Raw genomic sequence first — 57671 nt, forward strand, 5'->3', positions numbered from 1 at the left:
GGTGTTAAAATTGGCCGACGCCATTTCCCTCTGAATGTGCCATTCCAAAATGGTCCGACGCAAGGTGAAGATATTTTCGTGCCTATCGACTACATCATTGGTGGCGCAAAAATGGCTGGTCAAGGCTGGCGCATGTTGGTTGAGTGTTTATCTGTGGGTCGTGTTATCACACTGCCTTCAAACTCTACAGGTGGCATCAAATCATTAGCACTTGCAAGTGGCGCATACAGCCGCATTCGTCGCCAGTTCAAATTACCAATTGGTAAGATGGAAGGTATTGAAGAAGCATTGGCTAAATTAGGTGGTTATGCCTATAGCACTGACGCAGCCGTGACTATGTCGACGGGGGCTGTCGATTTAGGTGAAAAGCCGTCTGTTGTTTCAGCTATTCTAAAATATCACTTAACAGAACAAATGCGCGACTCTACCAAGCATGCGATGGATATCCATGGTGGTAAAGGTATCTGTTTAGGCCCTAACAACTATTTAGGCCGTGGTTACCAAGGCGCCCCAATTGCGATTACCGTTGAAGGTGCAAATATCCTGACTCGTAATATGATCATTTACGGTCAAGGTGCAATTCGTTGTCACCCATTCGTACTTGCTGAGCTTAATGCGGTATCAATGGAAGACAAACGCGAAGCGCTTAACAGCTTTGACAAGTCGCTAATGGGCCATATTGGTTTCACTATTTCGAACCTTGTACGCACTAAGTGGCTTGCATTAACAGGTGCGCGTTTTACAAAAGTGCCTTTCAATGACGAAACAGCTGATTACTATCGTAACGCAGCGCGCTTTAGTGCAGCTTTAGCATTCATGTCTGATATCTGTATGGCGGTGTTTGGTGGCTCACTAAAACGTAAAGAACGTATCTCGGCTCGTTTAGGTGACTTACTAAGTTATTTATACCTAGTATCTGCAACACTAAAACGCTACAACGATGAAGGCCGTCAAATTGAAGACCTTCCGTTTGTGCAGTGGAGCTGTCAAGAACACTTATACCTATGTCAACGTGCATTAGCAGATCTGATCAACAATATGCCATTTGCACCATTGCGTTTCGCGCTTAAATTAATGCTTTTCCCATTCGGTCGCCCTGTTCGCAAGCCAACCGATAAGCTAGAGCAAAAAGTAGCACGTTTACTGCAAACGCCAAATAACGCACGTAGCCGTCTAGCTGCACACATCTACACAACTGATGAGCCGTTAAACCTACTTGGTAAACAAGAGCAAACGCTTAAAGATATCTTAGATATTGAGCCGTTGTTCGATAAGATTTGCCGTGCAAAAGGTCAGAAAATCCCATTCATGCAGTTAGACAAAGTAGCTGCAGATGCACTTGAAGCCGGCATTATCTCTAAAGATGAATCTGATAAACTTGCCGCTGTTGAAGCGAAACGTCTTGCAGTTATTAACGTAGATGACTTTGACCCTGCTGATTTACTTGCAGGCAAAGCTCGCGTAACTGAAACGAACTCGAGCGCAGCATAAGTTTGATACTCAAATGAAAACGCCAGCAAATGCTGGCGTTTTTTTTATTCTTCGTTTGCTCTGATTTCAGATTAATGACACTTACCTGTTTGGCACGCATTAAAGTTTTTATAATGACTAAAAGCAACTATTAAGCTGCCAAAAATAGTTAACAACTTCTCGCCTTCTGCAGGCATTAAATCGTGTGCAAAAAAAGCAGCAAATAGAAGTACAGCAATACCAAGAGAGCCGTAACCAAATAGCTGCCACTGCTTATGCTTTTTACATCCTAATGTCAGCCCGCCTAAGCTAGTCAGTAGAACCCCCACAAGTAACCACCGATGAAACGACTCATCACTGAAAAACATTGCGCCCACAGCCGGTAAAAGTGCCGTAATTAGAGGTAGTAGTAAGCAATGCAGCACACACAGAGCTGAAAAGCTAATCGCAAACTTGTCTAACTTACTGGTTAAGTCTCTCATTTTAATAATGCCTTATTCTATATTCTTAAAGCGATACCTAGCGACTGAGTTTGTACTGGGTATCGCCGTCGATAGTTTGCTTAGAAAACGCCTCTGATACCAAGGGCAATGCTTCTGCCAGGTCGAGGTGCTAACTCTTTCAAGAATGAGCTATGTACTCTCGCTTCTGTGTTTGTCAGGTTGTGACCTTTTGCGTAGAAAGTAACTTCGTGCTCGCCAACCGGTAAATGATAGGCAATTGATGCATCAACCATAGTGTAGCCATCTGTTGCTGTTTCAAGGTAGGCAATCTTGTCTTGCTTTTGATAGCGAATAACGTCCAGATTTGCACTGAATTGGCCGGTCTGATAATTAAATTTGGTACCAAAACGCAGTGGTGGGATCATAGGCAAATCACCGCCTTTGTCTAAACTCGCATTCACATAATCAGTAAAGAACTCTGTCTTTAGTTCGCTCGTTACTTGCCAAGCAAACTGTGCTTCGAAGCCATATAGGGTGACATCATCTGTTTTAAACACATACACAGGTAATTCATCAGAATGCTCATCATGACCTTCATGATCGCCGTGGTCGTGGCTACCATGATCGTGGTCAGCATGATCATGATGCTCATGACCACTTGGCGCAAACACTTCTGTCGGTGTCTGGTAATAATAGTTATCAACTTGGTTATAGAACACATTGACTACAACACCAAAGTCCCCTTCAAGCTTTCTAAAAGTCAGATCAATGTTGTTCGCCGTTTCTAGTTCCACATCCTGCTTTGTATCAAAGTCAAAGTGCACATTGTCTGTTTCGTGCAAATCAAACATTGCACCCACTTCAAAGGTACGTGTGCCAATGTGAGGCCCAAATGAGAACAGCTCAGCAGCTGAAGGGGCTCGTTGAGAGCGAGAAACAGACACGCCTAAGTTATAGCCCGGTGTAAAGTCCCACACTAAGCCAGCAGAAAGGCTAACGGGGTTGAACTCTTGGTCGACTGCGAATACACGACCTTCCGCGTCGTGGTCGTGGTCATGGTCATGGTCATGGTCATGGTCATGGTCATGGTCATGGTCATGGTCATGGTCATCATGCACATGAAGCTCGACTTCAGGCAACATGACTTTTGGTGCATCGATAGTGACACGCTCAACTCGTGCACCTAACTGAAATAAAACATCGTCAAAGTGACGCTCTTCCATCCAAGTAAATGCCAAGGTTTCAGTTTCTGATGGCGGTGTAAATGCTTCAGCACCCTGTGCTGAAAAATCACTGCGTTTATAATGAAGACTAAAACCACCTCGCCAACCATTCATGTCACGATGGAGTGCATCAAACTTTGCTTCAACTGTTTCGTTCGCGAAAATAGTCCCCACTACTCCATGCTCTATCTCAGCATGTTCATAATCAGTGTAAGCAACACGTGTGTGTAAGCTATCAATAAGACTATCAGTGAATCGCAGCTCACTTAATAACTGAATGCGATCTTGCTCAAGCTCGGCAAAAACGGGCACTTCTTCATCACCATGACTATGACCGGGAATACCATATTCACGTTCTAATTTACCGACAGATACGCCCACATAGCCATTATCTAAGATATAACTTGCACCTGCTGTAGCGCCCTTAGATTCTTCACCGCTGTTGGCAATTTTATCACTACCATGCTCATCAATTACTGGTACTTTGTAGTCATCAGACTCTCTATAAAAACCATCAAAATGCACTGCGATATTATCGCTGCCAGTATTAATATTTACTGATGCCAATTTCTGGTTATCTACTGAGTCATGCTCTATTAGCCATTCTCCAGATTGCTCGACTTCTCTTGGGACGCGCTTATCAACAACGTTAACAACACCACCAATTGCACCACTACCGTAAAACAAGGTTGCAGGACCTCGAAGTACTTCAATTTGCTCAGCCGTTGATGCTTCTGATGACACTGAGTGATCAGGGCCAACACGAGAAGCATCGCTTACATCTAAGCCATTTTGGGTAATCAAAACGCGAGGACCACTTAAACCGCGTATAATTGGAGTACTCGCCACGCCAGCATGAAAATTAGTATGTACACCCACCTCTTTGGCTAAACTGTCACCTAAAGTTGCAGACTGTTGATTACGCAGCGCATCGCCTGATAAAACACTCACAGGTGTTGCTGATTCCATATTTGACGCGTGAAATGGGCTTGCAACCACATCAATAACTTCAATGGCTGAAGGCGTTAAAGATACTTTTACATCTTGTAGGCCTGACTCCGTTAAATTGTAGCTCGAGTTAAAATGTGCAAAGCCAGAAGCCGCGGCATGCAACTCGACTTTTCCAGGCTTAATGCCTGATATAACAAATTCACCTTTTGAATTGGTTTCAACAGTTTGCAGACTGCCCATAATAGAGACTTTAGCGTTAGCAACTGGCTGATTATTTTTATCTAAAACAGTGCCTGAAACTTGGTTTGCAATTGCAGAAAATGGAAGTGCTGCTGAAAGTAGCAACATTACGGGAGATAACTTAAACATCAGTGCCTCAAGTAAGAATAGATTTAAATTGATATAATATAACATATCTAAAATACACTATTTCTTAAGCTGCTAAAACCCGTTTTAAGAATTATTACTATTTAAAAACAAAAAAGGCCCTTTCGGGCCTTTAATTCAATTGTGTTAATTCATATTAAAAAATAACCATGAGCATGATGAAACTTATTGCCAATGAAGCCCAGACCACAGCCATAAATTGCGGCCTATTCTTACAAAGAATCAGTACAAGCGGCGTGATCAATAAGCTCATCCACATGCTCACATGCGATGAAAAAAGGCAAAGCATAGGCAAAGTAAACATGCTCGATAGCGTAATCAAATACACATACTGAGACCGTTTTATTTGCGTGAACTGATTTAAACTTCTCCAAAATAGCTGATGCTTTCGAACATACTGGTTCGTTTCTATAAATAAACTTGACCACCATAGCTGGTTTATTAATGCACCACCTAATGCATACCAATGCACAAGATCAGAACGCTCAGTCACTATTATAAAGACCGCCCAAAACACTAGACCGCTCATAGTAACGCGCCAAGTGAGTGACCAAATGTTGTCTTTAAAATAGCTCAGCCAAAATGTCCAAGGTGTAATAGTTATCTGATAAGAACAATTGAGCCGTTTTGGTAAATAAAGCGAGAATAAAAGCAATGCATTTAGCGCTAAAAAAAACATCAAGACTGATTCGAAAAACAATAGACCTATAAATGCAAGAATACTTGCCCAGATAACTGCCGCAGGTCGATACATTAATACAAGAGCGAAACTAAGCTGTGTAAAGGCAAACGCAAGATAGTGCGGCGCACGGCTTAGCTTGTCTGCCCCCATTGATATCATTAAGAACACACTTAAGCCAAACAACAGATGGCACATCATTAAAGCAGTAATATCACTGAGTATTTGCGGTAACTTATTTTTAAGTAATGTGATATGAAAAGTGCGATATTTTAGGTCTAAAATCGCAGGTTTTAACACCGTGAGTAATAAGGACTGAAAAATTAAGTACGCCAAACCGACTTGCATACTGACCACTTCACTGCTGCTTTGTACAATTTTACCTAAGCCAAAAAATAAGCCCGCAATAAGCCCTGGCAAAAAAATATAAAACAGCGTCATGAGCATAAGTACAAACTGTTGAAGCTGTTTAAATAGCTCATTTATGGCAAGACTAAATGCCTGATGACGGTATGAAAAGTAATGCTTCATAGCGCTTACTCTGCAAACAAAGGTTGTTTATCGAAGCCAATTTCAACGAAGGGTTCTGGCTCATGACAACTAATTATTAATTGCCCTTTATACTGCTCAATCCACGCAAGTAACGCTTTTACACTATCAGCATCAAGCGCTGCACTTGGCTCATCTAGAATTAAATAATCACAGTGACGCATCATGGCATTAATTAATTGCAGTTTCTTTTGATTACCCGATGACAACTCACCCACTTTAGTATCGAGAAACTGATTGAAGTGTAACATCTCACAAAGCGTATCTGGCCATTCACATTGCCAACTAGATTGTGTGAGCGTTAATACTTGTTTCGCTGTTAAAAATGTAGGAAAAGGGATTTTATCTGAGGCTATAGCAACCTGACTCTGTAATTGCGTAACCTTTTCCCCATCTAATAAAATGTCACCACTGTAATGAGGGTCGAGGCCAGCAATAATGGTAAATAATGTTGTTTTCCCCAAACCATTTTCGGCTTCAATACACATCTTATTTGCATTAAAAGCGCTTGAGTAATTTTGAAAAACGATTTTATTTGCAAAGCTCTTGGTTAGATTTCTAACTTCAATCACACGGTACTCCTTTTTGAAGAGCATGACTGTAGCATATTTCGGGATAAAGATTCGGGAAGAATAAAAGAAGTTTACTGGCAGCCTCTACAGGAATCGAACCTGTAACTACCCCTTAGGAGGGGGTCGTTATATCCATTTAACTAAGAGGCCAAGCCATTGATATTTATAATATATAGCTAATCACTCAGATTCAAGCCTACTGAGCTTACTAAACTAAAATTTATGCGACGAGAATTCAATTTAGGTTATCGTGAAGACACCAAAATGTTTTCAGACCTTAGCACATACCAAGGGATCATTTTACTTGATGTCGCGATGACTTTCTTACTTTCAAGCGACATAACACGCGCATTCACAAGCACGCCTTTTTCTCGATACAGCATAGTGCCCGACAGCACGTATTCAGCATCATCAGAGCTAAACTTTGCTTTGGACTTTCGGCTAAATACATAATCTCCCATACGAGAAATATGTCCGTTGTCCATTAGTTTAGTATCGACAACTTGATAGCCAAAACGGTGAAGTTGATGCATAAATGTTTCAGCAAGTTGGTTTCCTAACTGATCACTGGTTTGCAACGTGCCATCTAAACGTACAAATGAAGCCACGGCGAGTTCTGTCGACATATTCTGTGTTTCACTCAGTAAATCAGATAACTCAATGGCCATTTGCTCTACATAATTGTCAAGTTTTACAAAATGGTTCATTGGCACATAATCAGGCTTGGTTTGCTGCATTTCTTCGAGTTCAGGCTCAGGCTGCATTTGAGCAGTCATCTCATCAATGGCCATTGACTGCTCATTCATCACAACCACTGATTGACTCATGGTTGGCTGCCCCATTAATAAACTACAGCCAGATAACATAAATGTTGCAATTGGCACTGAAAGCAAAGTGAGAGATTTCATAAGGACCCCCTATCGCGCGCTCGATTTCAGCATAATACCGTCAGTGCGCTCACTACTACCTAGCGCATCTAATACGGCTTGAGGTATTAAACCTTGCGCTGAACCCACAACAGCTTTACTTTGCAAGCCAACAACACGGACGTTAACTAATACACCGCCTTTATGATTGACTAAAGTGCCAGCCATCACATACTGAAAGTTTTGCTCTTCATCTAGTTCTAGATAATCACGACTGAATACGAAATCGCCTTTTGGCGTGACGCGCATGTAGCCAGTGGTTTTGAAGTCGATAACAGGAATGCCGTATTGATAAAGTTCATGCATAAAGCTTTCTGAGATCTGGTTACCCAGTAGTGTACCCTCGTCGTACTTATCATCCAAAAATACAAAACTGGCAACAGCCAACGGCGTATTTTGATTTACATATTTTAAGTTCGACGCTAGGTCTTGCATCATACCGCGAACATAATGATTGATATTTTTCTTAGGACCATTGTGTGCGCCAAACATTTGCTTTTGATCTGGCGCTTCTGCTTGGAAAAACTGATTGGTATTGAGAGGTGACTGAATACTACGCGTTACTTTGCTCGAATGGATAGTTTGCGCATTACTTTCATAACTCTCTTGCATTGCAGCGCAGCCCACAACAGATAATGCTAATAATGATGTTAACAGTGCTTTCATGTTCTGCTCCTAATTAATACTCTGCTCGGTATAGTTTGTCGTTGCGCATTTGTACTTTTTCGTCTGTCCACATGACATTAATCGGCACCTCGGTAAAAGCCGCTGATATCACTTGCCCGTTAAGCACGTTAACCAATCGTGCATTAATCATGTTTGCATGCTCTTGTCGTGTGATCGTACCAAGGATCACGTAGTCAATGTTTTGACGAGCTCGAAGGCTATTGAGATCTCGAGTCAACATATCTTCATGATGTTCACTGACAGTGATTGAATTACTCAGTCTATGCTCAACCATGCTGTAACCCAATTGCGTCATCTGGGTAATAAGACTTTCTTGAATTTGCTGGCTCAGGCCACTGCTTTGTTGAACGGCAGTTTTTTGCCCCAGCTCCGTTGCCATAGTGAAGCTCATTACGGCAATGCTGGCATTTCTCAATCTGCCCGCCTCACCTCGATATAACTGCGAAGCTAGGTTACTGGTGTATTGATGAAGTGAGAAACTAGACATGCCCTTTACCTCCATAGGTAAAGACCCCTCTACTCCTTTGGGGTTAGCAAGTTCTTCTTCTCGTTTAATCTCATTTAATAACTGGCAGCCACTTAATAACGTGATCAGGGCTAATATACACAGGCGCATGACAACTCCGCATAACTCTTTTCTTTGTAAAAGCAAGAATCACGCCACAACAAACTACAGCCAGTCTCGTTGATTAAGGCCGCCAAACTGTGAAACAAAACAACTCACTTGATGTTTTTGCCATTGCGAACAGACTGCTTGAGCTTGTTCTTTTGTTGCAAACGCACCAAATTTGAGTCGATAAAATTGTTGCTGACCAATTTGTTTAGGCTCAAGTCTCGCTTCTTGTATTTCTTGGTCAGAATTCGCTAGCTTTACTCTCAATGTTTTATACACTTGCTTTGCTTTTTGTCTGCTTTTTACCGACGCAACCTGCACAGAATATTTTGCAGTTAATAAGTTACTGCTCGGTTCCTGAGTCGCAACTGTGTCTAAAGCAGGCAGTGCTGAAGCCAATGCATGTTCTTGAACCGGTTTATCTGCCTTAAAGAGAGAAATAACGACCTCTTCTTTTTTGTCTTTACGTGGTACTTGCGAAAGAAGTGTGCTACTTGACTTATCCGCTGACTCTTCATTTTTACCTTGCTTATGTTGGTTGTTATCGGCCAAAGTGAAGTTTGCTTTATCATTATTTGCAACAAGACGATTTAAATCACGCACTAACACACCCAAAGTTTGCTCATAGGCGAGTAAGCGGTCTATGCCAGCCTTGTTTTCTTGCCATTGTCGAGCCATTTCTTTTAAATGCTGATACTCCTGCTGAGTTAAAGTGACTGCTTGCCCGTTTAAGCTTGCTTGCTGCTCTTTTGACATTGAAGCACAGCCATTAAGCGTAATTGCACACACTATAAGTAAAAAGCATGCCTTTATTTGTGATTTATTATTGTGTGAACTGAACATATTTAACCTCACAAGTTAACCCTTTACTTACTGCATCTAAGCACAGTGCGGTGATTTTATCTTTATCGTCATGATCGTATGAAACAGACAACAACCATACGCCATCATTTTGTTTAATAAAAAACGGCGAAACACCCAGTATGTTGTGCCATTTATTTTTCACAAGCTGCCAGTACGCCTTCAAAATATCTAAATTATTGAACTGACCAACGACGGCAACGTATCCTGCATAGCGCTGTAAATTTTTGAGCTGAATATTAACGTCAGAAAGTACATCACCACGAGGTGACAATATCACCTGCGCTTGCGTGTTATACCCTAGCTGCTTTGTTTCTAGCTTGTGTTCATCAACAAAGATGCCGTACTCTCCAGGTCTTAGATCTGTAAACAGGTAATAGCCATCAAACTCAGAAATAGCCTCAGCCACGACTGTTTGATGCTTATCTTTTAATTGCAGCTTAGTGTGCGCAATCGGTTTGCCATTTTCATGGTATAAAACGCCTTCAATTTCACCGGAATAAACGACTGGAATATCTAATGAAGCCATTGCCCCAGCCCTAGGTGTAAGAGAATAACCTTCATTAGCTGGCAACATGAAAGGATCTGCGAAACTGGTTTCGACGACTTCAATATCAGTGCGACGATTTGCCATAACTCCAGCTAAAACAGCCACGCCTCGCTCATCTGTTTTTGCTTTTCGATACGACTGTATCGCTCTTACAGTGACATTTTCTAAAGGCGCTTCTGTACTATCAAAAATACCATTATCATTTTCATCAAAGAAGACTCTAACAATAATGGTGCCTTTATTTGAGAGTCTTTGCTTAGAGCCAAAAAACTGCTCATTCAATTGGTTATAACCAAAACTAAACCGAGTTGAAAGTTGTAGCTGCCAATCGTCATCACTGTCGTATTGTGCGGACGTGTTTAAAATAAAGTCATCAAAAGAGAAATTAAGCCCAAGCTCGGTACTTTCGAGACCCGAGTCAACGGCACGCTTAAACCTGAGTTGACCTCTTAAGGTATTATTAAAGCTGCGGATAAAATCAGCTGAGTAATCACTTACTTTCAGCTCTGGGTAAATAAAATAACCAAGATTAAACCTGACATATGAACGCCTTAAATTAGCTTTAAAATTTAAGTTCCCAGAGCCATACTCATCTGTACCCTGCCAAGACCAGTCAAGTTGATTGCCCAAAGCGTATTTTGAAAAGCGATAGTTAAGATCATGACTCAAACGAGTTACGCGTGTTCCATCTGTGTTTGTCACTTCAAGACTAGTTAAATAGTTTAGTCGTGTGCGCTGTTTTTTATAAATATCACCAGCCAGAGTTGCTTTAAGCGTATTCACAGCGACTTCAGAAAAACGCTCTCTGCTTAATGCGAATCTAAGGCGTTGCTCTGATACTAACAACCTCGCTGTGGCTTCACTCAAATAATTTTCAGAGTTACGACCTTGATGTGACAAATTAAACAGCACCTTTCCATTTGGCTTATAACTTAACCCCGACGCAAATTCCTGAGTTGCTTTTGCCTCTTCGGTAAATTTTGAAGCCCCGACATAGGCACTTAATTGATGAGAGAAAACATGTTCGAAACGACCTGAGAGTCTCACTTCTCCGGCATCAAAAGTACTTTGTGTATCACTTAAGACGCGCTTGCCGTCTCTATTGATTGAAATAGCGTAGGTGCTTTTCCCTACCTCTTCTACACCCTCACTGAAATAGCGCTCAGTGTATTTTTCAACTTGGCCTTCGGTCCCATACTTAACGACTTCAAAAATATTTTCACCGAACAGGAGTTCAATATTGTCGAAGAAGAACACACCAGCTTGAATATCGAGTTTTTGATCTATCAAGATGCCATTCTGATACAGCTCTATGTCCCAGCCATCGTCTGCAACTCCATTAATTGACACACGCCCTGAGCTCGTTTTAGCTAGCAGCGGAGCATTCGTTAAGCTCACCCCTTGCGATAAACTGCCAATTGCGCGCTCGCCAAATAAAATAGGTTGAATATCACCAAACTTAATTTCACTAGCATTCAAGCCAAAAAGTGCACCTTGGGGAGATTGACGACTAAAGGTAAGCCTTGAGTCTTGAAGTAGATCGCCACTTTCCCCAGATAAGAAGTATTCCGACCGTAAATAAGCTAATTCGTTTGAACCTGTCAGTGCATAACTTAATAAGTGATCATTATCAGAATATCGATAACGTGTATTTAAATCGAATAAAGGAGTTGATAAGGCTTGGTAACTGCTATCAATCTCTGGAAATAAAGCACCACCTTGCGAAGACGTAGTGTTAATTTGCTGAGCTTGTCTGGCTAGTGCTTGTTCAACAGGAAAATAGCCTTTACCTTGGATTGTTAAAGACTGCTGAACATAGTCTGTGCTTAATTCAAAATCAAACCATGCTTGTAACTGCCGAATATCAACATAAAGTGACCCACCTTCAAACAATAGTACGGTCTTTTCGAGCTGTTGCTCTTCACTATTCAGAACTAATTGATAGGTTTCAGCGTCAAGTAGAAAACGGTTATCAGGGTCTTTAAACCAGCCTTCCGCTTTATTGTTTGTATAAGATATTGGCAGAGAAAATAAATCTATAAAGTTCTCTAGCTCAACATAATACGCATGCGGGTTTTTAATCGCCGTTAGCTCGCCAATATAGTTTTGGTTTAAATTTGCTGATAAAAACAGTACTTCACCGACAGGGATATGCTCTCCTGATTGTGCGTCTATTTGTTTGTTAGGTTTGGGGTTTTTAGCATCCGATAATGTATTTTGGATGGAGTTCAGTACCTTGATCACTGCGCGCACATCAGTCGAGGCCTCAACTGTAAAAACAGAAGCAACCAATAACAGGATACTGAGATAAGGCAAATAAAAGCGCACGAAAGAAATAATGATTAGTTAATATCGATTTGCTGCTCGAAAAATACCTCTCCCTGATATTCTTTTTGTCCTGAGTACTTAAGCGTAAGTTTGCCAGTACCAGATAAACGATATCCATCAAGGAGTGTCATTGGTAATAAAGCCCGCTCAAGCTCTGAATGGATACTGTAATTTTCAATGATTCCAATTCTCTGTTTTTCAGCTTTCCCGCTTGGTGTAAAAAAAGCCTCGACCTTTCCAAAGCTGCTAAAGTGACCTTGCTTTACCATTGAGATTTTAAGTGTATCGTTTTCTTCAGCTCGCTTAAGGTCAAGCCCTGCCAATGAAACAACAGGTGTTTCTCTTTCGACTCGTAAAATAATGGGTAATGAATAATTAACTTGTATGTCTATATTAATACCTTTTGAAGCCGAGGATGTCTGTGCTTCAGGCAAGGCACTCAATAATAAGTGAGAGCGGTATTCTCCCGGCGCAAATGTTTTAGTGCGTCGCACTGAGAGTTTAATGATTTGTTTTTGACCTGGTGCTAAGCGTATTTGGCTTGGGCTCATTCTTACCATTGAACTTAAAGATTTATCATGCGTACCTTCTAGATTTCTATATCCCCCCTCAGGCAATGCGGCTCTTTCTTGCCAAGATAATCGGTAGCTCTGCACTTTATCTGAGTTATTCACCACTATTAATCGCTCTGCTCTTTGTCTTTCTTCAAAAGCAACTCTCGTGGGTGAAATCAAAATATTTGCACTCGCTGCAAACGAAGATGAAAGGCATGCTAAAAATATAAATAAAGCAGAAAGGTATCTAAACAAGGTTATAGCCTTAAAATCGAAAAGTTAGTATGAAAGCTCAATACTGACAGAGCCTTGATACTCTCCATCATTATATACAGCTCCGTCTCCGGAGGTTTGTAAAATTGCGCCGATAACCAGCTCAATCTCACCATATGCGTTAGTCTGAGCTGTTGGATTGAAAAGTAGTTGATTAATCGTAAATGCAGCTGAATTATCACTTAACTCAACATTTAAACTTGAGCTACTAAAGTTAATTAAGGTGTTAGCTGGTAGAGCCTCAAAGAAGAGTCTAGCAGGATGTCCTCTTTCCATAATATGTATGTCATTAGTTGATGACATAGCACTGTTTGTCGGCAGTTTAAGGGTGCTAACTCTGTCATTACTTGCGACAACTATGGTGCCAAAATCGAGTGATTCAAGCACATCAGCGAATACTGATGTGCTCACTAAAGAAAGTACTAATACACTTCTAATCAATGACTGACCTTATTTTAGTAACTTACTGTAACAGCGACAGTACCTGTGTAATCTCCGTCTACATATTCGCCATTGATATCATCAGTAGTCAGCGTCGCACCTAAGTTAAACTCTGCGTTACCAGAACCATCTGTGGTGATTGTGCCTTGGTTTGTTGTTATTGCGATGTCTTGGTTGGCGTTTTGTCCCACTGTGGCATAAAGCGTAAATGCGGTGATCTTAAACACTGGTGTAGTACCGGGTCCCGTTGTCGCAAGTTCTACCGGTGTCGTACCAACATCTGGCAATTCAATCGTTAATGGCGTGTATTTAGTGGCTTCTGCGATTGTAAGCTGAGCAGGTTGTGCCGAGGCAGAATCTAAAATATCCATAATAGCTGGATCTGAACCGCCAGCAGCCGTTGTTGAAATTTGTAAATTCGGGTTTGCAGGTACACTTAATGCTGCCGCTGAAGATGCCTTTGATACGGCCCTTACAGTACCGAAGTCTAACGTCTGCTTTACTTCAAGCTTAAAGGTGTTTTGAACGGTTACTTTTGCATCAACATTTTGCGTTTGCGAACTCGCCAAAGAAGATAAAGTAAAAGTAGATAAGGCTATTCCTAGAGATAAAGTAAGTAGGTTTTTTGTCATAACAGTGTCCTTAATAAAAGTGCGAGCGCCTTCAAAATATCAACTTTAAATTATTTGATAGTTTATTATCCCAAATAATTCTTAATCATCATACAGAATCAAGGTTATTGTTTGAGACATATCAATAATTTGAACACTGTACTTTCATTTAAAGCTAATACTTTTGTTTATTATCTATTTTCTTCAACTGTACACAATACGTCAATATTATTAATAAAGACACACAGCTTATTTGCATCATCTCTATTTTTTACCGTCTTTAACGTCGGCACAAATCTACTTTGTAACCGATGAGTTTGTTCTAATATTGAGCTTGACAAAAGAGTCTCTAATTTAGGTAGATGTGTATAAACCTTGTTGAGCTGAGCCTGGGCACTGCTTTCACTGAATACAGGCTGTAAGCTTAGCTTGAACCCATGCGCTTTTTTTGTGTGAGAAGTTTTCAAATGAAGATTTTTATCTATCTTGTGTTGTTCAATTTTTGGTTGAGTACGCAAAGAAGCCGGAAGGTTTTGTAAATCACTTTGTTCAGATAACGCAGCAATCAAGACTTTAAGATCTTGTTCCATAGAAACTAAACGCTTTAGTTCTTCTTTGTTGTTCTGAAGCTCTATTAAAAAGGCATCATCAGCAGTCTTTTTATTTGATTGAGTTATTGAAACAGATGAGTTCTGAGGGCTTGTACAAGCAACTAACACACAAAAAATAACAAGTAACGCAATGTGTCTTAGCATAAAACCTCTTAGGATCAGACAACAAACAAGTAAATCTTTTGATATTTTACAACGGTAAAGTGTCAGATTCTAGAGATCGTGTTAAGCGGAATATAACTTCAACTGCTAAGTCATATTAAGATATGAATGAAAGTGTGCCAACCGACTCTCAGCCATGACACACTAAATTACACTTATTCTTTTCATCAACTAATGTAATTAGTTACTCGTTCAAAAATACTCACTGCACCAACTAACATAAATGGTAATGCAACTAGAGACTTAATTTTTTTGTTTTTAAAAAAAATAATTAAAACCAAGACGACTAGAGAAAATAAAAAAGGATAAATAATATAGTTCTCCAGTCTAAAAACTCATCATATCAGCAGACAATTAAAAACCTTTTAAAAAGTCAAGCATCATTACTCTCAACTTTTTCCAACTTGGAATAAATTCCAATAAACCGGGTAAATATAAAATAAAAAAACAATGAAAATATAGACATAAATACGGTAATTTCTATTGCTTCAAACCCTCTGCCAGCACCGTAAACACCGACTAGACCACCAATTATTGTCATAATAAAAGGTATGCTCTTCCTATGTATTCTTAGGTAAGTGGAGCAGCTTACACACAAAATAATTTCTTGCCTCTTTAACATATAAATTTGCTTTTGGCTCATCTCAGCATTACATTTCGGGCAATATTTTTTCATATTAAACATCCATATACCTAGCAATAACATTTAAATATTAATATCAATCAAATTATCAAAGAGTATAATTCAAACAAAAACATTAACGCGCAAATAGAGATAGGTAAAAATAAATATATTTTACTCTTAGCTTGAGGAATAAGCTCGTCTAACTCTTTTACACTTTTACACAAAAACAATTTTGGATTATCCATCATAAATAATGAAAAAATACTTCCCGAGAATAATACTATTGATAAATTATAATTAACTGAGTATAGATAAAATCCTAAGAAAAGATTTAAAAATGACGTAAAGCAAGCGATCCTAACAAGTGTTTTTGGTTTCATATTACAAACTCCTATGAGTGGACTGCTTAATAAAGCAGTCCATTTTTAAATTTACCTAATTATGTGTGTATATATTGCCGAACCAATGCCCCAACCTAAGCCAAAAGAAAAACCCAAGGCTCCCCCTATAACGCCGCCTCGAGTTGCTCCAATTGATGATCCAGTTAGTGCTGCACCTCCAACAGTCCCTAAAGCAACCCCCCAATTAAAACCTTCTAGTGCATCTCCACCTTTTACTTGTTCAACTTCTTTCATGTTTAATTCACGCATAGTATATACTCCGTATATCCGAGCTTTCTGACAGACTCGGAACAGTTAAGTGCAATCCTTAATTAATAGCGTTTAATTTGGCTAGTTTTAGTTTCACTACAAGCTGACTAAAACTAGCCTCCCTTCTCCTAGACTCGCAAAAATTTAACGAGCAAAGAAAATCCATTTATAAAAAACAGCTCACTTTCAATGAAATTCATAAATAACTATAAAGCCAAGAATAAAGTAACATTATAAAAAGCTTTTTATTGAATAAGAAAAAGGTAGGACGGTGTAACAAAAACGTCAAATTAGCATTTAAATAAAACCTTTCAAGATACATACAAATCGAAAAATCAAACAGTAAGTTTCTGAAATAAGTAAAATTTTAAATACTATGAAATATTTACAAGATGAAATTTAAAAATAAAATTTAGGAATTTAACATAAAGAAAAACAAAAAATTATTACGTAAATTTTAACAAAGAAAAATACAGATTAATTAAGCAAAATCATTATTGCCATTTATTAAAAATAAGCGTTTTAAATTCTAATGGGTATGTTTCTTTAAAATAGATAATTAAGATGTTTTGTAGATTTTACTTTGAGGTATTTTTAAAAGTTTGAATAATAAAGCTAGGGTATTGTAACCCTAGCATTGTTATCTTAAATAGAAACTGGTGCTTTGATATGCGGGTGAGCTTGGTAATCAACAAGCTCGAAGTCATCAAACTTGAAGCCGAAAATGTCTTTCACTTCTGGGTTAATTTTCATTGTCGGTTTAGGGAAAGGCGTACGGCTTAATTGCTCATCAACCTGCTCTAAATGATTAAGATATAAGTGTGCATCACCGAAAGTATGAATAAAGTCACCAACTTCTAAGTCACACACCTGAGCAATCATCATAGTTAACAGCGCATAGCTTGCAATATTAAATGGCACGCCTAAGAAAATATCAGCGCTGCGTTGATAAAGCTGGCAAGACAGCTTGCCGTCTAATACATAAAATTGGAATAACGTATGGCATGGCGGCAGTGCTTGCTTACCCATAGCCGCATTTTCACTTGGTGAGTACTGAGTATCAGGCAGTAACGCCGGGTTCCAAGCACTTACTATTAAACGACGTGAATCCGGGTTTGTTTTAATTTGCTCTATCAGCTCTTTGATCTGGTCGACTACTTCACCGTTTGGGCCAGTCCATGAACGCCATTGTGCGCCATACACAGGACCTAGCTCGCCTTCTTCCGTTGCCCAGCCATCCCAAATACTTACGCCATTGTCTTTTAAGTATTGAATATTTGTTTCACCATTCAAGAACCAAAGTAACTCATGAATAATTGAACGTAAGTGACACTTTTTAGTGGTGACTAACGGAAAGCCTTCTTGAAGATTAAAACGCATCTGATAGCCAAACACACTGATTGTGCCTGTGCCTGTTCTATCTTCTTTTTTAGTGCCATTCTCTTTGACATGGCGCATTAACTCTAAATATTGTTTCATAGCGTTTTATAACTCTTACTTTTGTGCAACGGGTTGGGTTTTATATGCCCAAATCATAATACCAAGGCCAGCAATGATCATAGGCGTCGATAGAATTTGGCCTTGTGAAATCAGGCCACCATATAAACCAATATGGGCGTCAGGTTCGCGGAAATATTCGATACAGAATCTAAAGAAACCATAACCGAATAAGAATAGACCAGCGACACTGCCCGTAGGGCGTGGCTTTTTAGCAAACCAAATGAGCATAATAAATAACACTAGGCCTTCGAAGAAAGCTTCGTATAATTGCGATGGATGACGCGGTAATGGCCCACCAGTTGGGAATACCATCGCCCAAGGCACGTCTGACGTACGGCCCCATAATTCACCATTGATAAAGTTACCAATACGGCCTGCCAACAAGCCAACAGGAACCAATGGCACTACAAAGTCGCCAACCGCAAAAGGTGAACGTTTAGTGCGCCAAGCGAAAATGAAAATGGCGGTGATCACACCCAAGGCGCCACCATGGAATGACATGCCGCCTTCCCAGATTTTGAAAAGGTAAAGTGGGTTTTCTAATAAATAGGAGAATTGATAGAAAAGCACATACCCAACTCGGCCACCTAAGATCACACCTATCATGCCGTAGAATAATAAGTCATCAACCTCTTCTGTTTTCCAACCTGAGTTTGGTTTTGCTGCTTGACGCTTACCAAACCACATTGCAAACGCAAAGCCGATTAAATACATGAGTCCGTACCAACGGACACTTAAAGGCCCAATCGAAAAAATGATGGGATCAATTTGTGGAAACTCCATAGCCTTTCCTTAATTAACAATCATGTTAGCAGCGATAACCATGAGTAGCGCTGCAAAGATTTTTTTTATTGTTGAAACAGGTAAATATTGCGTCGACTTTGCGCCTATTGGCGCCATAAACCAAGAGGTTGAGACAATGCCTACGAGAGCCGGTAAATAAACAAACCCAGCAAAGCCTTGTGTCAATTCAAAGTGCTTACTTCCTGCACTGATATAACCAAGCGACCCAAATAAAGCGATTACGATACCACAAGCGGATGCACAGCCGATGGCTTTTTTCATATCCATTGAGAAAAACGTCAACAAGGGTACAAGTAACGCGCCCCCTCCGATACCAATCATCGCAGAAAGGCCGCCTGTAATACTGGTAAAAAAAGTTAAAATAGGGCCATTTGGTAAAGTTCTCGAAGACTGTGTCGCTGTTTTCCTGCTGCTGTAGAGCATTTTTAAAGCAATTAAAACCACGCAAACAGAGAAAATAATCCTAACCACCGCCTCTGGGAGAAAAGAGGCCATAAAGCCACTCACTAAAGCCCCTAATGCCACACCTGACATGATCCAAGGTGCGACTTGCCACGGTACATTACCATTTTTATGATGAGCTAAAGCTGAAGACGTCGAAGTAAATAGAATAGAAGCCAAAGAAGTTGCGATCGCTGCAATCACTACTTGCTCCGCTGGAAGAACATCAAAATGCAACAAAATAGCGCTTAATACAGGTACTATGATAAGGCCACCACCTATCCCTAATAACCCGGCTAAAAAGCCTACACCACTGCCCAAAATGGCACAGTAGAGGACAAGCAGTAACAAGTCATTCATGAACGCATTCTCTTCTTATAATTTGCGCGCTATTTTACCCGATTTGAAATTGATTAAACACCTGAAATAAACCTTAACAAACAGTTAGTGTTTAGATTGGTAGAGCAGTTCACTAAACTCATTCTCAATCATAAAACTCTTAAGTAAGCGGTGAACTTGTTTGGTGGTCGATTGCTTTAAACACTCGCTTAACAGCGCTTCCATATCGGCTACTTTTAAACGCCTGAGTACCCACTTCACTTTACTCATTGTTGAAATGTTCATACTTAAACGGCGATAACCCATTGCTATCAATAAAATAGCGCCTTCAGGTTCACCGCCTAACTCACCACATAAGCTAAAGGGCAGTTCGAGATTTTGACATTGTGAGGCAACTTGGTTGAGCACTCGTAATACACTTGGGTGGAATGGGTCAAAAAGATCGGCTACTTGCGCGTTATTTCTATCAACCGCCAGTAGGTATTGCGTTAAGTCATTACTACCGACCGAGCAAAAGTCGACTTTATCAGCCCACTCAGGCAGTAAATAAATGCTAGAAGGCACTTCAAGCATGACGCCAATTTCTGGTTTCTCTATTTGAATAAATTGATCTGCCCACTCTTCTTGCAACTCAAAGTAAGCTTGCTCGAGTAATTTAAGCGCTTCATCTACTTCTTCGGTATGACTCACCATGGGTAACATTATTTTTAGGTTACCTAATCCCGTATTGGCCTTTAACATAGCTTTAAGCTGATCTAACAACAGCTCAGGATGATCTAGAGAAATCCTGATGCCGCGCCAACCCAGAAATGGGTTTTCTTCTGTAAAATTGAAATAGTCGAGTACTTTATCACCGCCAATGTCGAGGGTTCTCATAACCACATTTTCTGGATGATAGCGAGTTAATACTTCTCTATACCATTGCTCTTGTTCAGCTTGCGTCGGAAACTGCCCTTTTTGCATAAACCAAGCTTCAGTTCGGTATAAACCAACCCCATCACAATATTTGGCAATTTCTTGCTCTGTCGATAAATCTAAACCTGCATTCACTAACAAGCTAATATGCTCGCCATCTAGTGTTACAGCTTCTAAATGATGTTCAGCTTCAAACTTATCGTGTAGTTTACTTTCTTGAAGATGTAACTGTTTATATTCTTTTTTAAGCGCAGGCGTGGGAGAAATATAAACTCGGCCAGCATAAGCATCTAGAATGATGTCTTTGTTTTCAAATTGTAATAGCGGAATGTCTTCAATACCCCAAACAGCAGGAATTCCCATTGCTCGAGTAAGTATAGACGCATGAGAGTTTGCAGAGCCATTCACACTGATCACCCCTTTTAAGCGCTCTTTTGGTACTTCAGCCAACATGGTCGGGGTCAATGTATGCGTAATTAAAATAGTATCTTTTGGATAGGATTTAACAGCTTGCTCTGTACTCATAAGGTGATGTAAAACACGTAACCCTATTTCTTTTACGTCTATTGCCCGCTCTTTTATATAAGGGTCAGACATAGCATTAAATTGGCTCACCAAACTTTCAATGACATATTTTAGTGCGCTTTTTGCATTCCATCCTTGCTCAAGCTGTGCTTCGACCTGTCGGCCTAAGCTCCGAGCATCTAATAATTGCTGATACACTTCAAAAACAGCGACGGCTTCTTTAGGCATAGAATCACTGAATGTTGAAGCCATAATATGAAAATCTTGCCGTGTCGCAGAAACTGCTTGTGCAAAAAGCTTTTTCTGTTGCTCCACATTATCACTTTTTTGCATATCTATGCTTTCAAAATCAAGCTTTGGGATCACAACAAAACCTTGCCCTAAAGCAATGCCAGGAGAACCTGACACCCCTTTTAAAACAGAGGTTTTTTTTGCAGTTGTTTCAACAGACAAAATTGATTTTGCTTCAGTGTTAGCAAGTTGAGATGCTAACTGAGCTGATAAAGTAATTAGAAAAGATTCTTCGTCGTTGCTAAATGAACGCGCTTGCTTTTGCTGTACAACAATAACGCCAATGACTTTTCTCTGATGAACAAGTGGCACCGATAAAAAAGCGTTATAGCCTTCTTCGTGTACTTCAGGAGAGAGTTTGAATCTTGGGTGAGACTGCGCGTGGGCGATATTGATAGGCTCTTCACGTTGTGCAACTAAACCAACCAAGCCCTCTGTAAAGCCAATTCTAAAATTACCGATTGCCTGAGGATTAAGCCCATCACTGGCCATCAAAATGAAGTTATCTTGGCTGTAATCAGCGAAATAGATAGAGCAGCACTCTGTGGCGAGTGCTTCTTTTACCATGGCGACAAAACGATTAAGTGCATCAGTTAATGTGGGCTGTTGCGCCACCGCTTCAACAATGGCTCGTAATGTCGCAAGCACAATCTTCTCCTTAATTTAACGGCGATGTCGCCAATGATTTTGCTCTTTTGGTGTATGCTCTTTTCGATTAAAAGGCATCGCAAATGGCGCAAACTCTTTCATCACTCGGCGATATACATCGCGCTTAAAAGACACCACTTGACGAACCGGATACCAATAACTCACCCAACGCCAATCATCAAACTCAGGGTGATGCGTATGTAGTAAGTCTACATCTTCATCTTTACAACGGAGTTTCAATAAAAACCATTTTTGTTTTTGACCGATACAAACCGGGCTTGAATCTTTCCGGATCAAACGCTTAGGCAGTTTGTACCTTAACCAATGTTTAGAGCTCGCAACAATCTCAACATCTTCTGGTTTTAACCCAACTTCTTCATGTAACTCTCGGTACATGGTTTGCTCTGGGGTTTCACCATCGTCTACTCCACCTTGTGGAAATTGCCATGAATGTTGTCCATAGCGTCGTGCCCAAAAAACCTGACCTTGATTATTGCAGATCACAATTCCGACATTGGCACGAAATCCTTCGGCATCAATCACCTTAGTGCCTCATTTCTTAAGTCGATATTTTTTGATTGTTCCATAAGTTAATGCCTACAGCAAATATAATTCCAGCTTTCTACCACCTTATCCACAGGTTAACCTTAAAATTGAACAACTTTTAATTTTCATAAATTAAATCCACAAAAATACTGTATAAAACTCACTTTCTCCACAGATTCTGTGGATAACTGTGTTTATATTACTGTATTTATCCAAAGGCACAAACTAAAGCAGCACAGCAAGGAAAAAAACAACTAAAAAAACCTCTTATATTTCAGGCAAGTAGAACAAACCACTGTATAAACAAGCGGTTTTTTATTGAGCAAAAATCAAAAAAATAGCACCTTTTGAATCCTGCTCACTTTTCAAACAAACCTATCATATAAGTTAAAAATCATACGTTTCAGCAAGTTGCAAACGTTATATGGTGAGATTAAAGAAGAGGTTTACGAGGTAAATTAGACTAGAAATTTAAAAAACCTTTCTCACAAAGTGAGAAAGGTTTTTATATTGAGTATTAATTTATGCTTGTAATTCTTTGCGAACAATTTCAGCGCCTTTAGCAAGTGCCGCTAACTTGCCTCTTGCGACTTCTCTAGCAAGCGGCGCTAAACCACAATTTGTACTGGGGTAAAGTTTATCAGCATCTACATAACGCAACGCTTCACGTAATGTGTTTGCTACTTCTTCTGGTGTCTCAATGGTATTGGTTGCCACATCAATAGCGCCAACCATGACTTTCTTTCCGCGGATCAAAGAAAGTAGCTCAATTGGTACACGAGAGTTATGACATTCAAGTGAGATAATATCTATGTTTGATTGCTGAAGTTTAGGGAATACCTCTTCATATTGACGCCATTCAGAACCCAATGTTTTTTTCCAATCAGTGTTGGCTTTAATGCCATAGCCATAACAAATATGTACTGCCGTTTCACAGTTTAAACCTTCAATGGCACGTTCAAGGCATTTAATGCCCCATTCGTTTACTTCTTCAAAGAAAACATTAAACGCAGGTTCATCAAACTGGATAATATCGACACCAGCCGCTTCAAGCTCTTTGGCCTCTTGGTTAAGGATCACAGCAAATTCCCAAGCCAATTTTTCGCGACTTTTATAATGGTCATCAAATAAAGTATCAACCATGGTCATTGGACCTGGCAATGCCCATTTAATCGGCTTATCTGTTTGCGCTCGTAAGAACTTTGCGTCTTCTACAAATACAGGTTTTTGACGGGAAACAGGCCCATAAACCGTCGGCACACTGGCATCATAACGGTCACGGATTTTAACTGTGCGGCGGTTTTCAAAATCAACACCATCAAGATGCTCAATAAAGGTCGTGACAAAGTGTTGTCTGGTTTGCTCACCATCGCTGACAATGTCTAAACCAGTTTGATACTGCTCTAGTAATGACACACGTAATGCATCGTGTTTGCCATCAATTAATTCTTGCCCTGATAACTTCCATGGTGACCAAAGTACTTCTGGTTGCGCCAACCAAGATGGTTTTGGCAAACTGCCTGCTGTTGATGTTGGTAATAATGTTTTCATTTTACTAATTCTTTTCTAGGGTGATTAAGCACTCGACCTTACGTAAATGTAAGGCCGTTTTTTTAGGCAAAAGATAATTAAGCGAAGTTTGCCGACCACTGAGCCAAAATACTTTGGTAAGGCTTTATAAAATACTCTTCAGCAAACTTACCTTGCTCTTTGGCTAAACGACTGCGCTCTTCACGGTCATAAACTATGTGCGTTAGTGAATGGTCTAGGTTTTTTAGGTTCGGTTTGTAAACCTTCCCAGCAACCGCATGCGCGTTATAAATCTCTGGGCGATAGATCTTTTGGAACGTCTCCATCGTACTAATGGTGCTTATAAGTTCTAAGTTGCTATAGTCATTTAATAGGTCGCCAAAGAAGTAAAATGCAAAAGGCGCAACACTGTTTGGCGGCATAAAATAGCGCACTTGTAGGCCCATCTTTTGAAAATATTGTTCTGTCAGTGACGATTCATTCGGTAAATATTCAGAACCTAACACTGGGTGCTGGTTTTCTGTACGGCGATACGTCTTGTTATCTGAGACTGATAAACAGATCACCGGTGGCTTTTTGAAGTTGTTTTTATAAGTCTGTGAATTAACAAAATACTGGAATAACTTGCCGTGCAGATCGCCAAAGTCTTCAGGAATACTAAACTGCGGCTTATCTTTATTATGATTTAGAAGCAACACGCTAAAGTCGTAATCACGTACATAAGACGAAAAGTTGTTGCCCACTATGCCTTCAATGCGCTCATTCGTTTGCTTATCTAAAATGTAAGTTTTAAGCACCTCAATCGACGGGAATGCTTCGTCACTCCCCGTAATATCCATATCTACTGATACAATTTCTAACTCAACTGCATAACGGTCGGCATTTGGGTTATCCCAATGGGCAAGGGCGTTAAAGCGGCTGTCGATCATGGTTAAGGCATTACGTAAATTTGCCTGACGACTCTCTCCACGAGCTAAATTGGCAAAGTTGGTGGTGATACGTGTGCTGGTTGATGGCTCGTAGTTTTCATCAAGGCGCTGCGTTTTAATGCTGAAGTTAAAATCGTGACTCATGTGCTCTGTATCCTTTTTACTGAGATAAATAGTAAATTGCTGCTCCCTTCACTTACCTAGCCTTTACTGAATATCTAAGTAAATCATGCTTATCTTGTACTGACTTACTAAGGAATACTTAAATTCGTTTGGTCTTGCGTTCGGAGCCCTATTAGTTATACGGATCCTATAACTTGAAGAAAAACGGTTTAATTTCACCTAAAACTTGAGTTTGATTCACGTTGCAGGGGTCATGCTTGCCCGTATTGAATAATGAAAAGCCAGATTAATGACAAAAACACAATAGAAATCTAGACGTCTAAATAAAATTCATTCCTATATCTATTTCTTTCATACAAAACATGAGGATTTTTCAGTAGTTATCTCCCACTTAACAATAACAAGCCGTTAAGATGTTGATATACTCACGAGCGGTCTAGATGTCTATTTATCGAACGCATCTCAGCAAAGCGTTAATTTCAATGAAGAGAAAACGGAATGAGTGAATTAATACTATTGGTGTTGTACTGTGCATTACTTGGCAGTGTTGTGGGCTTTTTAGCGGGATTATTAGGTATTGGTGGCGGTTTAGTTATCGTGCCAATATTGAGTATTATCTTACTGCATTTTGAAGTGCTACCTACTGAACAAGTGGTTGTTGCAGCCATTGCGACCTCATTGGCTTCTATTCTATTCACCTCGACTTCTTCAGCTATTGCGCATCATAAAAATGGTAACGTGCCATGGGAAATAGCCCCTTGGATAATGACAGGTGTCGCCCTTGGCGCCCTAATAAGCGGCTTCATGGCTGCACTTTTACCTGAACACATTGTCAGAATTGTATTTGCAGTGAGTGTTGTACTTATTGCACTAAAAATGTTTTTAAGCAGTAAAACCGATACGCCTAGTGAGCGCACTTTACCGAATAAAGGTGTATTAACCACGTTAACCACTATAACTGGTGGTCTCTCAGCCATGATAGGAATTGGCGGCGGTGCACTTTTAGTACCGCTGTTAAGCTTTTTCTCGGTCGATATGAAAAAGGCCATTGGCTGCGCCTCTGCTTGCGGCATCGTTATCGCCCTGTTTGGCTCAATTGGTTATATCAGCTCAGGCAGTAGCCATTTTGCACTGACTGATGGCTTTGCCGGGTTTGTGTATTTACCTGCACTGCTTGGTATTGTTTGCACGTCTTGGTTTACCGCCCCCCTTGGTGCCAAAGCCACACACCATCTACCCGTTGCCACTATCAAGAAATTCTTCTCATTTTTACTGGTCGCCATGGCTGCAAACATGATGCTGAGTTAATTGTTCGCTACTAAGCAAAGTTATTGTACCTTTGCTCAGTAGCCTCCCACGCGCTCATTCGTTACAATATCGCTGATTTTGTAACGAGAGCTCACCATGCTAAAACCTTCACCGCCACTCACCATCAATGAACTCATGCAACGCGTTGAGCAAATTGCAGGGCTGACCCTAGGCGAGATTGCGGCTGAGTTTAACTTTAAAACACCTGAGCATTTATTACGTGAAAAAGGCTGGCAAGGTCAATTATTAGAATATGTGTTGGGTGCCACCGCAGGCTCAAAACCTGTACCTGACTTTGAGCACTTAGGTATTGAGCTTAAAACCATACCTATTGGATTTAACGGCAAACCACTTGAGACGACCTATGTATCGGTTGTTCCTCTGACTAACCTGACCGGTATGACTTGGCAATCAAGTACCGTAAAGAAAAAGCTTACCCATGTTTTATGGCTACCGATTCTTGCTGAAAAAACCATTCAACCCATAGATAGAACTATAGGCTCAGGGTTTTTATGGCAACCTAGCGAAATACAAGAGCATCAATTACAAAGAGACTGGGAAGAGCAAATGGAGCTAATTGCACTTGGCCGCATAGATGAAATTTCGGGCCATTTAGGTGAGGTGATGCAAATTAGACCAAAAGCCGCGAACAGCAAAGCGTTAACTGATGTCATTGGGCCAAACGGTACAATGACGCAAACTTTGCCACGCGGCTATTATTTAAAAATTCCGTTTACTACTCAAATCCTAGCAGAACAGTTTGGCCTTTAAGCTCAGCTAGTTTATTTCCTGATTTAAAAATACAGCTGCACCTAACAGACCCGGTTGCGGCTCTGTGATCACAAACACAGGTGTCTGCTCCGCAATATGAGAAAGGCGCCCTTTGGCAATAAAACGCTCACCAAAATCACCTTGTTTTAAAAACTCAATGAACCTAGGCACAATACCTCCAGCGATATAAACCCCACCAAAGCTGCTATTAAGTAATGCAAGATTACCTGCAAAGCTGCCTAGCACTTTACAAAATTGTTGAAGTGCCAAACGACATAAACCACAATTTACTGTAATAGCATTATGCGAAATCTCAGCCGCACTCAAACTGGTTTTGTGTACCGCGGCATGGCGTCCTTCTATGGTGTTTTGGTAATCTACAATCGCACTATAGATCTGCTCTAACCCATAGCCAGACAATAGCTGCTCATAAGAGATCCGTGGTTTTCTGCTATCGAGATAGTTGAAAATGATCAAGTCCAGCTCATCTACCGGTGCAAAATCAATATGCCCGCCTTCTGAGTTAATACAATGCCAGAAATGATTGCCTTGCAGTGTAACCGGTGTAAGGGTTGCAACCCCAAGCCCAGTACCTGGACCACAAATCGAAATGGTACTATTAGCTCTGCCCTGCTGTGGCCCTCGGATATGACACTTTTGCTCATCATTTAAAAAAGGTACTGACATCGCGATGGCTTTGTAGTCATTAATTAAATACAAGCTTTGTAAGCCCAACTCTGCCTTAAGCGCAGTTTGCGAAAACGCCCATGGCAAGTTTGTCATTGAGATCCAATCTTCATCAGTCGGACAGGCAATCGCAAGACAAGCATGTAAGGCCTTACCTGCGATTTCTTGCTCAGCAATATACAACTTAAGCACATCAGACAGTTCAGCAAAGTCAGCACATTTATACGTACTGACATGCGATAACTGATTGTCTTTCGTTGCTTGCGCAATGCGGATATTGGTACCACCAATATCCGCAACTAGCCTAATTTCAGTTACATTATCCATAATCACTCACACTGAATGCTTGCGGACTTACCTTGCTCAGGCGCAAAGTGAATATCACTGATAGATAGATTTGCCTTACCGCTTGTAGAAATTGCAAATGGCATGATCACTTGGCTATATTTCAAACCTTGTTTAGCAAAGCAATTTAAGTCAATTGATAAATTCTGCCATTGCGTGTCTGGTAGCCTATTTAACTGCTCAGTGATGTCTATATGTGCTCTACAGCTACCCGGCTTATCGCCTTCACTTTCACAATGACTCGAAATAATCACTGGCTGTTCTGCAAGGCCATCACGCATAAGCTCAATCACTACCGCGGCGTTGCTAGCTTGCATCATAGATAAGTCTTCTCTAAACCAGCTTTTGCTGACAAACTCCATCCCCGCACTTTCAAGGCCTGTCCAAACCAGTTTGAATGCGTCTTCTTGGATATGTTTATCGATAGTGCGGTACTCAAGGCCTTTTAGAGCGATGCTGCTCGACATCACTGCCTGATTGTTTGCCCCTGAGAACAAGCGCATTTGCCAAGGCGCGAAAGTCTTCCCTTTGAATACATAGCTGTTTGCATCTGCACCATTATCAAGCTCAACTGATTCACTCAAGCTATTTGATAACACAGACTTATCACCGTACTGCAAGCCAAAGCCATAAGGCAGCAATGGCGCATAATCGGCGTCAAAACGATTTACCGGCTTACTTGGGTGACTAGGCCAAGAGAATGACAATTTACCTTTAAAGTCATTTTGTACCATACCCGCTTTATCTGTCAGTAGCACATCTGCAACCGCATCGCCTTCAGAACCCGGTAGCCAAGCAGCGACAAAAGCATCACTGGCATTTAGCTCTGGATTGACCCAAAGTGGACGTCCACTGATAAACACCGAGATCACCGGAATACCTTGCGCTTTTAGCTTTTGCAGTAAAGCTAAATCACGTTTATCACCTTGTTGATATACGAGATTTTCTTTATCACCATGGCCTTCCGCGTATGGTTCTTCACCAAATACCACAATGGCAACATCAGGCTTGTTTTCAAAGCTACCATCTTCGCTAAGTGTAACCTTGCCACCAGCCGCTTTAATTTGTTCGGCCAGACCGTCGTAGATTGAAGAGCCACCAGGAAAATCAGTATTTTCATTGTTGGTGCCCTGCCAAGTAATTGTCCAACCACCCGATTGCTTGCCAATATTGTTCGCCGCATCGCCAGCAATTAAAATATTCTGCTTAGGAGAAAGTGGCAGCAAGTTATCGTTATTTTTCAGTAATACTAAAGATTCACGCACCGCTTGCTTTGCAACTTCACGGTGCTCAGCATGACCGATCAACTCAGTTTTATTGGCATATGGACGATTTGCAGGGCTTGCTTTATCGAATAAGCCTGCACGGAATTTCACACGTAAAATACGCGTTACCGCATCGTCAATACGTGACATTGGAATAACCCCAGCACGCACTTGCTTAATGGTGTTTTCCATCAAGGGTTTCCATGCATCCGTTGGCACCATGTAAACATCAAGACCTGCATTCACCGCTTGTGGACAGTCGTGGTTGCTACACCCTTTGATCTGACCATGGCCGTTCCAGTCACCTACCACGAAGCCATCAAAGCCCATTTTGTCTTTTAAAACATCGGTAAGTAGGTATTTATTGCCGTGAATTTTTTCACCATTCCAACTATTGAAAGACGCCATCACAGACTGTGCACCCGCTGTTAAACCGCCCACATAACCTTGCGAATGAATGTTGAATAAGTCTAACTCTGAGTCAATGTTATTACCTTGGTCGTCGCCTTTTACCGTGCCGCCGTCGCCCACAAAGTGCTTAACCGTACTGATGACTCTATCATCACCTAAGAAGTTATCGCCTTGCGTACCCTGTAAGCCATGAACAATTGCAGCAGCATATTCTTTCACTATTTCTGGATCTTCAGAATAACCTTCGTAAGTTCGACCCCATCTATCATCGCGAACCGTGGCAACAGTTGGCGCGAACACCCAATCGATACCAGTTGCCATCACTTCTTTTGCGGTCACTTCGGCAATTTTTACAATCAAGTCTGGATTATTTGCCGCACCTAAACCTATGTTGTGCGGGAACAGCGTCGCACCAATCACATTGTTGTGGCCGTGCACTGCATCTGTACCCCACATGGTTGGAATCTTGATGCCATCTAGTGAATCATCAACTGACGCTTGATACATCGCCTCTGCTAAATCAACCCAATCTTTCACACTTGAATGTTTATTATTATTTGGAAATGCACCACCGCCATTGAGGTATGAGCCAAAGCCGTAGCGACGCATATCCTCAACTGTAATATCGCGGATCTCAGGTTGGATCATTTGCGCAATTTTTTGCTCTAGCGTCATTTTTGCCAACAATTCAGCGACTTTACGCTCAATCTCAGGGTCTTTTTTAACTTCAGAGTTAATCGTCGGCCAAATATCTAAGCCTGATTTTTCTACTTCAACAGTGTCGTTTTGTTTTGCACATGATGCCAACAAACCTGTGACCATCACTGCAACTAATGATTTCTTTAAACGCTTCATTTTATTACCTCTCAGAAGAGCTATTTACAGGTTTATGGCCTTTTAAGCCAAAGTAGCCAATGAACACATAACACAGTGCTGGCAATAAGAAAGACAGTTGCACGCCGACCACATCGGCAAGCATGCCTTGGAATAATGGCACGATTGCACCGCCAACAATGGCAAGACAAAGTAAACCTGCGCCATGACTCGCTGCATCGCCTAATTTATTAATTGCTAAACTGAAGATGGTTGGGAACATGATTGAATTGAATAAGCCAACAGCCAAAATTGACCACTTAGCCACAGCGCCCTCTGACATCACTGCAACCACAAGCAAAACAATGGCCATCACCGCATTGAATGCCAACACTGTACCCGCTTCGATTTTTTGCATCACAACTGCACCGATAAAGCGGCCGATCATGGCACCGCCCCAATAATATGCGATTAACTTAGCGGCTTGTGCTTCATTCAAACCTGCAATATTTGGATCGTGTAAGAAGTTCACTAAAAAACTACCGATGGCGACTTCAGCACCTACATATAAAAAGATGCCAATCGCACCGAGTTTAAGGTGAGTGTATTTCAGTGCGGTTTTAATTGACGGGGTTGATTGTTCACTTTTCCCCAGCTCTGGCAGCTTAATAAAGGCGAATACTACAGCTAAAGCCAATAGCGTCAGCGCTAAAAATAAATAAGGCACTTGTACTGCCGTTGCATCAGTTTGTGCAGCTGAATTTGTCTCTGAGAAAATCAGCCAAGCACCAAAAAATGGCGCGACTGTTGTGCCTAACGAGTTGAACGCTTGCGTCATAGTCAAACGCGAAGAAGCGGTTTTTGCAGGACCAAGTGCGCTAACAAATGGGTTCGCTGACACTTGCAAGACCGTGATACCTGCAGCCAGTACAAATAGCGCCCCTAAAAATAAGGCGTACACACCAAAAGCCGCTGCAGGATAGAATAAAAAGCACCCAAGACTTGCTATTGCAAGGCCCGTAATTATGCCCTTTTTGAAACCAATCTTACTTACTAAAGTGCCTGCAGGGATCGACACAATAAAATAAGCGCCAAAGAAGCAAAATTGCACTAGCATGGCTTGGGTGTAAGTGAGGGAGAAAGCGTTTTTTAAATAAGGAATTAGAATGTCATTTAGACAGGTAATAAACCCCCACATAAAAAACAAAGTGGTTAAGGTGATCAGCGCAAAAGTATTATTCTGCGGTTGTTCAACCTGATTGTTTGTATCAAAAGTACCTATAGAGCTTGCCATAGTCATATTCCAGCATGCCAAACCCAGAGCGCTCGCTTATAGAGGTTGCTAGCACCTGAGTTTTAATTAATCTTGAATGGCTTACCTCAAAAAAGAGGTAAGCACTTGTTATGAGATATTGAATTAATTGAACGAGTAACGAACGCCCACCGCATAACGAGGGCCATATTCTCTTGCAAATAAGAACTGACGCTCGTAACGGCCGTAGCCTTGCTCTGTTTCGTTATTCAAGTTGATGCCTTCAAAGAACACGGTCACTTGGTCGTTCAGGTCATAGTTCACACTCATATCCCACTGGCCAAATGCCTTAGCAAATTGAGGTGGGTTATCTGAAGAGCCTTGACTTTGACCTACACCAATCAAGTACTCATCACGCCATGCGTAAGTTAACTTGATAGATAGCCCGTCTTTTTCATAGAAAGCTTGGAAGTTTGCTGAATCACTCAAACCCGTTAATGGAGTTTGCTGATCAAGACTATTTACATCGAATTCAACATCACCGTTTACGAAAGTTGCATTCACACCTACGCCAAAGCCTGTTTCACCAATAAGGTGCTGAACAGCAACTTCAATACCATCTACTGACTTAGTATCTGGCGCATTAAATGGACGAGTGATGTCCCATACCATCAAAGGATCATCTGCGTTTGGCGTGATATAACCTTGCTCGTTTAATGTTGAACCATTCGCTTGCATTTGAGCAAAAATAGCATCATTGGTAGCTTGCTCTCCTCGACCTTCAATATCAGCAACTGCTTGGTTCCAACGAGGGCCTTTGTAAATGTCATTAAAGCCTTCAATCGTAGTAGACACAATTTGGCTACCAATGAAGTTTTTAACCGATTTATCAAAATAACCAATCGCCGCGTAGCTGCCTTCTGCGTAATAGTACTCTAAGCTTAAGTCAAAATTTGTAGACTCAAATGGTAACAAGTTAGTGTTACCTTCACTCGCATTGCGCGAGCCAATTTTTGGACTACCTGATAGGCTACGACCGCCTGCTAAATCGCCTAAAGGCGCACGCGAAATGGTTTTACCCCAAGAAACTCGTGACACTAAGTCGTCGGTTAACTCAACTTTAATATCAAGCATAGGTAAAAACACATCATGTTCACCAGTCAATGTTAACGTGTTGTTTTCACCAGGAAGATATTGGGTGTGCCATTCACTGCCACCTTTCCACCAAACGGCAGTTGGGACTGGTTGGAATACATTACTGGTTACATCAGTTTCTTCATAACGAACACCTGCATTTAGCTGCACAGGGAAGTCAGCAACTTCAAACTCCCAGAAACTTGATAAATAAACACTGGTGGTTTCTTCTGTTACCGAGCTCTTAGAGAAAGTACCCATATCGTGATAGGCCGTCGTGGCAAAGTAATCATCACCACCTAACAGCTCGTTGGTTAAAAACGCTTCTGAACGAGCAACGACTTCATCAAAATTAAACGTGTAATAATAGTGAGGATTTAAATCACTGCCACCACCTGCAAAGGCATCTAAAAAATCGCTAGTGTCATGTTTAGTAAACATGCCATCAGGGAACATTTCAGGCCAAGATGGATTAAATAAGAAACCACCAATTAGTCCACTCCAAGCATTAGAGCCACCCATCTCTTGTTCAGTACGCGCAGCACCAAACTTAATGTTTACCAGACCAATATCATCATAATAAACATCCCAGATACCATCTAATTGAATTTGATCAACGGTGGCTTTACCCGGAGAATGAATAAATTGACTAAAATGAGAGTCCATTTCACTTGCTAGCAATTCGTTTGTGCCATTTTTCCAAAGGATATTCGCATGAGGTACTTCGCCGGTACGGTAGTCGTACATTTTAGTAATCAGTTGGTCTGATCCTAAAACCAGTGAACCATGGCTACCTAATCCTTCATCTGCCCCATTATCTGTCTCACTTTGAGAGTCATGGTAGTCTAAAACTAGTTTTAAAGAATCCGTAACTTGCCAATCGAAGTTAAAGCCTAAAGAGCGCTCTTCTACTTCTGTCGTTGCACGAGATGCCGTAAACGAGCCATCATTACCACTGATATCAGCGTAAACAACCGTGCCATTTTCATCTAGCTCATACGCATTGATATTGCCACCATAGTCGTTCCACATACCCCAACCGATTGAGTTCATACCTGTCACGGCTTTGGTACCCACATAGTCTAATGTGAACACCATATTATCGACTGGCGCATATTGGAAAACCACATGGCCGTTGGTTCTTTCACGCTGGTAATCGCTGATACCGTAGTTCATATCTCGCGGGAAGAAGTGATTACCAACACGGTTGCCATCAGCGTCTAGTGGACGAGGGTCGACCACTTTATCTTCATCTAAATTACCAGGTAAATCGACATTCGCTTGCCAACCTTGAATATTGGCCCCTTGCTGTTGAAAATCACGACGATGATGGTTAAAAGAAATAGCAAAGCCCACGGTATCGTCTAAATAAGCGTTTGAATATAGGGCTGAGAACTCAGGCGTGACATCTTCGCCCGCTTCATTTGATGAATCATGTATCGCTTTAGCCGACACAGAAAACTTCTCTGTGGCGCTGCTAAGTGGTTTTGCAGTGACAATGTTGACCGTTGCACCCAAACCACCTGTTGGGTTGTCAGCTCGCGCTGTTTTATAGACTTCTAATGCAGACACACCGCTTGAAGATAAATTTTCAAAGCTGTAAGAACGGGTATTACCCGTACCTGGCATTTGACGACCATTTAAAGTCACCAGGTTAAAGTCAGGACCGAAACCACGCACTGTGATTTGGCTACCTTCACCATTACTTCGGCTAACTGCAACACCCGTAATACGTTGTAGTGACTCAGCCAAGTTAGTATCTGGAAACTTACCCATTTCTTCAGCTGAAATAGCATCAACAACACCCGACATATCACGCTTTACATTCATCGAACGGATCAAACTGCCTTTGATGCCTCGTACTTCAATGACTTCTACGTCTTTTTCTTTATCTGTTTCGTTCGCAAACACATTGGCTGTAAAGCCTGTGCTTAATGCCGCACACACATAAAGTGCGATTTTTGATTGTTGGAATTTGAATGTGTTCATAATTACCCTACTAAAATCTTGCTCAGTGAGGAGCGTGAACAAGCACGCTCGACCTTATCGGTTAGTGTTAAAGTGCTTTGATCATCACGTTATCTACGCGATAAACCGCACCCTCTCCCGCTCCCCAAGCAGGGAAGAACATTAAGACATCAATTGCACTGATATCTAAACCAGCGTCAGTTAAGTCTTTTAAAGAATAAGTGTAAGTTTGCCATTCACCGACCACAGGTGCTTTGCCTTCTTGGCTGCTGCTTAAAGGTAATTCAGCAAAGCTGCTCGCACCGAGTGATTCAATTTTAAATAGCCAAGCTGCGTCAGCATTATTTGGTGCTGTTACTACTTTTAGCTCAAATTGCACAACGCCCGTTTCAAACAGTGCTGATGCATCAATAAAGTGTTCATCTTCAGCAAATAAGCCAAGAACGGTAGGCTCTGCACCCACTTTAAACTCAGCTGTCATACCATGTGCTGTATCGTCGTTTTCGATTGTTGGTGTTGAACCACCACAACAGTCCCATAACGACCATTTTTCTTTCACATCATCAGCAAATAGTACATGGCCCATGAATGCATCAGACGCATTTGGATCGTAGATTTTCACATTATCAACACGGTAAATAGCACCGGCACCTTGACCCCATGCAGGGAAAATCATTAACACGTCTATTGCGCTTACATCCAAACCCGCATTTGCTAAGTCAGATAGTTTGAATGTATACTTTTGCCACTCACCTGCAACAGGTGCGGCTTGCTCCACACTGGTTGATAAATCAACTTCGGCAAACGTCTCTGCGCCTACTGACTCAACTTTGAACATCCAAGGGGCTGCTGCGTTATCTGGTGCGTTGGTGATCTTCATCTCAAATTCAATCACACCATTTGACAGAATTGACGTTGCATCGAATGGGCTCACAGTACCGCCATCAAGCACATTGTCAGCGCGTGAAATAAAACCCATTACCGTTGGTGCATCACCAATTTTAAATTCAGCAACATTACCGTGGGCATCATCGTCTAGTTCCACCGTTGGTGTTGAACCACCACAACAATCCCATAGTGGCCAACTTGGATTTTGTTCATTTTCAAATACTGTTAATTTTGGAGATGCGGTATCAGCTGCAATCTTCATGTTCGCAACACGATATTGCGCCCCTTCACCAGTGCCCCATGCAGGGAAGATCATCACTACATCAATGGCACTTAGATCCAAACCAGCATCAGCTAAAGCTTGCAATGAGAATTCAAAAGTCTGCCATTGACCAACAACAGGTTCAGTGCCAGAGATATTAGATGATACTGGGATCTCAGCAAACGTTGTGCCCTCAGAACTCTCCACTTTTAGCATCCAAGTAGAATCTGCATTATTTGGTGCCGTGACGATTTTCATGTCAAAGCTAAGCTTGCCCGTTTCAATCATAGGCGAGGCATCAAATGGCGATGGTTTGCCAGCTTCATCTGTGATAAATGCTTCTCGAGTGATGAAGCCGTTCACTGTCGGCGCAGCACCCACTACAAACTCAACTACATTGCCTTTGGTTTCATCCGCAACAATTTGTGGTGTTGAACCGCCACAACAATCCCATGCAGGCCAATTAGGATTAAAAGCATCACCAAATATAGTTAGGTTTTGCGCAACACCTGAAGATGGCGGTGAAGGAATGGGTGCTTTACCCTCTACTAGGGCATCGTCCATTGAATCATAGCCTGCACGAACCGTTTCACAGCCTTTACCGGTATCAACGTTCTGCTGACATTGATAAACACGTACAAAGTCGATCTCGAATGTTTGACCATTCTCAAACGCGCTTGCGTCAACACCTGTTTCGTTGACGTTTTCAGGCCAATTTCCACCTACTGCAAAGTTCAGTAACATATGGAATTCTTGGTCGTACGGTGCATTACTGTAGTGAGTCGTTAGCTCTCCTGTTACCTGGTCAAAATATTCTGCAAACCAACCGCGATGTTTTAAACCAACCGTTTCGCCTTTTGAGTTAGTGCGAATTTCAGAGCGGCGCTGTGTTGCATATAGATAATCATCCACATACCAACGGATTTCACCTTCTTGCCACTCAATTGCATACGTATGGAAATCATCAGCTGGGTTTGCACCATCGGGTAATTTGTACGCTTTGCCAGAGTTCACATTATCAGGCCAATCTTTACCATAATGTAGCGTGCCATATACGTGGCTCTCAGGGTTACCATCAGCATCTTCGGCTTTTAAATTTACTGCTTCAACAATGTCGATTTCGCCAGATTTAGGCCAACCACCATACACTTCATCAGTAGGAAGTAACCAAAATGCTGGCCAACTGCCTTGACCACTTGGTAACTTTGCACGGATCTCAAAGCGGCCATATTTAAAATCAGCTTTATTCTTGGTAACCATTCTTGCTGAGGTATAAGGCTGTTGTGCACCTTCAGCGGCAGGTAACGCAACGATTTTCAGCGTACCGTCACTCACAAAAGAGTTTGCTTCATCTTCGGTGTAGCACTGTTTCTCTTCGTTACCACCGCCTAAACAATTAACCTCATGAGTCCATTTTTGACCATCGATTGATGTGCCATCAAACTCATCACTCCAAACCAACTTCCAATCACTCACTGGAGCTTGAGGATTGATTGGTGTTGGATCTGTTTTCGTCTCAGCACCACCGCCGCATCCCACTAAGGTAGATACTGCGATTAAGGCACCAACATGTGAAAAATGTTTTGCAACTTTTATCATAATGTGTGTTCCAAATATGCGACTTTGTTGTCATAACAATTTATGAGGTAAGTTTTAATATCTTATTATTGATGATTTCTCATAAATTGCGCATGGTGTGCAGTAAACAGACAAGCATGTAAACTGCGCCTGACTTTATCCTGTTCCATTAACCTCATTGTTACAATGCAGATTCGGTATCATGAAATAGAGCTGAGACGCCCGTGACATGCGTCAAAATAGTGCGCGACAAAACGAAACAAATTTACGACGAAATGTGTAAGCCTTTTGTTGCCTGGGTTAATGAGGTGTTTTTATATTGGGGTCGTGCGCCATATTGGCGCACTTATTTGATGAGTTGCTTTGAACTGATGCAGCTCAGGCATTGTATGTTAGGTGAGTGTTAAATCAGGCTTAGTTTATAACTGGCTTTTCCGCAATAAAATTTTGCAAAACTGGGCTGTAATTTCGACTGACTTTTAGCTCAATATCGTCATTCAAAGTGACTATGCTCTCGTTATTTCGAAGCGGCTTGATGCTTATAACGTGATTTAAATTAATTATGGTCGATTTATGAATTCGTGCGAACTGTTTTTCATCTAATAATGACTGTAATTTCTTCATTGTTATACGCAATACATGGGTGTCTTTTTCGGTGTGGACACACATATAATCACCTGCCGCATCTACCCATTTTATTTCTTTTACCGGGACGAGCACTTTTTCATTATCGCTGTTCTTTATTACTATTTCTTGATTGATAGAGGTAGGAAGGGGGTCATCAGATTCAAGCCACTCTTCTAATTCACTGACTTCGATGCCCGAGGTTTCTCCTAATGCATTAAGCAGTTTAAATTTTTCTTTTTCGGCTTGATGGGGGTTTTGTCGCTCAAGTATTCTAGATACGGTTTTTTGCAAACGACCTAAATTCGCCGGTTTAAGCACATAATCAATGGCATTAAGCTCAAATGCTTCAATGGCATACTCACTATAAGCACTGACAAAGACTATCATAGGTAAGGTGTCAGACTGCATTGCCTGAACAACTTCGATGCCATTCAACCCGGGCAGCTGTAAGTCTAGAAATAACACATCAGGCTCTAAAGTTTGACAAAGCTTGATGGCTTCATCGCCATTTTCAGCCTGACCAATTACTTTTATTTCAGGAATTTTCGCCAGACGTAGGCTCAGCCCCTCGAGGGCTAATGGTTCATCATCAACAATTACAGCTGTTAATTGTTTAGTCATTATTCACCTCATAAGGCATCGTCATGGTTACTGTACTTCCTCTTTTTTGATTAGGTGCCAAAGTCACCTCACACTCGCCATTAAACATCACATCTAATCTTGAGCGGGTATTTTGTAAACCAATACCAAAGCCTTTACTGTGTAATTCTTTTACAGCTTGGCCCGTATCCATTATTTTAATTACTAAACTTTCGTCGCTTTTATATGCCTTAAAAGTGATCTCAGCACCTTCTTTGCTTGGCTCTACCGCATACTTAACTGCGTTTTCGATAATGGGCTGACAAAGCATATTGGGTAATACACAGTGCATTACGTCTTTATCTACGTCAAAGTTTACTTTAAGGCGTTTACCAAAGCGGACCTTTTCAATCGACAAATAGAGTTTCAATAACTCCAATTCATCTTTCATCGTACTGTTACTTTGTTTTGTTGCTTCTAAAGAATGTCGGAAAAAGTCGCATAATTTGTCTAGCATCTCTGACGCGGTGTCGTTTTCTTCTTTTAAGATAAGTGTCGAAATCGCATTCATTGTGTTAAACATAAAATGCGGATTGAGCTGATAACGTAACATTTCGAGTTGCGCATCTTTAGCCAAAGTCTGCGCTCTTAATAATTGTTCATGCTCTCTTTGTAACTTGCTGTTATAAAGCATGATGAAGAAGATTGACGTCCACACAAACATGGTCGCTAAAGAGAATAGTAACCAACCACCGAATTCGAGCATATTCCATGCTTCATTCCACTGTTGGCTATGCACAATTACTTTATAACTACCTAGCTTAATAATGTTATACAGTAAACCCAGCACTGCAGCAGATGAAAAACTCATTATTAAAGTTTGCTTCAAAGTATTGTGAATAACTCTTTGAATAAACAACCACTGTAATAAAGAAAGGCAAAAGCCACTGAGTGTTTCGACAATGAGGTTAATTATCTGACCAACTAAATTAAAGTCAGGGGAATCAAATTGCGGGCGAATAATGGCAATAAACACCACAAACATGTAACCAAGCCAGCCACCTATCTGTAAGCTCCAAAATTGATTAGACAATCTTTTAAAAGCGGAAGATTCTAGTTCTAGCGGATTGCTGTCTGTAAGATGGGCTTTATTGAAAACGTTCAAAGCTTACTCTATTTGTCATGACTCTATAAATACTTTATTCAATAGAAATAAATAGGCAAGCAGAAAAGCGAAATGTATAAAACACAGGCACAAAAAAACCGCCTTTTTAGGCGGCTTTCAAAATCAGCTAAAAATTACTGACCTTTGATCTCGCTACGACCGTTGTAAACTGCTTTGTCACCTAGCGCTTCTTCAATACGAAGAAGTTGGTTGTACTTAGCTACACGGTCTGAACGACATAGTGAACCAGTCTTGATCTGACCTGCAGACGTTGCAACTGCTAAATCAGCGATAGTTGCATCTTCAGTTTCACCTGAACGGTGAGAGATAACTGCAGTGAAGCCAGCTTCATGTGCCATTGCAATTGCTTCAAGTGTTTCTGTAAGCGAACCAATTTGGTTAAACTTGATAAGAATTGAGTTACCGATGTTTTCATCGATACCACGCTTAAGGATCTTAGTGTTAGTAACGAATAAATCGTCACCCACTAACTGAACTTTGTCACCAATCTTGTCAGTTAATACTTTCCAACCAGCCCAGTCACTTTCGTCAAGACCGTCTTCGATTGAAACGATTGGGTAACGCGCAGCAAGATCTGCTAAGAAGTCTGCAAAACCTTCAGAATCGAATACTTTACCTTCGCCTTTCAGGTCGTATTTACCGTCAACATAGAACTCAGACGCCGCACAGTCTAGTGCTAATGTGATGTCTTTGTTTAACTCGTAACCTGCAGCAGCAACAGCTTCAGCGATTACTTCTAGTGCTTCTTCGTTTGATTTAAGGTCAGGTGCAAAACCACCTTCGTCACCTACTGCCGTGTTAAGACCACGTGCATTTAGTACTTTCTTAAGGCTGTGGAAGATTTCAGCACCCATACGTAGCGCTTCACGGAAGCTTGACGCGCCAACTGGTTGGATCATGAACTCTTGAATATCAACGTTGTTATCAGCGTGCTCACCACCGTTGATGATATTCATCATAGGTACTGGCATTGAGTACTTTCCAGAAGTACCGTTGATATCAGCGATGTGCTCGTATAAGGCAATACCTTTATCTTCTGCAGCTGCTTTAGCTACTGCTAGAGATACAGCTAGGATCGCGTTTGCACCTAATTTTTCTTTGTTTTCAGTGCCGTCTAAGTCGATCATGATTTGATCAATTACGCGCTGCTCTGTCGCGTCTTTACCAGCTAGTGCTGATGCGATGTCGTTATTGATGTAGTTAACAGCAGTAAGTACGCCTTTACCTAGGTAGCGTGACTTATCACCATCACGTAACTCAAGTGCTTCGCGAGTACCAGTAGACGCACCTGATGGTGCACACGCACGGCCCCAAGCGCCTGACTCTAAATGTACATCAGCTTCAACGGTTGGGTTACCGCGAGAGTCCATAACCTCACGACCAATCACTTTAACGATTTTTGACATCTTGATTCCTCTTATTCCCATAGTGGTGATAATGTTTTATTGATAGCTATTTTCCTGTATAGGATTAAATAACAGTTTTACTTAACCCCATAATAACCATTGGTCTGCATTGTTTAAATTGAATAAAAATAACGCTGCACAACAATGTTTATTACATACCAACCTTAACAAAATACATGTAGTCGGTTTAGAGACAAAAAAGCCGTGCAAACGCACGGCTTCTTCAGATTATTTTTCAGCTTTCTGGTGAGCAAATGCTGCACCCACAAAACCTTCAAATAACGGGTGACCATCACGAGGTGTCGATGTGAACTCAGGGTGGAACTGAGCAGCAATGAACCAAGGGTGATCTTTATTTTCGATGATTTCAACTAGCTTCTTATCTTCAGACAAGCCTGTGAAGTGTAGGCCCGCTTTTTCAAGACGCTCGATGTAATTGTTGTTCACTTCATAACGGTGACGGTGACGTTCAGTGATTTCAGCATTGCCATACACTTCACGTACTTTTGAACCTTCTTTTAAGTGACAAAGTTGCGCACCTAGACGCATTGTGCCACCTAAATCAGACGCTTCATCACGTACTTCTACGTTACCTTCTGAATCTAACCACTCTGTGATCAGACCAACAACTGGGTGCGCTGATTCTGCGTCGAACTCTGTTGAGTTTGCACCTTCAAGACCTGCAACGTTACGCGCATATTCGATTAGCGCAACCTGCATACCTAAACAGATACCAAGGTAAGGTACTTTGTTCTCACGTGCATACTTAGCCGCTAGGATTTTACCTTCAACACCACGGCCGCCGAAACCACCTGGTACTAAAATAGCGTCTAGGTCTTGTAATAACTCAACACCTTTGCTTTCGATATCTTGTGAATCAACGTATTGAATGTTTACTGTTACACGGTTTTTAAGACCCGCGTGCTTTAACGCTTCATTTACTGACTTGTATGCATCTGGTAGCTCAATGTACTTACCAACCATACCAATTGTCACTTCACCAGTTGGGTTAGACTCTTGATAAAGAACTTGTTCCCACTCTGCTAAATCAGCTTCTGGTGCTTCAATGTAGAAACGACGACACACTAAGTTATCAAGATCTTGCGACTTTAATAACGCTGGGATCTTATAAATGCTGTCTACGTCTTGAAGTGAAATAACCGCTTTTTCTTCTACGTTAGTGAAAAGTGCGATCTTTGCACGTTCGTTTGCAGGAAGTTTGCAAGATGAACGACATACTAGAATATCTGGTTGAATACCAATTGAGCGTAGCTCTTTTACAGAGTGCTGAGTTGGCTTAGTTTTAACTTCACCAGCAGCCCCAAGGAACGGTACTAACGTTAAGTGCATGAATAATGCATTTTCACGACCAAGTTCTGTACCAAGCTGACGAATAGCTTCTAAGAACGGTTGTGACTCGATATCACCTACAGTACCGCCAATCTCAACGATCGCGATATCGTGACCTTCAGCACCTTCAATTACGCGGCGCTTGATGTCATTAGTGATATGTGGAATTACCTGAATTGTCGCGCCTAGGTATTCACCTTTACGCTCACGACGAAGCACGTCTTCAAAAACACGACCTTGCGTGAAGTTGTTGCGCTTTGTCATTTTGGTGCGAATGAAACGCTCGTAGTGACCTAAGTCTAGGTCAGTTTCAGCACCGTCTTCAGTTACATAAACTTCACCGTGCTGAATTGGGCTCATTGTACCCGGATCCACGTTGATATAAGGATCCAGCTTAAGAATAGTTACGTTTAAGCCACGGGCTTCTAATATTGCTGCCAACGATGCTGCGGCAATACCTTTACCCAAAGACGAAACAACCCCGCCCGTTACGAAGATAAATTTTGTACTCATGCGAACCCTAGAATATCAGGAAAATGGAATTTTAAATAAGAATCAAGACGGGGCGATAGTATAGCAAAGCACTTAACATCAATCCACAAAAATTTAGCGTAAGCGCTTTAAATAATGACAAGTAAGACCTCAAAAAATCGTCTTTATTGTTTGCCTGATACCGTCTTATTGTTTCGCTCTTTTCTTCACCAGCTCCCAAGCCTCATCCATTTCTTCTAGGCTTGACGACTCAAGCCTTTTCCCCTGCTGTTTAAGTAGGGCTTCAACTTGGGCAAATCTGCCAACAAATTTATCTGTCGCGTTTCTCAGTATTTGTTCGGGGTCGTGTTTGGCATGGCGAGCTACATTGACTGTCGCAAACAGTAAATCACCAATTTCTTCAGCCGAGTGTTCGGACTGAGGGTTTTCTGCAAGTGCTTCGCTCACTTCAGCGACTTCCTCAGATACTTTTTCAAGCGCTCCATGGTAATCTGGCCAATCAAAGCCGAGGTTTGCCGCGCGCTTTTGTACTTTTTTGGCACGCGTTAATGCAGGAAGTACTTTCGGAATATCATGCCATAGGGGTTGTTCAGATGAATTCGGCTTTGCGGCTTTTTCTCTATCTTTAATCGCCTGCCATTGTTGCTCGAGCTCTTCATCAGTTAATGTTTTTTGCTCTGAAAATACATGAGGGTGCCTGCGAACTAGCTTATTGTTTAAACCCTCAACCACCTCGTTGAAATCAAACAGGCCCTGCTCTTTGGCCATTTGCGCGTAAAAAATAACTTGGAACAATAAATCACCCAACTCATCTTTAAGGTCAACCATATTATCGCGCTCTATGGCATCAGCCACTTCATAGGCTTCTTCTAAGGTATGTGGCACGATGGTTTTGAATGTTTGGGCTTTATCCCAATCGCAGCCCTTTTCGGGATCACGAAGTGTTTGCATGATGTTGAGTAATTTATCGATTTCAGTTTGATTCATTTTTTAAACACTTATTTTTAAAACAATAAAGTCGGCAAATGCCGACTTTATTAAATTGATATTTTTAGCAATTAATGCTGTCGCTTTGCTTCAAATACGCCATCAATTTGAACCAACTTAGTGATCAAGCGGTTCATCGAAGACAGATTAGAAACTTCTATTTGCATTAAAAATACTGCGGTATTTTGCTCATAGTTAGTTTGCAAGTTCATATTTAAAACATTCACTTTTTCATTGGCCAACACTGAACTAATATCACGAATAAGGCCTTGTCTGTCCTGAGCTTCAATACGTAAATTCAGCGCATAAGAAGACTTTATATCATCAGACCAACTGACAGCAATTTCGCGCTCAGGATGTTGCTCACAAATGTGCGCAAACGACTCACAATCACTACGGTGCACAGCAATGCCACGACCTTGAGTGATATAACCAACAATTTCATCGCCCGGAACTGGCTGACAACATTTAGCTACATGGCTAAGTAAGCTACCCACACCATCGACCACAATGCCGTTTTTATCGCCTTTCACCTTTTTACGAGAAGTAATCTTAAGCGTATCTTCAGGCTCAGGTTTGGCTTGGATAAAGTTTAGGAATTGGTTAATGCGAACATCGCCCGCCCCCAATGCGACCATCAAGTCGTCAAGCTCTCTAAAGTTAAAACGCTCAACCGCAGGCTCTAAGTCTTTATAGGTTAGATCTAGTTTCGATAAATGCGAATCTAGCATCTCTTTACCCGCTTGTAGGTTTTTATCTCTGTCTTGTTGCTTAAACCAGTGATGGATTTTACTGCGAGCACGAGACGAGAAAATATAACCTAAGCTTGGGCTTAACCAGTCACGACTTGGCGCTGGATTTTTCTGGGTTAAGATCTCAACCTGATCGCCAGTTTTTAGCTTATAGGTAAACGGGACTATTTTGCCAAACACTTTAGCACCCACACAACGGTGGCCGACATTAGAGTGAATGTAATAAGCAAAGTCCAGTGGCGTCGCACCGAGTGGCAAGTCAAAAATATCGCCTTTAGGAGTGAACACGTAAACCCTGTCTTCAACCACTTGGTTTTTCAGTTCATCGGCTAAGTCACTGCCATCAACAACTTCTTCTTGCCATTGAAGTAGCTTGCGTAACCAGCTTATTTTTTGTTCATAACCTGAGCCTCGCCCAGGTAAAGCGCCTTCTTTATACATCCAGTGGGCCGCAACGCCAAGCTCAGCATCTTGGTGCATTTCTTCAGTACGAATTTGGATCTCGACTGTTTTACCTTCAGGACCAAACACCACGGTATGTATAGACTGGTAACCGTTTTGTTTTGGTGTGGCAACGTAGTCATCAAACTCTTTTGGAAGATGACGCCAACTAGTATGCACAATACCTAGCGCGGCATAACAGTCTTGAATTTCATCCACTACAATGCGCATAGCGCGAATATCGAAAAGCTGATCAAATTCATAGTTCTTTTGCGACATCTTTTTATAGATGCTGTAAATGTGCTTGGGACGCCCATAAACCTGCGCTTTTACGCCGGCTTCGGCAAGCTTACTAGATACTAGGTTCACCATGTTTTCCATATAGGATTCACGGTCTAAACGCTTATCAGACAACTGTTTTGCAATACGCTTGTAGGTATCTGGATGAAGATAGCGGAACGATAAGTCCTCAAGCTCCCACTTCAGCTGGCCTATACCTAAACGATTAGCCAATGGTGCGAAAATATTAGCGGTCGCTTTAGCAGTCACAACACGCTCTTCTTCATCGGCATTTTTTACTTCACGTAAATGACAAATTTGTTCGGCTAATTTAATAACAACTGCACGAACATCTTCAACCATGGCCAATAACATGCGACGGATGTTATCGATCTGTACATGACCTTTCCCCTGATGTGCCAAGGTGCTGATCGTCGCCATTTGCTCAACGCCCTGTAAAAGCAAAGCAACGTTGTCGCCGAGTTCTTCTTTTACATCATCAAAACTGATTAACCCTTCAAGAAAATAAGGCGTTAAATAAGCGGATGCCAAAGATTCAGGGTCAAAATTCAACTCAGCAAGGATTTCCACCATCTCAACGGCTTTATTCAAGGTCGTTGCATTCACATCAGAGGGACATAAAGCATGGGCTCGGTCTAAATATGAGAGTTTATCGTCTGACAGATTCAGAAGATCTAGCCGAGCCGAAAAATCGGCTGGTAAATGAGTTTGATGTGATTGGCGGGTTGCAACCATCTGCATTACCTCCTTTGGAACAACGCCATTGTCTCTATATGCCCCGTGTGAGGAAACATATTCATAAGTCCCACTTTACTGATTGTGAAGCCAGCTTCAAGTACTAAAGCACTATCTCTCGCTAAAGTCACCGGATCACACGATACATAGAGGATTTTTTCGAACTGCTTAAGTGGTAATTGCTTCAATACGTCATAAGCACCGGTCCGAGATGGGTCTAAAATCAATACATTGGCTTGTTTATTGAACCACTTAGCACTTGAGATATCATCAGTCAGGTCAAAACATTCAAAAGACACATTCTCAAGCTGATTTTGTGCTGCATTTGCTTTTGCTCTTTGTACTGAACTATCAACTCCTTCAACACCAACAACTTTTTTGGCATGTTTTGCTGCAAGCAATGAAAAGTTACCAATACCGCAAAACAAGTCTAATACGGTGTCTTGTTCGTTGAGCGCTAACCAATCTAGTGATTGCATCAGCATTTTCTCATTTACTTCGCCGTTAACTTGAATGAAGTTATTAAGTTGAAAAGTAAACTCAACACCATCAACTCGATAATTTGGAAGCTGTTCGTATGCCACAGGCGTTTTGCCATCATCCCACAGAACTTGCACACCTGAGTCGCTTAACGCTGTAGTGAATACCTGCTTCGTATTGTCATCAATGGCTTTGGTATGCCTGATTAGTACAAATACACCGTTATCCGCTTCACAAAGCTGCACATGACTAATTGAATGAAGCTTGGCATTATCTGTTATAACAAGTCTTAGTTGAGTGAATAGTTCTTTAAAAGCAACATTTAAAACTGGGCAACTTTCTACTTCTACTATTTGTTTACTTTTTTGCGCTCTAAAACCCAATTTGAATTGCTTGGTTTTTTTGTCTGCAATACAAGCAATACGGGCAGAGCGACGGTAATGATTATCATCACTGGTGATAGCTGGTTGCCATGATAAGTGGGTTTCTTTTGCAAACTTTTCAAATAGTTTACTGACGGCTTGCTGTTTATAAGTGATTTGACTGTCTACTTTTAAATGTTGTAACTGACACCCGCCGCATACGCCATAATGCTGACAAAAAGGTGCGACACGCTCTTCACTCGGTGTAAGTACTTTGACTTGCTTAGCCTCTATGAGCTTTGACTTCTCATCGAGAATTTGCGCTTTTACTTGTTCGTTTGGTAATGCACCGTCAATAAAACATACCTTACCATTGTGATTTGCAACACCTCGACCTTGATGATCAAGTGACTTTACATTCAAAGTCAGTACTTTGCCTTTATTTGACGTTTTTTTAGCACGAAATATCTGTGCCATACGAATGCCCCTTAATGTTTGCCAACCCGTGTCTAAGTCGATACTCTTAAAGCTAGAATATTAATAAGAAATAGTTCATTCATGACCAGATTAGGCCTGCGCGATAGCATTCTCGTTCTAACTTTAATCCCTACCATGCTGATTGGTTTAATTCTTGGGGGATATTTTACAGTAAATCGTTATGTTGAGCTTGAAGAAATTCTCTTCCAACGTGGAAGTAGTATTTCAGAGCCATTGGCAATCGCATTAGAGCAACCTGTTCTGCGTGAAGATAGAGCACAGCTTAAGCGTATAGTCAGTACTGCACACAACAAACATTCTCCGCTTATCAAAAGCATTGCTGTTTTTGATGTTGAAAAAGAACTACTACTGACCAGCAATTATCATGAACATTTTAGTAACTTAAACTTCTCTAACGACATTAAAACACTTCATCATACTGATATGGTGAAAAGAGACGATACATTTATATTTTTCACCCCTGTTAAATTTAATTCTCAACCCTCAGAACAATGGCAAGATGCCCATGCCGCGCCGCTGGCTTTATTAGTTATTGAGGTTAGCAAAGATAAAGCGATTATTGCGCAGCAACAAACGCTTATTATGAGTATTAGTATCATCGTGATTGCATTAATTTTGAGTGGCATTTTGTCGTTGCGGATCAGTAAAGTATTGGTTTCACCACTGTCTCAATTACTGTTAGCCACAGACAAACTGGTCGAAGGTAAGCAAGATATTGGCCTTCAAACTCCGATGCAAGGTGAGTTCGAGTTACTCCGTCAAGGGTTGCACACCATCAACGGCGCCATGGCAAACCAACGTGACGAAATGCAAAAGCATATTGACCAAGCTACCAGTGACTACCGAGAGACACTCGAGCAGTACGAAACTCAGAATATTCAGCTCAATATTGCCAAAAAAGAAGCCCAAGATGCCAACCGAGTTAAATCAGATTTTTTAGCAAAAATGAGTCATGAGTTACGAACTCCGTTAAATGGGGTAATTGGTTTCACAAGACAGCTTTATAAAACGCCGCTAAATAAACACCAAAAAGAATACTTAGACACTATTGAGCTTTCAGCCAATAGCCTCATGACCATTATCAGCGACATCTTAGATTTCTCTAAACTAGAAGCTGGCGCAATGGAATTAGAAAGTATCCACTTTCAGTTACGAGAAGTGATCAGCGAAGTGATGACATTATTAGCGCCAAGCGCATATGATAAAAAGCTTGAGCTGTCGATTTCTATTCACCCGCATGTACCTGAAAACTTAGTCGGTGACCCCACTCGATTGAAACAGGTGCTTATTAATTTAATAAGTAACGCCATCAAGTTTACTGAAAAAGGCGCGGTTAAAATTGATATCACTCACCGTGTAATCAAACAAACCAATGCTTCTTTATTAGTGTCTGTAAGTGACACTGGTGTGGGCATTGCAGCAGAAAAGCAAGATGCGTTATTCACACCGTTTGGCCAAGCTGACTCAAGCATTACCCGTAAATTTGGTGGTACCGGTCTTGGCCTTATTATTACTAAGCATATAGTTGAGGCCATGCGTGGTAGCATTAGTTTAAACTCAGCCCCTGGCCAAGGTACTTGCTTTACCTTTAATGCCATCTTTGAGCTACCTCAACGAGCATTTAACAACGACTTACCAACTTATAGCCTTGAGAATAAGCGTATTTTATTCTTTGAACCTCAAGAACATACTCACTATGCAATATTAGCCCAATTGAATGAATGGAAAATGCAAGTAACACCTTGTTTGACTGAAGAAACTTTCTACCAGGCCCTTGAAAAAGACTTCAGTTATGACATCTGTTTAATTGGTAACACCGCTGATGTTGAACAGATGCCTGTGCTTAAGAATTACATTTCCCAAGCGCGTCCACTCGCTGATTATTTATACCTCATGGTCAGTACAATTTCGCATAATATGCGAGAATCATTAGTAGGTAGTGGCGCAGATGCCTGTGCGAGTAAACCGTTGCATTACCGTAAACTGTGCGAAATGTTAGCAGCCCCATACCGCTTAGATCATCCAGATGTGTCAACCGATGAACATGACCAACCTATATTGCCTTTAAAAGCGCTCATCGCTGATGATAATGATGCCAATTTAAAACTACTTTCTACACTTTTATCAGAACAAATCGAAGGCATAGATACTGCGCACAATGGTGCACAAGCTGTGGCACTGTGTAAAACTCATAAATATGATTTGATCTTCATGGACATTCAAATGCCCATTATGGATGGCATCACTGCATGTAAAACCATCTTGGATTCATCACTCAATGAAGATACCCCTATTATCGCTGTGACCGCACACGCATTAAGTGGCGAAAAAGATCAGTTATTAAAAGATGGCTTTAGTGGTTACTTAACTAAACCTATCGATGAAGATATGCTGAAGCAAACGATTTGTGATTACAGCAGTTCAGCGGTGAGTTCGACAACAAAGATCAAAGCCGAAGAGATTGAACCGAGCCCAGCCCCTTTTGAAAGTCATTTACTCGATTGGTCTTTAGCCCTTCGTCATGCCGGTGGTAAACCCGATTTGGCCATTGAAATGTTAAACATGCTATTAGATAGCCTAAACGACACGCACCAACAGATAAATCAAGCACTTGAAAATGAAGATTTCGCACTCCTGCTTTCGGTCATTCATAAGTTTCATGGCGCTTGCTGCTACACAGGTGTGCCTAAACTAAAACAATTATCAGAAACCATTGAAACTGGTCTGAAGCGCCATCAAAACATTTCTGGTGTTGAGCCTGAGGTGCTCGAGTTACTTGATGAGCTAGAAAATTTTAAACAAGTTTCCCAAGCAAGCTAGTTAAGTTTCGGCTCGCCAAAGTTAACATGGAAATGCAAGTGCTTACTATCCTGATAGTCACCCAGGTTAGTGAGCACGCGTGCTGCACCATATTCTTTTTCAACTTTACCTGCCAGCTCTTGTACAACCATCATAAGATGAAACAGTTGTTCTGAACTATGACCTCCTAAGTCAGTAAATGAAGGAATATGTTGTTTGGGGATAACCACAATATGTACAGGCCAATGAGGCTGAGTATGATGAAAAGCGAGTACATGTTGATCCTCAAATACCACATCTAGCTCTACTTTGCCGCTTAATGCTAGATCACAGTAAAAGTCATTACCCTCATAACTTGCCATGCTACCTCCAAAATACACCTTTAGTTACGTCAAAGGCTTTACAATACCAACCCTCAATAATACTCAATCATTTTGAGGGACTAAAACTGACGCTAGTTTCGTTGAAAATTTCTCATTTAGAACAACTAAATAGCAAAATTTTCGCCTTGCCTACATGGATGTAGGTACCTCAGCGATAGCAGGACGCGTGAGCGGTGCTATCGACAATTTTTCTTGCCTCAAAATAGATCGCTTAATTAAGAGGGTTGGTATAAGAAAAGATTCTTAGCTTTCATATTCAAAGTGTAGCAATGAATTAAAAAGCGAGGGTATATGATACAAAAAAGCGGCTTATCTATGTAAGCCGCTGATTGGGAGACGTTAAAATGAATTGAATGCTTTATGCGCTTTTTAGCAGCTCTTGCTTAGCGCTATTTATTGCAATAGTGCGTGGCTTATCTGCTTCTGGTATCTCACGCTCTAAGGCAATGTTTAATAAACCATTCTCTAGAGATGCACCACGTACTTTTACATGGTCGCCCAATTGAAATTTGTGTTCGAAATTTCTTTCAGCGATACCCTGATGAATAAAGGTACGCTCTCCATCAACCGATTTAGTTTCTTTTAACCCTTTCACTGTTAGGGTGTTTTTCTCAGTTTCAATTTGAAGCTCTGACTCTACAAACCCTGCCACAGCCATGGTGATTTGATATTTGTCTTCACCTAAAAGTTCAATATTGTATGGGGGAAAGCTTGATTGCTTTGCATTACGACTAGCGTTATCCATAAGTTGAGCTAAGTGATCAAAACCAATGAATGAACGATAAAGTGGTGATAAATCTACTGTACGCATAATAATATCCTCTTAAAGCGATAGTCTGTTGGCATCTCCTCAAATGAGCAAGATTACCTAATAAAATCATAGTGTTAATTTAATAAAGACCCTGTAAGGCGTCTTCACAATAAGAGATAAGGTCTGCTAAACAGTTTTCAAGAGAAAAAATTAAAAAGATTTAAATTTAATTTTTAGGGATACATAAATTTGCACTCAACTTACTGATATTTGAGATTTTATACAATTCTTACCGAAAGCTATTTTTTATTAAATCGATGCCTGAACCATAATGTAAATGCCGAAATTGACAGAAACTCTGATTGAACTCTTAGAAGTGAGTTAAATAGAAAAAGCCTGAGCATTTACCCAGGCTTTGTTTACTTACTGTTGGTTGGAATCTATTTTAATATTTAAAGCGTTTACTACGAAGAGAAGAATTTGTTGCTTTAGAATCGTACTTATCTGAAAAATATGAAGCTGGAGATAGCAATAAAACAAACGAATCTGTTTTTGTGTCTGATCGCTCACCTAACTCTTCATTTTCGCTTTTTGGTAATTTAAAGCTCATCAAGAGCACAGCTGAAAGAGCAACAACAATCCAGACAGAATATCGCCAATCACCTGATTGCACAGAACCCGCTATCGCTAAAAACACACCAATTAACAATATCACTCTAAATCCATGTAACATTTTTTAATCCCTTAAACTAAATAATCTATTTGTTAAAGTTAATTGCAAAATATTTACAAATCAAGCTCAAGGTTAAGAAAATGTTTAAATATTAATAAAAATGCACTCTATTTTTGAATATTATGAAAAAACTCATACGGCGATACCACCAGCCCAATTATCAACTTAATAACAACAAAAAACCATCAAGTATAAAACTCTTCGGAAAACTGGAAGTTTTTAAGCATTAATCTAGATTTAAGTTAATAGTGTTGATGTTTAACTACACAAAAATTACACGCCCACTTTTTACTACATGTTTTTGGGGTCATAGATGAAAAAACGGTTTATTCCTTCAGAGCAGATAGGCTCAATACCAAGAAATGCTGAGCTGATAAGTGCGTATAAATCGTTTAAAATTGGCGAGCTTAGTTATGCTGCACTCTGCGATATCGCCGAATCAGAAACAGTCCAAGTCATGAAAGATTTAGAGGCTTTAGGCTGTGAAGTGATCAGTGATGGCGAACAACGAAAGTTTGATGGCTTTGCGCATTACTGTTTACACAACTCTTGTTGCTATGAATCCGAAGGTTTATTAGTTGATTTTTCGGATGGCCATTCTCGCGTATTTGCGCCACACCTCAAAACTGCACCATTTAAATACGAGCATACCGCAGATGAGTTTTTACAGTTTGCAATAAAACACGCAAATGTCCCTGTCAAACAGGCTGTGATCTCTCCTTCAATGCTTAGTTTAGTCTATCCAAATACAGGCTTAAAAGGTTACAACCATCAACAATTCATAGAAGACTTAGTTCATCAACACGTAGGTGAAGTGAAACGCTGTTTAGAGCTTGGGGCGCACAAAGTGCAGATTGACTTCACAGAAGCAAGATTATCTCTGAAGTTAGACCCCTCAGGTGAGCTACTTAATTCATTTGTCGATTTAATCAACAAGTGCCTTTCACATTTCAATCAAGAAGAAATTGCTCGTATCGGTATTCACACTTGCCCTGGTGCCGATATCGATTCAACACACAGTGCCGAGGTAGACTACAAATATTTACTGCCCACATTATTTGAAATCAATGCGGGTAACTTTTATGTGGCAATCAGAGGTGAAAAAGAGCCAGAAAAAGCGCTCTATTTACTCGGAAATGTCATCAAACCAGAGCAAAGAGTTTTTATAGGCGTGACCAATCCTATCAGCACAGAAATAGAAACACCTGAATCGATATGTGAATTATTACTCACCGCTGCTAAATATATCCCTGTGGAGCAGTTAGGCTCTACAGATGACTGTGGCTTTTCTCCTTTCGCAGACGATATATCAACTGCCCGAGAAGTCGCATATCAGAAGATAAAAGCTAGATTAGAAGGAACCAAACTGGCAGAGATGAAGCTTGGATTAAGTTAAAGAAATAAACATGACGCGTATTGAGCCAAGTTTAAACCTGCATCAACTCAATCTTGAGATGGAGAATCACCAACTTAAAAAAGACCTCAGAGAAAGGCAGTTTGAGCAGTTTACCTTATCTAAAATACAGCAAGTCGCAAAAGTAGGCACTTGGAAACTCAATCACCTCACCTATGACGTATGCCTCTCTCCTGAACTGCTTACCATGCTGGGTTTGACACAAGCATCTTGCAAGCTTAAATGGAATCAATTTGTTAGCCTTATCGATCCAGCGCAACACTTGGCACTTGAAACAAAATTAATTCAACTCGAAGACGTTGAGCACCCAGCGATTGTTCATACATTTTTAGACGATACACAAATAAAACGCCACTTTAAGCATTTTAGTCATACCTTTACAAATAGTATTGGACAACCACTACGAACAGTCGGCCTTATTCAAGATATTACTGAAGAGTTTAACCAAGCAAAAGAGTTAGAACGACAAGCTATCACTGATGAGTTAACTAAATTATATAATCGAAGAAAAATTAATGCCTCTTTACGCGAATTGATAAATGACACAGCAAATACTGGTTTGCCTTTTTCAATTATGCTATTCGATTTAGATCATTTCAAAAGAGTCAATGACGCATTTGGGCATAACTATGGCGACGAAATACTTATGGCCACAGCAGATGCTATGAGAAAATTTTTACCTAGTTACGCACAATATGGTCGCTGGGGAGGTGAAGAGTTTCTTATAGTGGTCAATAACGTATCATTGACCGATGCTTGCAATATCGCTCAACACATCAAAAATGCATTAAATACCATTAAATTTCCAAACAAAAAGTCCCTTTCTGCCAGTTTTGGTGTAACACAATTTAAGAGAGACGATAACTTTACAACCTTACTCACTCGAGTCGACCAGCTTATGTATAAGGCAAAGCAATCTGGCCGCAATTTGGTTGTGTGTGGTTAAATTGAAATCAACTTAACCACACCATATCGAATTGCTCTACTTTTTGTACTTCTCAAACCAAGCAAGGGTATGCTCAATTTTACTCACCATTCGCGATGGTTTTCCGGCAATACCATGTGGCGCACCTGGTATTTTCACCAACACCGTATCAACTTTACGAAGTTTCAACGCTTGATAATATTGCTCGGTTTCTGCCATCGGCGTTCGTAAGTCTTCTTCGCCCGTCATCAACATAGTTGGTGTTGTTACATTGCCGACTAACGATAACGGAGAGCGTTGCCAGTAATGTTCAACATGCTCCCAAGGCATACCCGGAAATTGTGTTGGTATTTGTACTAAACCACTATCCGCGGTCAGCACTTTACTGAGCCAGTTAATTACTGGTTTAACAACAACAGCGGCATTAAATCTGTCTGTTAGACCAATCGCGTAAGCCGTTGCAATGCCCCCAGCTGACCCACCAGCAATAAATAGGTTGTCTTTATCGATAAAGCCTTTAGCTATCATGGCATCAACGCCGGAATTGTGATCGGCAAAATCTTCCTTCGAGCTGTATTTATACTTTAACAACATAGCGAAACGCTCGCCGTAAGAGCTACTTCCACGGTGGTTATCGTAAAATACTACGTAGCCTTGTGCAGCATAACGCTGTAACTCAGCCGAAAAATGTGGGCCATAGGCTAAATGCGGTCCGCCATGAATTTCAATCAGTAGCGGATACTTTTTCTTAGGGTCAAAATTAGGAGGCGTGATATACCAACCTTGGATTTTTTCACCATCAAATGAAGACTTGTAATTAACTTCATGCACCTCACCAAGTGTTTTATGAGCAAGTAAATCTTCGTTTAACGAAGTTAACTGTTTGGTATTCCCTTTAGTCGATGCTATTGCTACATTCGCAGGTCTTTGCGCTGTGCCATGGGTAAAGGCAATTTTACCTGAGTAATTCGCACTAAATTGGCCGCTAATATAAGGTCTACCCAGTGTTGTGCCAGATAAGCTGTCGGCTAGGTCTTTAATATTGCCACTCAAAGAAATCGCAGCAAGCTTGCGTTTACCGAAGTCATCGTATGCAATTGCTAATCTTGAATTGCTGATCCAAGTTGGATTTTGGATGGAGCGGTCAAAATCTTTGCCTACCATTTCAAACTCTTTATCAGACCAATCCATGATATTCAGTTTGTGATTACGATAAGGATTCAACTCTCCAGATGCGCTTAAGAAAGCGAGTTTTTTACCATCTCTTGAAAAACTCGGAGAATGCTCTCGACCAGGTTGAGTGGTAAGTTGAGTTAACTTGCCCTTTAAATCGACACTGAATAAATCACCTTCTAAACGCTTGTATTCCCAATCTTTAATTCTATTCGCTGAGAATACAATTTCTTTTGAGTTACTGTGCCAAGTAAGCTGGCCACCATGGTGAAAGTTGCCTGACGTCAGTTGACGCGGAGTGCCGCCATCACTCGGTAAAATAAATATTTGACGGAAGCCCGGTTTAACTAATCCTCTGCCATCAGCTTGATAATAGGCTTTATCAATAACAATTGCAGGCTCTGACCATGTCGCACCTTTTGGCTTAGCTGGCATTTTCGCAATCACCGAAGGTTTTTCATTGATTTGCTGACTAAAGGCAAGCCACTTGCCATCAGGAGACCAAGTTAAATTACTCACACTTGATTGAAGTTGGCTTAGTAGAGCTGTGCGATTTTGCTTTAGGTAATGCACATGCACTTGGTAGCTACCAGAAACATTGCTGATGAAAGCGATTTTCTTGCCATCTGGCGACCATCTTGGGTGAAGGTATTGGTTTTCATTTGAAAATAACGGCGTTTGCTCACCACTTTTTACGTCTACTAACCACAAATTACGGCGTGTACTGTCTTTCATTATGTCATTTGAATTTCTGACATAAACGACTTGCTTACCATTTGGCGAAATTTGTGGGTCATTTGCATACTCTAATGCAAAGATATCATTAGCATTAAATGTTGTATTTGCCTGAGCAAAAACAGGTAATAATGCCAGTGCTGAAAGTGTTTTTCTGATCCCAATACCCATACATAGTGGCCCCTAATCAATAAATTTAGGATATGAATACTAGAGTCAGCAAGAAATGTCATGGGTTTAGCGATAAAGTGAATAAAAGTGATGCCCACTAACGGGGCATCATGAAAAGCCTAAGTTTTATTTAATACTCGTAATTACATTCTTTACTGACCTTATAGCGCTCGATCATTTCATCCATATCGATTGCTGAGCCCGCAATATTGGTTGCCGCTTTGGCTATTTCTTCTGCCCCAGCAACGTTTTCAGTAGCCTTTTGATAAATATCAACGATATTCTTACTTACCTCTTCAATCGCATTGCTTTGCTGCTGAGTGTTTGAAGAAACCGCTTCTGTCACCGCTTCAACTTGTTTTGCTTGTTCAACAATCGTTGCTAAAGCCAGTTTAATCTCTTCTGCTCGATTAGCAGCTTCTAATGCATTGTCTTTACCTTGGGTAATAATACTTGATGCTTCTTTTGAGCTTGTTTGAAGCTCTGCCACTAAAGACGATATTTCTTCAGTCGATTTTTGCGTTCGACTGGCGAGACTTCTAACTTCATCAGCCACAACCGCAAAGCCTCTCCCTTGCTCACCCGCTCTAGCTGCTTCAATCGCCGCATTAAGCGCCAATAAATTGGTTTGCTCTGCAATTTCTCGGATCATATCTACCATGCTAGAGATACTGCCAACACGCTCGTTTAAAATATCAACCGATTGCGCTGAACGGGCCATATCATCAGATGCACTTTGAATGACTTCTACAGCTTCACTCACTACCTTTTGACCATTTAAAGATTCATTGGCAACGGTTTTAGCAGCGTGTGAATTATCAGACATAGAGCTTGCGATAACTTGAATATTCGCACTCATTTGCTCTGATGCTGAAGCAATGGTTTGAATCCCCATTTGTTGCTCTACTAGGTTTTCTTGGCTTTGACTAATCGCCACGGCAGTTTCGTGTATT

At 40.9% G+C, this 57671-nt stretch carries 45 protein-coding genes and 1 tRNA gene (2 of these 46 only partly in view); 6 read left to right on the forward strand and 40 right to left on the reverse strand.

What is annotated here, in order from left to right; genetic code table 11:
- Positions 1-1491 carry the 3' portion of an acyl-CoA dehydrogenase FadE gene (gene fadE, locus AAEU28_RS03305; RefSeq protein WP_421962924.1) on the forward strand. It extends 960 nt beyond the left edge of the window, so 1491 of the gene's 2451 nt are visible here — the last part of the coding sequence; the start codon falls outside the window, past its left edge; it ends in the stop codon at positions 1489-1491.
- Between the two features lie 71 nt (positions 1492-1562).
- Here fadE and AAEU28_RS03310 read toward each other — a convergent pair whose 3' ends face one another.
- The 23 genes from AAEU28_RS03310 to AAEU28_RS03420 form a co-directional block, all read right to left on the reverse strand.
- Positions 1563-1952 (reverse strand): MerC domain-containing protein, encoded by a 390-nt coding sequence (locus AAEU28_RS03310; RefSeq protein WP_421962925.1) that lies wholly within the window; start codon positions 1950-1952, stop codon positions 1563-1565.
- Between the two features lie 80 nt (positions 1953-2032).
- Positions 2033-4456: a TonB-dependent receptor gene (locus AAEU28_RS03315; RefSeq protein WP_421962926.1), complete on the reverse strand. Its 2424-nt coding sequence runs from the start codon at positions 4454-4456 to the stop codon at positions 2033-2035.
- Positions 4457-4610: 154 nt separating this feature from the next.
- Entirely contained in the window at positions 4611-5684 is a 1074-nt protein-coding gene (locus AAEU28_RS03320) for a DUF6136 family protein (protein WP_421962927.1), read from the reverse strand.
- A gap of 5 nt (positions 5685-5689) precedes the next feature.
- Entirely contained in the window at positions 5690-6274 is a 585-nt protein-coding gene (locus AAEU28_RS03325; protein WP_421962928.1) for an ABC transporter ATP-binding protein, read from the reverse strand.
- A gap of 75 nt (positions 6275-6349) precedes the next feature.
- Positions 6350-6424 (reverse strand) — tRNA-Arg (locus AAEU28_RS03330).
- A 95-nt stretch (positions 6425-6519) separates the two neighbouring features.
- A complete protein-coding gene (locus AAEU28_RS03335) occupies positions 6520-7182 on the reverse strand; it encodes a FlgO family outer membrane protein (RefSeq protein WP_421962929.1) in 663 nt (220 codons plus the stop codon).
- Positions 7183-7191: 9 nt separating this feature from the next.
- Positions 7192-7866 carry a FlgO family outer membrane protein gene (locus AAEU28_RS03340; protein ID WP_421962930.1) on the reverse strand — a complete coding sequence of 225 codons (675 nt, stop codon included), beginning with the start codon at positions 7864-7866 and terminating at the stop codon, positions 7192-7194.
- A 13-nt stretch (positions 7867-7879) separates the two neighbouring features.
- On the reverse strand, positions 7880-8503 hold the full coding sequence (locus AAEU28_RS03345; RefSeq protein ID WP_421962931.1) for a FlgO family outer membrane protein: 624 nt from the start codon (positions 8501-8503) through the stop codon (positions 7880-7882).
- A 54-nt stretch (positions 8504-8557) separates the two neighbouring features.
- Complete coding sequence (locus tag AAEU28_RS03350; RefSeq protein WP_421962932.1) at positions 8558-9343, reverse strand: SPOR domain-containing protein; 786 nt, start codon at positions 9341-9343, stop codon at positions 8558-8560.
- A complete protein-coding gene (locus AAEU28_RS03355; protein WP_421962933.1) occupies positions 9324-12164 on the reverse strand; it encodes a hypothetical protein in 2841 nt (946 codons plus the stop codon). Before AAEU28_RS03355 ends, AAEU28_RS03350 begins: the two co-directional genes overlap by 20 nt.
- 89 nt (positions 12165-12253) lie before the next feature.
- Positions 12254-13048, reverse strand: a complete 795-nt coding sequence (locus AAEU28_RS03360) for a molecular chaperone (RefSeq protein WP_421962934.1) — start codon at positions 13046-13048, stop codon at positions 12254-12256.
- A 24-nt stretch (positions 13049-13072) separates the two neighbouring features.
- Positions 13073-13507, reverse strand: a complete 435-nt coding sequence (locus AAEU28_RS03365) for a DUF4402 domain-containing protein (RefSeq protein ID WP_421962935.1) — start codon at positions 13505-13507, stop codon at positions 13073-13075.
- Positions 13508-13521: 14 nt separating this feature from the next.
- Positions 13522-14139, reverse strand: coding sequence for a hypothetical protein (locus tag AAEU28_RS03370; RefSeq protein ID WP_421962936.1), 618 nt, complete (start codon positions 14137-14139; stop codon positions 13522-13524).
- Positions 14140-14309: 170 nt separating this feature from the next.
- A complete protein-coding gene (locus AAEU28_RS03375) occupies positions 14310-14837 on the reverse strand; it encodes a hypothetical protein (RefSeq protein ID WP_421962937.1) in 528 nt (175 codons plus the stop codon).
- A gap of 427 nt (positions 14838-15264) precedes the next feature.
- Positions 15265-15567, reverse strand: a complete 303-nt coding sequence (locus tag AAEU28_RS03380; RefSeq protein WP_421962938.1) for a hypothetical protein — start codon at positions 15565-15567, stop codon at positions 15265-15267.
- 380 nt (positions 15568-15947) lie between these two features.
- Positions 15948-16166 (reverse strand): hypothetical protein, encoded by a 219-nt coding sequence (locus tag AAEU28_RS03385; RefSeq protein ID WP_421962939.1) that lies wholly within the window; start codon positions 16164-16166, stop codon positions 15948-15950.
- A 645-nt stretch (positions 16167-16811) separates the two neighbouring features.
- Complete coding sequence (locus AAEU28_RS03390) at positions 16812-17645, reverse strand: thymidylate synthase (protein WP_390441085.1); 834 nt, start codon at positions 17643-17645, stop codon at positions 16812-16814.
- 15 nt (positions 17646-17660) lie between these two features.
- Positions 17661-18449 (reverse strand): prolipoprotein diacylglyceryl transferase, encoded by a 789-nt coding sequence (gene lgt, locus AAEU28_RS03395; protein ID WP_421962940.1) that lies wholly within the window; start codon positions 18447-18449, stop codon positions 17661-17663.
- Between the two features lie 9 nt (positions 18450-18458).
- On the reverse strand, positions 18459-19271 hold the full coding sequence (locus AAEU28_RS03400; protein WP_421962941.1) for a sulfite exporter TauE/SafE family protein: 813 nt from the start codon (positions 19269-19271) through the stop codon (positions 18459-18461).
- A gap of 84 nt (positions 19272-19355) precedes the next feature.
- Complete coding sequence (gene ptsP, locus AAEU28_RS03405; RefSeq protein WP_421962942.1) at positions 19356-21629, reverse strand: phosphoenolpyruvate--protein phosphotransferase; 2274 nt, start codon at positions 21627-21629, stop codon at positions 19356-19358.
- A gap of 15 nt (positions 21630-21644) precedes the next feature.
- On the reverse strand, positions 21645-22172 hold the full coding sequence (gene rppH, locus AAEU28_RS03410) for an RNA pyrophosphohydrolase (RefSeq protein ID WP_138480969.1): 528 nt from the start codon (positions 22170-22172) through the stop codon (positions 21645-21647).
- 525 nt (positions 22173-22697) lie between these two features.
- On the reverse strand, positions 22698-23726 hold the full coding sequence (locus AAEU28_RS03415; RefSeq protein ID WP_421962943.1) for a methionine synthase: 1029 nt from the start codon (positions 23724-23726) through the stop codon (positions 22698-22700).
- A gap of 77 nt (positions 23727-23803) precedes the next feature.
- The gene (locus tag AAEU28_RS03420) at positions 23804-24778 is read right to left on the reverse strand and encodes a DUF1852 domain-containing protein (protein WP_421962944.1); all 975 of its coding nucleotides are present in this window, start codon (positions 24776-24778) and stop codon (positions 23804-23806) included.
- 477 nt (positions 24779-25255) lie between these two features.
- Between AAEU28_RS03420 and AAEU28_RS03425 the strand changes: the two genes are divergently transcribed.
- Both AAEU28_RS03425 and mutH read left to right on the forward strand, forming a co-directional pair.
- The gene (locus tag AAEU28_RS03425; RefSeq protein ID WP_421962945.1) at positions 25256-26065 is read left to right on the forward strand and encodes a sulfite exporter TauE/SafE family protein; all 810 of its coding nucleotides are present in this window, start codon (positions 25256-25258) and stop codon (positions 26063-26065) included.
- Positions 26066-26161: 96 nt separating this feature from the next.
- The gene (gene mutH / locus AAEU28_RS03430; RefSeq protein ID WP_138631299.1) at positions 26162-26836 is read left to right on the forward strand and encodes a DNA mismatch repair endonuclease MutH; all 675 of its coding nucleotides are present in this window, start codon (positions 26162-26164) and stop codon (positions 26834-26836) included.
- A gap of 6 nt (positions 26837-26842) precedes the next feature.
- Here the strand turns inward: mutH and AAEU28_RS03435 are convergent, their stop codons facing one another.
- The 12 genes from AAEU28_RS03435 to rlmD form a co-directional block, all read right to left on the reverse strand.
- A complete protein-coding gene (locus tag AAEU28_RS03435) occupies positions 26843-27850 on the reverse strand; it encodes a glucokinase (RefSeq protein ID WP_421962946.1) in 1008 nt (335 codons plus the stop codon).
- Between the two features lie 2 nt (positions 27851-27852).
- Positions 27853-30399 carry a glycoside hydrolase family 3 protein gene (locus AAEU28_RS03440; protein WP_421962947.1) on the reverse strand — a complete coding sequence of 849 codons (2547 nt, stop codon included), beginning with the start codon at positions 30397-30399 and terminating at the stop codon, positions 27853-27855.
- Positions 30400-30403: 4 nt separating this feature from the next.
- Positions 30404-31651, reverse strand: coding sequence for a sugar MFS transporter (locus tag AAEU28_RS03445; protein WP_421962948.1), 1248 nt, complete (start codon positions 31649-31651; stop codon positions 30404-30406).
- Between the two features lie 123 nt (positions 31652-31774).
- A complete protein-coding gene (locus AAEU28_RS03450) occupies positions 31775-34732 on the reverse strand; it encodes a TonB-dependent receptor (protein ID WP_421962949.1) in 2958 nt (985 codons plus the stop codon).
- 67 nt (positions 34733-34799) lie between these two features.
- The gene (locus AAEU28_RS03455; RefSeq protein WP_421962950.1) at positions 34800-37460 is read right to left on the reverse strand and encodes a family 16 glycosylhydrolase; all 2661 of its coding nucleotides are present in this window, start codon (positions 37458-37460) and stop codon (positions 34800-34802) included.
- A gap of 393 nt (positions 37461-37853) precedes the next feature.
- Positions 37854-38687 carry a LytR/AlgR family response regulator transcription factor gene (locus AAEU28_RS03460; RefSeq protein WP_421962951.1) on the reverse strand — a complete coding sequence of 278 codons (834 nt, stop codon included), beginning with the start codon at positions 38685-38687 and terminating at the stop codon, positions 37854-37856.
- Positions 38680-39810, reverse strand: coding sequence for a sensor histidine kinase (locus tag AAEU28_RS03465; protein WP_421962952.1), 1131 nt, complete (start codon positions 39808-39810; stop codon positions 38680-38682). Before AAEU28_RS03465 ends, AAEU28_RS03460 begins: the two co-directional genes overlap by 8 nt.
- Before the next feature lie 134 nt (positions 39811-39944).
- Positions 39945-41237, reverse strand: coding sequence for a phosphopyruvate hydratase (eno, locus tag AAEU28_RS03470; RefSeq protein ID WP_421962953.1), 1293 nt, complete (start codon positions 41235-41237; stop codon positions 39945-39947).
- A gap of 228 nt (positions 41238-41465) precedes the next feature.
- Positions 41466-43100, reverse strand: coding sequence for a CTP synthase (locus AAEU28_RS03475; protein ID WP_421962954.1), 1635 nt, complete (start codon positions 43098-43100; stop codon positions 41466-41468).
- Between the two features lie 165 nt (positions 43101-43265).
- Positions 43266-44066 (reverse strand): nucleoside triphosphate pyrophosphohydrolase, encoded by an 801-nt coding sequence (gene mazG, locus AAEU28_RS03480; protein ID WP_421962955.1) that lies wholly within the window; start codon positions 44064-44066, stop codon positions 43266-43268.
- A gap of 71 nt (positions 44067-44137) precedes the next feature.
- Complete coding sequence (gene relA, locus AAEU28_RS03485; protein ID WP_421962956.1) at positions 44138-46294, reverse strand: GTP diphosphokinase; 2157 nt, start codon at positions 46292-46294, stop codon at positions 44138-44140.
- Between the two features lie 5 nt (positions 46295-46299).
- A complete protein-coding gene (gene rlmD / locus AAEU28_RS03490) occupies positions 46300-47613 on the reverse strand; it encodes a 23S rRNA (uracil(1939)-C(5))-methyltransferase RlmD (protein ID WP_421962957.1) in 1314 nt (437 codons plus the stop codon).
- An 81-nt stretch (positions 47614-47694) separates the two neighbouring features.
- Here rlmD and barA point away from each other — a divergent pair, with 81 nt between their 5' ends.
- A complete protein-coding gene (gene barA, locus AAEU28_RS03495; protein WP_421962958.1) occupies positions 47695-50454 on the forward strand; it encodes a two-component sensor histidine kinase BarA in 2760 nt (919 codons plus the stop codon).
- Here barA and AAEU28_RS03500 read toward each other — a convergent pair.
- The 3 genes from AAEU28_RS03500 to AAEU28_RS03510 all read right to left on the reverse strand — a co-directional run bounded on the left by AAEU28_RS03500 (position 50451) and on the right by AAEU28_RS03510 (position 52300).
- Positions 50451-50795 carry an HIT family protein gene (locus AAEU28_RS03500; RefSeq protein ID WP_421962959.1) on the reverse strand — a complete coding sequence of 115 codons (345 nt, stop codon included), beginning with the start codon at positions 50793-50795 and terminating at the stop codon, positions 50451-50453. The genes barA and AAEU28_RS03500 overlap by 4 nt on opposite strands.
- Positions 50796-51174: 379 nt before the next feature.
- Positions 51175-51627 carry an Hsp20 family protein gene (locus tag AAEU28_RS03505; RefSeq protein ID WP_421962960.1) on the reverse strand — a complete coding sequence of 151 codons (453 nt, stop codon included), beginning with the start codon at positions 51625-51627 and terminating at the stop codon, positions 51175-51177.
- Positions 51628-52012: 385 nt separating this feature from the next.
- Complete coding sequence (locus AAEU28_RS03510) at positions 52013-52300, reverse strand: hypothetical protein (protein WP_390441151.1); 288 nt, start codon at positions 52298-52300, stop codon at positions 52013-52015.
- A 313-nt stretch (positions 52301-52613) separates the two neighbouring features.
- Here AAEU28_RS03510 and AAEU28_RS03515 point away from each other — a divergent pair, with 313 nt between their 5' ends.
- Entirely contained in the window at positions 52614-53696 is a 1083-nt protein-coding gene (locus tag AAEU28_RS03515) for a 5-methyltetrahydropteroyltriglutamate--homocysteine methyltransferase (protein ID WP_421962961.1), read from the forward strand.
- Between the two features lie 10 nt (positions 53697-53706).
- Positions 53707-54660: a GGDEF domain-containing protein gene (locus tag AAEU28_RS03520; protein ID WP_421962962.1), complete on the forward strand. Its 954-nt coding sequence runs from the start codon at positions 53707-53709 to the stop codon at positions 54658-54660.
- A gap of 36 nt (positions 54661-54696) precedes the next feature.
- Here AAEU28_RS03520 and AAEU28_RS03525 read toward each other — a convergent pair whose 3' ends face one another.
- Together AAEU28_RS03525 and AAEU28_RS03530 are read right to left on the reverse strand one after the other, a co-directional pair.
- On the reverse strand, positions 54697-56718 hold the full coding sequence (locus AAEU28_RS03525; RefSeq protein WP_421962963.1) for a S9 family peptidase: 2022 nt from the start codon (positions 56716-56718) through the stop codon (positions 54697-54699).
- 130 nt (positions 56719-56848) lie between these two features.
- Positions 56849-57671 carry the 3' end of a methyl-accepting chemotaxis protein gene (locus AAEU28_RS03530; RefSeq protein ID WP_421962964.1) on the reverse strand. Its footprint extends 1178 nt past the window's final position, so only the last 823 of its 2001 coding nucleotides appear in the window; its start codon lies beyond the right edge, outside the window; the stop codon is at positions 56849-56851.

The sequence above is a fragment of the Pseudoalteromonas sp. SS15 genome, from assembly GCF_049257195.1.
Classification (GTDB): Bacteria; Pseudomonadota; Gammaproteobacteria; order Enterobacterales; family Alteromonadaceae; genus Pseudoalteromonas.

Coding starts and splice junctions, on each gene's coding strand:
- AAEU28_RS03310 (WP_421962925.1), bottom strand. CDS start 1,952: ATGAGAGACTTAACCAGTAAGTTAGACAAGTTTGCGATTAGCTTTTCA.
- AAEU28_RS03315 (WP_421962926.1), bottom strand. CDS start 4,456: ATGTTTAAGTTATCTCCCGTAATGTTGCTACTTTCAGCAGCACTTCCA.
- AAEU28_RS03320 (WP_421962927.1), bottom strand. CDS start 5,684: ATGAAGCATTACTTTTCATACCGTCATCAGGCATTTAGTCTTGCCATA.
- AAEU28_RS03335 (WP_421962929.1), bottom strand. CDS start 7,182: ATGAAATCTCTCACTTTGCTTTCAGTGCCAATTGCAACATTTATGTTA.
- AAEU28_RS03340 (WP_421962930.1), bottom strand. CDS start 7,866: ATGAAAGCACTGTTAACATCATTATTAGCATTATCTGTTGTGGGCTGC.
- AAEU28_RS03345 (WP_421962931.1), bottom strand. CDS start 8,503: ATGCGCCTGTGTATATTAGCCCTGATCACGTTATTAAGTGGCTGCCAG.
- AAEU28_RS03350 (WP_421962932.1), bottom strand. CDS start 9,343: ATGTTCAGTTCACACAATAATAAATCACAAATAAAGGCATGCTTTTTA.
- AAEU28_RS03370 (WP_421962936.1), bottom strand. CDS start 14,139: ATGACAAAAAACCTACTTACTTTATCTCTAGGAATAGCCTTATCTACT.
- AAEU28_RS03380 (WP_421962938.1), bottom strand. CDS start 15,567: ATGAAAAAATATTGCCCGAAATGTAATGCTGAGATGAGCCAAAAGCAA.
- AAEU28_RS03385 (WP_421962939.1), bottom strand. CDS start 16,166: ATGCGTGAATTAAACATGAAAGAAGTTGAACAAGTAAAAGGTGGAGAT.
- AAEU28_RS03390 (WP_390441085.1), bottom strand. CDS start 17,645: ATGAAACAATATTTAGAGTTAATGCGCCATGTCAAAGAGAATGGCACT.
- lgt (WP_421962940.1), bottom strand. CDS start 18,449: ATGGAGTTTCCACAAATTGATCCCATCATTTTTTCGATTGGGCCTTTA.
- AAEU28_RS03400 (WP_421962941.1), bottom strand. CDS start 19,271: ATGAATGACTTGTTACTGCTTGTCCTCTACTGTGCCATTTTGGGCAGT.
- AAEU28_RS03415 (WP_421962943.1), bottom strand. CDS start 23,726: ATGAAAACATTATTACCAACATCAACAGCAGGCAGTTTGCCAAAACCA.
- AAEU28_RS03420 (WP_421962944.1), bottom strand. CDS start 24,778: ATGAGTCACGATTTTAACTTCAGCATTAAAACGCAGCGCCTTGATGAA.
- AAEU28_RS03425 (WP_421962945.1), top strand. CDS start 25,256: ATGAGTGAATTAATACTATTGGTGTTGTACTGTGCATTACTTGGCAGT.
- mutH (WP_138631299.1), top strand. CDS start 26,162: ATGCTAAAACCTTCACCGCCACTCACCATCAATGAACTCATGCAACGC.
- AAEU28_RS03435 (WP_421962946.1), bottom strand. CDS start 27,850: ATGGATAATGTAACTGAAATTAGGCTAGTTGCGGATATTGGTGGTACC.
- AAEU28_RS03440 (WP_421962947.1), bottom strand. CDS start 30,399: ATGAAGCGTTTAAAGAAATCATTAGTTGCAGTGATGGTCACAGGTTTG.
- AAEU28_RS03445 (WP_421962948.1), bottom strand. CDS start 31,651: ATGGCAAGCTCTATAGGTACTTTTGATACAAACAATCAGGTTGAACAA.
- AAEU28_RS03450 (WP_421962949.1), bottom strand. CDS start 34,732: ATGAACACATTCAAATTCCAACAATCAAAAATCGCACTTTATGTGTGT.
- AAEU28_RS03455 (WP_421962950.1), bottom strand. CDS start 37,460: ATGATAAAAGTTGCAAAACATTTTTCACATGTTGGTGCCTTAATCGCA.
- AAEU28_RS03460 (WP_421962951.1), bottom strand. CDS start 38,687: ATGACTAAACAATTAACAGCTGTAATTGTTGATGATGAACCATTAGCC.
- eno (WP_421962953.1), bottom strand. CDS start 41,237: ATGTCAAAAATCGTTAAAGTGATTGGTCGTGAGGTTATGGACTCTCGC.
- AAEU28_RS03475 (WP_421962954.1), bottom strand. CDS start 43,100: ATGAGTACAAAATTTATCTTCGTAACGGGCGGGGTTGTTTCGTCTTTG.
- mazG (WP_421962955.1), bottom strand. CDS start 44,066: ATGAATCAAACTGAAATCGATAAATTACTCAACATCATGCAAACACTT.
- relA (WP_421962956.1), bottom strand. CDS start 46,294: ATGGTTGCAACCCGCCAATCACATCAAACTCATTTACCAGCCGATTTT.
- rlmD (WP_421962957.1), bottom strand. CDS start 47,613: ATGGCACAGATATTTCGTGCTAAAAAAACGTCAAATAAAGGCAAAGTA.
- barA (WP_421962958.1), top strand. CDS start 47,695: ATGACCAGATTAGGCCTGCGCGATAGCATTCTCGTTCTAACTTTAATC.
- AAEU28_RS03500 (WP_421962959.1), bottom strand. CDS start 50,795: ATGGCAAGTTATGAGGGTAATGACTTTTACTGTGATCTAGCATTAAGC.
- AAEU28_RS03505 (WP_421962960.1), bottom strand. CDS start 51,627: ATGCGTACAGTAGATTTATCACCACTTTATCGTTCATTCATTGGTTTT.
- AAEU28_RS03510 (WP_390441151.1), bottom strand. CDS start 52,300: ATGTTACATGGATTTAGAGTGATATTGTTAATTGGTGTGTTTTTAGCG.
- AAEU28_RS03515 (WP_421962961.1), top strand. CDS start 52,614: ATGAAAAAACGGTTTATTCCTTCAGAGCAGATAGGCTCAATACCAAGA.
- AAEU28_RS03520 (WP_421962962.1), top strand. CDS start 53,707: ATGACGCGTATTGAGCCAAGTTTAAACCTGCATCAACTCAATCTTGAG.
- AAEU28_RS03525 (WP_421962963.1), bottom strand. CDS start 56,718: ATGGGTATTGGGATCAGAAAAACACTTTCAGCACTGGCATTATTACCT.